The sequence below is a fragment of the Pseudarthrobacter sp. MDT1-22 genome (assembly GCF_054511035.1).
The window spans coordinates 57,672-114,283 of record NZ_JBTNDK010000010.1 but is presented as its reverse complement, the minus strand read 5'-3'; the positions used below and the strand labels follow the sequence as shown (position 1 = coordinate 114,283).

Here is a 56,612-nt window from a genome sequence, read left to right as displayed (position 1 = left end):
AAGAGGCTGACTCTATCGAACAAAAACACATCGGGCGCCGCGACTTCATCAACCAGCGAACTTGCGACGTCCTTTGGAGTAGGCCGATGTTTGGCAAACGAAGTTGCACAAATCGGGCAGCGGAATCGCCAAACATGATCTCCCCGATGTTCTTCCTGGAGAACGACTGGAGTCGTCCAGGCACTCTCTAGCCGAAGGTGTTGCACCCCCACACCATCGGTCTCAAGTGCGGACTTGAGGAATTGACCTGCAGGATCGCTTCCTATAGTCCCAACGAGTTGAGTGTTCCAGCCCATAGTTTGGAGGACACGAGCAACGTTGGTGGCCGTCCCTCCGGGCGACGCACTAAGTGCATCCCCAAGTTTGATGTCAACTGTTGTAAAGCCGCTACTGACGAACGTGCGAGTGCGCGGAATTTGGTCTGCAGACTTGGACCGGCGTTGGCTCCCAGCTGGGGAGTGATCATCTTTCATCAGTTCAATGATCGCTGTTCTTGAGCAATAGATACAGTCCGCCCCGGCGTGAAACCAATTTGTTCAGGGTTTCCATCAGCGCTTGAGGGCCGCTTGAACCGAAGTCTGCGACGTTCCAGCACCGGGTAGGGTCGGCCGAGCAAGCATCCACCGATACAGTCATCGTGTCGGCACCAAGAAGTGCAAAGTCGTTCCCGCCCGGCTGGCCTTGGTCACCGATGGCCAACGTCTGGCCGTGCCGAGCAACAAAATCAGCGAAGACCTTTTCTTTCCCAAACTTCTCGTCGATGATATCAACGCTGTGTCCGCTCGACGCCACGTGCAAGCACTCACCATCGCTGATCTCAACGACGGAGACGACGAGTTCGCGGAGAGTAGCCGCCGTCATCTCAGGCCTATCGCTCGTCACTGTGACTTGCGAGGGCCTAATCCGAAGGTTGATGAGTTTGCGTTCCGCGAATGGTCGTAGCCGCTCCTGAAGTCGCTCCGACCAAAACGGAGCCGGATTCCTGGTCTCTTGCAGTTCGTCGCTGAGTTCAAGTCGCCACGCACCGTTATGAAGGCCCAGAGAAATCAGATGCCAGAACTCCCGAGGCACCCACTTACGAAGGTCCTCGTGCAAACTCCCGCCCCTCCCAGAAGCGAAAGCCAATGGCAGTCCAGCAGCGAGGAGCCGCGTCAATGCCTCTTGAACGGGTGCTTCAGGTAGGTCGAACCTGCCAGCAGTGGACACACACGTTCCGTCGTAGTCAAGGACAATCGCTTGGACTGGCCGACGGCGTAGACCCTGGGACCAATCAGCGTATGCCGATGAATAAAGCTCGACGGCCGCCTCGGTCGCAAATCCAAAACCTGCAGCTTGCACTTTTCGCAGAATGGGGCCTGCTTGTTTGGCAGGATACAAGCGTTTGAAAGGAAGGTGGTACAGGTTACGTCCGAAGGATGGGACACGAGGCTTACTTGGCTCGATACTCTGCATCGATGCCACGGCAATAGGTAGAGCCATTGCCGCGGCAAGAAGATCCAGCGCTGCAGCAGCACCGCTGAGCGGAGTCTCAATTTTGTGGATCTCCACCAGCTCGGGCAGCGTGCCAAGTGTCTTGGCAGCGAGGCCGGCCGACGCGGGACTCACAAGCGCCACGACGGTGGTCGAATCGGACCTGCGTTCCAATCCCACGTGCCTACCATGGGCGAGGTTCCTGTAGTCCGCCACCTGCACGGTCATCAATCCAAGCTCATGCATGCGCGTTTCAATGTCTCCTGCTGCGGCCCGCCCCTCTTGGGCATGGAGCACCAGCAAGCGATCGCCACGCGTTGCTGGCACAGGCGAGTCGATGCTAGGCAGCCGCTGCGGAAGGGACTCTCCGTACATCCGAGTGACGACAGTAGCCATGATCAAGACGCTACGTGTAGCGAGAAAGCCATCATTGCCTTGCCCGGGCACCGTCACGACAGTCACTCCGGGTTCGGTCATGGGCGACTCGAGATCCAATTGCTCTCTCTGGGTAACTACGACAATGGGAATCCCTAGAGCTAGCGCGTGAGTAATGGCCAGACCTGTATCAGGGTGCTTCGCACGAGCCGAGAAGATTATCAGCGCGGCGTTCGCCGTCCTCCCTGCAAGTTCTACAAATCGCAGCGGCGTAACAGCGAGTGCAAATTTTCCAGTGACCCGATGGTGGAGATCTGCAGCGTGCTCCGCCACTGGCATCGTGCCACCACTTCCAACAGCAAATAGCGGACGGCCGCGAACGCGTTCAAAGGCCCAGTTGAGCTTCTTGGCCTCCGGATGCGTCAGCGCTGCTTCATAGGCGTCGTGGAGGCCCTCGACCTCATCAGCGTACTTGGCCATGGATGACGTCCTTTCTCATGCTTAATAGATTCACGCGTAAGGCCGGCCTGTGAGCCAGGCAGTGTATATCCAAGGCTTACGGTCCTCAGGTTCGGATCCGCTTAGGCGATACGCCATCGGGCGCACATGGCCAATGACGAGACTCGCTTCGTGGGCGGCGAGAAGCACACCAAGGCTTAAGATCTTGCTCGTGTGCTCGCTGACGACAATTGTTGCTCCACCCAGAGGGGCTAGCGCCGTCCTGTAACGATCCGCAAGCCATACTAATTGGCGATATAAATCGAAAGGGTTTGTCTCCGATGCGTACAAAACGTTCCGGGGTTCGAATTGAAGTTCATCGATGAGCAATACTCGATGCTCGAGAATGAGTTCATCGCCCCTCCTAGGATTCCGCGACGGGAATGGGACTACTGGACAAACTTCATGTGGATCCAAAAGAGTTGTAAGCGCTCGTAACTCCTCTCCCGCACCGGCGCCCAATACCGGAACCCAAATACAGGTCGTGGAAACGTCGGGGAGACGTTCGAAGCCAGCTAGCGTTCCAGGGGCGTCAAGTCCACTAGCCATGATCCTTGAGTCGGTGGAGACGTCTTCAGACACGGTTACCAAGAGGTTGCCTTCGAACCTTTTGTTGTCTCTAACGTCGGGCAGAGACTGCTGGAGGAACAGCTGGAGAACGGTGAACGAAATCGAAGATGGCAGGCCGCTCATGTCGACGATCACTGTGTCGAAATCCAACACCTGATGCTGTGCTTGAAGCCGACGACTAAGAACGGTCCCGGTCGTGTTTGGGTCGAGTACTTGCGGAGAGTCAACGACCGTGAGCCGATCACCGAACAGCTTGCTCAGCTCCGCTTCGTTGTCGTGGGCAGCCCCTTCAGCGGCGTCGTGTTCGCCGCCCACACTTGGTTTCAGAGCTAGGACCGTTAGCTGCTCCCATTCGATTGAAGCAACACGACGCGGTGTGTCCAGGGTCCTTGGGTCGAATCCGGCGCCGCAGATGAGAAGAATCTTCTCGCCGTCCTGGCACGCCTCGGTCCAAAGTCGTTCACTGTTTTCAGTATCATCAGCGAACACATAGTCGTACCAACGTAGTTTTGCAAAGCCGGCCACGTTCACCTGGGCCATCCTTCTAGACTGTTGAGTGGAGTAGTCGGGTCCGGCGCAGGCCGGTCCGCGCTTACCCTGCGAGCCAAATCAAGTTTCTGTGACAGTTTCGCTATCGGTTGCTCGCGAAATCCACCTCTCTGGAGGGGGAGATCGAAATGCGGACACAAAAGGCGGTTTAGGTAGAAAACCGACCACTTCTGGCCCTTGGCGCTAGTCGCTTCTGGCGACATCTCCAAGAGGTTGTTGGCAACCGCCGAAGCTAATGCGCGCGACAGGCGTTCGTACCTGGCGTATGTAACACTGTCGCTCTTGATTTCGAAAAGGAAACTCCGCTCATGTAAAGCAATGGCCGTACCCGTCACACCTGGGGCGTACGGAGCTGTGGCGCGAAAGGTTTCCGTCCGGCTGTTATCGGCGATTGTATGCAGCAAGGCGAGGACGTCAGGACCATGTGCGACGCGTCGCACGACGGCTTCCCACAACAACTTGCTAGAGCGTCTCACGCGTTGGTCCTGCTCGGCTGTGCTCAGGTAGGCGCCAGTGCGTCGACGCTGTGTGACCGCGGACATCATGAGCTCGAACATGTCCCCTCCCAAGCTCAGATACTGTTCGACATTTCGACTTGAAAGGTCCGCAAGCACATCGCAACCTACGTAGTAAGGCAATGTGTGCTCATTCGCCAAGAACAACCGTGCAGCGGACTTAGTGCCTGACGAAGCCATGCGCGTCGCCTGTTCAGACTCAAGTTCGTAGTCAAAGAGAGCCGGGGGTGAACGCTTTATGTCACGTTCGATTAGGATCTGAAGCTCACGCCAGTCGTAGGCAGCTTCGAGCCGGTCTAGGCCCACCTGCCTATCCTCAGCGGCCGCCATCCAACTGCGATACTGCGGATTGGCGTCCACTAGAGCTCGGACGTCGGCGATGACGCTGTTGAAAACCTCAAGCTTACGTATCGGCTCGATTTCCTCGGCTGATCGCAGGAGCGAAGTAAATTGTTCGTGGACGCCCAAAGAAGCTAGATGTAATTGGGCGCGGCTATTCGCAATTCCACCCAGAATTCGCTCTAGCCGCGGGGAGTGTCCGCCTTTCGAACCAGCACTGAGTTCGTCTTCGAGTGCGACTAATTGGTAGTCCCGACCATTGGTGGAACCCGTAAGAAGCTCGTGGTCAGGCACAGCTTCCTTGCGTTCCGCAATCCAACGCCCCAGATTGTTAGTTCGATCCAGCAGCTGCCCATATAACGCCTCGCGCTGTTCCTCTTCGAGGTCGTGAACATCGTCAAAGAGGACGACCGGTCTATAGGCGACCGTATGACCATCTACTTCGATGTCGCAGTTGCCAAGGAACGGAAGCGAGTACAGCCTGGAGTGCCCGACTTCGGACTCCCACTCGACTGGTAATAGTGAATCCAATAAAGTTAGGACACTTCGCTCTTTGGTCCGCACAACTCTCAATAAGGCGTCCGCGTAATATCCATCGCTGTCTATCGAATGGAGCGAATCATCAAAAGTCGAAGCGCCAATCTGGCTCAGTGCTTCCTTGGCCGATTCGCCGCCAGATCCTGAACGGGGCACGAATCGAATACGCTTTGCATCATCGGGAAACCTCAGATCATTGGCCAAAGCAACAGCCTCAATAGCGCGGGCTATTATTCGAGCGTCCAGGAGTTTGAAGAATACTTTATGATTCCCAGCGCCTTTGGGGCCGAGGTCGATGAGCGACCTATAGTCCTTTCCCACATTGACCATTACGCCCAGCACACGCAAAGATCCTTTATGAATCACTTCTAGTTCCTCAAGTGCCACGCGTAACGCCTTAATGGCATCCTCGGGGTTATCGATACCAACTATTGCCGTAAGTGATTCGGGCGTCAGAAGGCGAAGGATCGAGGTTTTGCCAGCGCCCGGCGCGCTTCTGAGGACGACCAATCTGTTCCAAGCGCTCTCGGCCGGGGGCAGTACCTCCAACATGCCGACGCTGAACGTCCTGATAAAGCCCATGTGATCACGCTGTTGCTCCGTGTAGCGTAAACGAAAGGGGTTACCTACGACCACTATGGCCTGCCCGGGTGGTGGCGTTCATGGCGAGGAAACACGCCAATCCATTGACGGGCAGAATCGCTATTCCCGCTACTTTCGATGGATTCGTCCTTCCAAAGTATCGGCGGGGAGTTGTTCGGGGCATTGTGATGGATCACCAGAGGCAGGGCGCTTCCCCCAAATCCGTGGGACAAGTCGCCGCCAAGCCCAGAGTGCTCGTTGTCCCACGATTCGCGAAAGTAGTCTGAGCATAGCTTCCAAAATTCTTTATCAGCGTCTTCCGTCAGTGGGAAGTCATCGTCGAATGTGTGCGCTGCAATCAACGACACCTCCGGTTCGGTAAAGCCTGCCTCGTTCATCCGTGCGGTCAATTGGGACTTAGCTTGCTTAGTAAGCAGATAGAGCAAAACGATTACTCGCGCATCGTCTGCTACTACGCCACGCGACTTGAGATCAGCCACGTGGCTGATTATCTTGGGCAATTTGCCCTTCCATCCATCGACCCCAGGTCTGAGCATCGTCATTCCGCTACCAGAAAAATCATCAACAACTATCACGGAGCTGAATTTCGCTTCGCCAAGCCAACCCATGGACGTGAGCGCAGCAGCGAGCTTCGAACTCATATCATCGGCCTTTTCTTTATCGACGGTTGAGACCAAATGGAACTGTTCGGTAGAGAGAAGACTGGCGCGACGCAGCTTATCCAATCGGGCCCCATCGCTCATGCCCAGAACTAGCGTTTGGCGTTGAAGTGCCAAGAATTCTGGTGAGCTAGCGATCTTCCTAACAGCCCATGAAGGCTCGCCTAACATATTCGCGGCGATCCGGAGCAGCCTCGGTCGCAGCATGTCTTTATATACGGTCGAGACCAGATGATCGAGTTCTGTGGCTGAAATGTAGGCAAGGCGATGCAACACAAAGTCAAGGGCGGTCTCACGGTCACTTGGGTTGAATTCACTGAGCCACACGGCCAGCGATTCGATGAACCGAACTCCCGGTGTGTATCCGCCATAGTCGTCATACTTGATGTCCGCCAAAGTGCGGAGCCGCTGCGTCACGTCGCTCAATCGCGTGAGATCCTTGATCCCCGTAACCTCTGCCAGCAACTGTTCAGCAAGAAGCGCCTTCATTCAACTCCCCCACGATGGACTTATGGCGACAAACCGATTCGCGTCGTTACACCGTACCTCAGCACGACTTCGAGACTTCATATCACCCGTTCGCAAGCAGGCGTGCGCGGGTCGGAGACACGCAGATCCGTCGACGAGACATCGGGCACCTATGGAGGTGCCTGCTCCTAATTCGCAGATATGACCCTGAATACGGTTTTCTGCGCTGCTCGGCGAATCCGCTGCCGATCATGTCAAAGCAGGTCCATCATCGATGAACTTCCAAGCGAACTACGCCACCTAGGAGTTCCAATGGACCTGGAGTTTTACGAGCCGGCGGAAGCGGCAGCCCTCATGCATTGCACTGAGGCGTGGTTGCGGGAAGGGGCCGCGAACGGTCGCTTCCCGCATGTTTGTTGGGGGAAGGGAAAGATCGTCTTCACGTCGGAGCACATCGGGGAGATCGCCCGCCTCCGGGAGGTCCCGGTTCATGCCGGGTCGTCCCCTCAGGAACGACTGATCGGAACCAGAGCGCGGCGGCGTCTCGCGCCGGTCGGATACCAGCAACCCAGATCACAACAGGGATGACGCAAGTGTCAGCGCACGAACCCCGTGATCGCGCGCTCCGTGGCGTCCGCAGCATCCTGAAGGGCCTGCGGCATCAAGTGCCCATACACCTGCTCCGTCGTTCTCGTTGATGCGTGCCCCAGCCGCCTTGAGACGGTGAAGAGCGATACACCATCCTGAATCAGCCAGGAAGCATGTGTGTGGCGCAGGTCGTGAATCCTGGGCGACTTCTTCAGCCCGAGGGCCTGCGCCGCTTCCACCGCAGGCACCCAGTAGTGGTGCCAATACAGCTTGTGAACAATACGCTCGCCTTTGGGCGTGGTGAACAGCAGTTCTGAGCCAGGCCGACTGGCAACCAAGGGAATCAGGATTTCGACCAGACGCGGATTAAGCGAGACCGTCCTCTTGCCGGCACCCGTCTTTGTCGCGCCGATGTAGTACTCGGAGTCAACACCACGCTTCCATGCCTTGTTGATCCGCATAGTGGCCGGCTTGGACATCAGGTCTACGTCGGCAACAGTCACCGCTGTTGCTTCACCAAAGCGCGTGCCCGTCATGACCAAGAATTCAGTGAATGCCTTGTATCGCTCCCCCATGCCCTCCAGAATCAGGCCGAATTCGCCGTGCGTCAGGAATCTGGCCTCATCCTCTGCTTTTTCGCCTGATGGGAGTTGGACCCCTCGGCACGGATTGTCCTTCCGGTAGCCGAGCCGGATGGCCGTCTCCATGGCCGCGAAGATCAGGCCATGGTTGTTCTTGATGGTTTTGGGAGACCTGCCTTTGGACTGCATCGATTTGATCCAGTAAGTCAGGTGCCGGTAGTCAAGCTTGTCCACTGGGATATGCCCAATGACGTCGGCGATGTGCAGCTTCAACATGGTCTGATACGTGTGCACTGTGCCGACGGAGGGCCGAACAAGAAGGTCGAGGTGCTCTTGAATCACGGCCGCCACGGTGGGCGCTTTGGATTGGTTCGCAAGCATCGCGTGCTGGGCAATCTCAAATGATTGGTTGTTGGCGTCGAGGAGGCGCTTAAGCGTGAGGGCCTCAGCCGAAGTGGCGAGGGTGATCCCCTCTTGCTTTCGCGTCTCGGGGTTCCGCCAGCGGACCGTATAGGACGTGGATCCGTCCGATTTTTTTCGTTCCCAAATGCTGGCCATACCCAAAATTCTAGGCTTCGTGTGCACAGAAATCGAGTTTTTGTGCACACTCAGAGGCCTAAAACCCCTCTGACCTGCGGAAACACTGTGCCCGAGGTGGGACTCGAACCCACACACCTTTCGATACCGCATTTTGAGTGCGGCGCGTCTGCCAATTCCGCCACTCGGGCGCGGAATACGCTGTGCAAACCGGTACGCCCACAGCTGATTGTGAGCAACGCGATCGCTTCACGTACGCGGAATTACTCTACATGCAGATAGGCTGAATTCCAGAATCGCGCCGCTGACGCCGCAATAGACCATGCAGATCAAACTACGGCCGCGGGCGCACCTAAGATGGTGATGTTCCCGCCGTACCTTTCCAAGGAGATCCCGTGACTGAACAAACGGAGTCAAAACCCACGTCCCAGCCGGCGCGCCGCGTCATTGTGGCCGAGGATGAAACCCTCATCCGACTCGACATCATCGAGATCCTGCGCGGCGAAGGCTATGACGTGGTGGGCGAAGCAGACAACGGCGAGAAGGCCGTGCAGCTCGCCGAGGAACTCAAGCCGGACCTCGTCCTGATGGACGTCAAGATGCCGATTATGGATGGCATCACCGCAGCCGAGAAGATCGTCAAGGCCCGCATCGCCCCCGTGGTCCTTTTGACGGCTTTCAGCCAGAAGGAACTTGTGGAGCGCGCCCGCGATGCCGGCGCCATGGCCTACGTGGTCAAGCCCTTCACCCCGGCCGACCTCATCCCGGCCCTGGAAATTGCGCTCTCCCGCCACGAGGAAATCAAGGCCCTCGAAAGCGAAGTATCGGACCTGCAGGAGCAGTTCGCCACCCGCAAGCTCGTCGAGCGCGCCAAGAGCCTGCTGACCACCAAGATGGGCCTGACGGAGCCGGAGGCTTTCCGCTGGATCCAGAAGACCTCCATGGACCGCCGCCTCAGCATGCGCGAGGTTGCCGAAACCATTATCAACCAGGTCAACTAAAAGATTCTGGATTGAGCCTGTCGGGATTTCGACAAGCTCAATCACCGGACAAGCACAATCACCGGAGCAAAGAAAAGGACCCCTGCCAAACTGGCAGGGGTCCTTCCTTTTAGGTTGCTATGCCGTTGGCCAGGGGCCGAGCTTCTCCCTGGGGGCACCTTCGCCGGCGTCGCCCAGGCTGCCGGCGTCTGCAAAGTCGCCCACCCTGTGCGCCTTCAGCGAGTTGGTGGAACCAGCCTTTCCGGGAGGGGACCCGGCGGCAATGATCACCAGGTCACCGTCTTCGACGAGTTTCATTTCGAGCAGGCTGCGGTCAACCTGCGCGGTCATCTCGTCAGTATGGCCCACCATGGGAACCAGCACCGGCTGGATGCCCCAGGTCAGCGCCAGCTGGTTCCACACGTGCTCCAACGGAGTGAACGCGAATACCGGCCTGATGGGGCGCAGACGCGACAGGCGGCGCGCGGAGTCGCCGGACTGGGTGAATGTACAGATGTACTTTGCATCCAGCTGGTCGGCGATTTCGACGGCGGCGCGGGTGATGGCGCCGCCACGGGTCTTGGGCTTGGTGCCCAGCGGCGGAACGCGTTCCAGGCCGTGGACCTCGGTGGATTCGATGATCCTGGCCATGACCTTGACGGTTTCGATCGGGTACTTGCCCACGCTGGTCTCGCCGGAGAGCATAACGGCGTCTGCACCGTCGAGCACGGCGTTGGCGCAGTCGGAGGCCTCTGCACGGGTGGGGCGCGGGTTGTCGATCATGGATTCGAGGACCTGCGTGGCCACGATGACCGGCTTCGCCCAGCGGCGTGCCAGTTCGATGGCGCGCTTCTGCACGATCGGCACTTCCTCGAGCGGAAGTTCCACCCCGAGGTCGCCACGGGCCACCATGATGGCGTCAAAGGCGTCAATGATCTCGTGGAGCTGGTCCACTGCCTGCGGCTTTTCGATCTTGGCGATGACCGGCACACGGCGGCCTTCTTCGTCCATGATCTCGTGCACACGGGTGATGTCCGAGGCGTCGCGAACGAACGACAGTGCAACCATGTCAACACCGCGGCGCATGGCCCAGCGGAGATCGTCCTCATCTTTTTCACTCAGCGCCGGCACGTTGACCGCAACGCCGGGAAGGTTGATGCCCTTGTTGTTGGACACCATCCCGCCGACGGTTACCTCTGTAACGACTTTGACGTCGTCGACCTCGATCGCCCGCAGGGCCACCTTGCCGTCGTCGATCAGCAGGGCATCCCCCACGTTGACGTCCTCGGTGAGGCTCTTCAGCGTGGTGGAGCAGATCTCCTTGGTGCCCGGAACGTCTTCGGTGGTGATGGTGAAGATGTCACCCTCGGCGAGGGCGTGCGGGCCGTCCACGAAGCGCCCAAGACGGATCTTGGGGCCCTGCAGGTCAGCCATAATGGCCACAGGCTTGCTCAGCTGGGCTGCTGCCTTGCGGACATTCTCGTAGGTGTTGTCATGCACGGTGTAGTCACCGTGACTCATGTTCATCCGGGCAACATCCACACCGGCTTCCAACACCGCGAGGGTGTTCTCAAAGCTGGCAATTGCCGGGCCAAAAGTGGCCACAATCTTAGCGCGTCTCATATACCTACCCTAGTAGCGTCCTGCATTGGTTAAGTTGTTGTGGAGGTTAATCCGCGGCGAACTGACGGCTGTCAGAGAACCGCGATGGCCCGGTCCGTCGGAGCCACCGGCGCCGGCAGGATGGTGCTGCCCATGAGGAACTTGTCCACGGCGGCCGCACAGGCCCGGCCCTCAGCGATGGCCCATACGATAAGCGACTGCCCGCGTCCGGCGTCGCCGGCCACGAAGATGCCCTCCGTGTTGGTCATGTAGTACCCGTCGCGGGTCACGTTGCCGCGCCCGTCGAATTCGGCGCTGACCTGCTCGGTGATGCCAGCAGGCTCGGCTCCGGTGAAGCCCAGCGACAGGAAGACCAGGTCCGCCGGGATGATCCGTTCGGTGCCGGCCTTCGGGAGCCGCTTACCGTCAACGAATTCCGTTTCGGCAACCTTGACGCCGGTAAGCTTGCCGTTCTCGCCGACAAACTCCACGGTGGAGGCGAGGTACGTGCGTTCGCCGCCTTCCTCGTGGGCGCTGGCCATTTCGAACAGGGTGGGGAACGTGGGCCAGGGCTGGTGCCCGGCGCGTTCGGCCGGCGGCTGTTTGCCGATGGCCAGGGTGGTCACGGATGCGGCTCCATGGCGGTGCGCAGTACCGAGGCAGTCAGCACCGGTATCGCCGCCGCCCAGGATCACCACGTGCTTGCCCTTGGCGTGGATCTGGTTCTCCACCGTCTCCCCCGCGACAACGCGGTTGGCCGGCACCAGGTAATCCATGGCAAAGTGCACGCCTTCGAAGTCACGGCTCGGGATGGGCAGGTCCCGCGGGACGGTGGCGCCGGTGGCAACCACGACGGCGTCGTAGCGGCGTCGCAGCTGCTCCCACGTCACGTCGGTACCCACAGCGACGCCGGTGCGGAAGCGGGTGCCTTCCGCCTTCATCTGCTCAACGCGGCGGTCCACCTGCTCCTTTTCCATCTTGAAGTCGGGGATGCCGTAGCGGAGGAGGCCGCCGATCTTGTCGTCACGCTCGTACACCGCAACGGTGTGCCCCACCCGGGTCAGCTGCTGCGCCACGGCCAGGCCGGCAGGCCCGGAGCCGACGACGGCAACGGTCTTTCCGGTCAGTCGCGTCGGAGGCAGCGGGTTGACCCAGCCGTTTTCGAACGCTTCGTCGATGATGGACACTTCAACCTGCTTGATGGTGACCGCAGGCTGGTTGATCCCCAGCACACAGGACGCCTCACACGGCGCCGGGCAAAGCCGGCCGGTCCACTCGGGGAAGTTGTTGGTGGCGTGCAGCCGCTCAATCGCTTCCTCGCCCTTGTCCCGCCAGGTGAGATCGTTCCACTCGGGGATGAGGTTGCCCAGCGGGCAGCCCTGGTGGCAGAACGGCACGCCGCAGTCCATGCAGCGGCCGGCCTGGGCCTTCAGGACACCCTTTTCCTGGGCCTCATAGACTTCCTTCCAGTCCATGATGCGGACCGGAACGGGGCGGCGCGGCTGGGTTTCACGCTGGCGTACTTTAAGAAATCCGCGTGGATCAGCCACCGGTCACCTCCAGGATTCGAGCCCATACTTCTTCGCCATCAGGGTCAAGGCCCTCTTCAATGGCGTCCAGACGGGTTTGCAGGACTGCCGCGTAATCGCGCGGCAGCACTTTGGTAATGCGGGCAGCAGTATCGTCGAAGTTCTCCAGCAACCGCGCCGCGTGGAGCGATTCCGTTTCCTCGACATGCTTCACCAGCAGGCCGTGGACAATGTCCCTGTCTTCGGCGTCGAGTTCAACGAGCTGGAGTTCGCCGGACTGCAGGGCGTCCTTGTTGACCTGGGTGGTCTGCAGGTCCAGCACGTAGGCGGTACCGCCGGACATTCCGGCGCCGAAGTTGCGTCCGGTGCGGCCGATGATCAGCGTCTGCCCGCCGGTCATGTACTCGCAGCCGTGGTCGCCGATGCCTTCGACAACTGCGGTGGCTCCGGAGTTGCGGACCATGAAGCGTTCGCCCACCTGGCCGCGCAGGAACATCTCGCCGCTGGTGGCACCGTAGCCGATCACGTTGCCGGCAATGACGTTGCTTTCGGCCTTGAACACGTTGGTGCGGTCCGGCCGGACGATGATCCGCCCGCCGGAAAGGCCCTTGCCCACGTAGTCGTTCGAGTCACCGAAGAGGCGCAGCGTGATGCCGGCGGGCAGGAAGGCGCCCAGCGACTGTCCCGCGGTACCGGTCAGGGTGATGTCGATGGTGTCCGGCGCCAGCACGTCCGTGCTGAACGTCTTGGTCACCGTGTGGCCAAGCATGGTGCCCACGGAGCGGTCCGTGTTAATCACGTCCACCGCGATCTTCACGGGGCTGCGGTCAGTCAGCGCTTCCGTGGCCATGGTGATCAGCCGCTGGTCAAAGTGCTTGTCCAGTTCGTGGTTCTGCGAGGTCATGTTGCGCAGCGGAGCGTCGTCGTCGAACTCGAGTCCGTGCAGGATCGGGTCCAGGTCCAGGCCGTCGGCCTTCCAGTGGTTGATCGCTTCGCGGGCATCCAGCACCTCGGCGTGGCCGATCGCCTCCTCGATGCTCCGGAAGCCGAGTTCCGCGAGGATCTCGCGGACTTCCTCGGCCAGGAATTCGAAGAAGTTGACCACAAATTCGGGCTTGCCGGTGAAGCGGGCCCGCAGTTCGGGGTTCTGCGTTGCGACGCCCACCGGGCAGGTATCCAGGTGGCAGACGCGCATCATGATGCAGCCTTCCACCACCAGAGGGGCGGTGGCGAAACCGAATTCCTCGCCGCCGAGCAGCGCGGCGATAACGACGTCGCGGCCGGTCTTGAGCTGGCCGTCCACCTGGACCACTACACGGTCGCGCAGGCCGTTGAGCATCAGCGTCTGCTGCGTCTCCGCGAGCCCCAGCTCCCACGGCACACCCGCATGCTTGAGCGAGTTCAGCGGGGACGCGCCGGTCCCTCCGTCGTGGCCGGAGACCAGTACGACGTCGGCCTTCGCTTTGGTGACACCCGACGCCACAGTGCCGATCCCCACTTCGGAGACGAGCTTGACGTGCACACGGGCCGAGGGGTTGGCGCGCTTCGCATCATAGATGAGCTGCGCGAGGTCCTCGATCGAGTAGATGTCGTGGTGCGGGGGCGGTGAAATCAGGCCGACGCCGGGCGTCGAGTGGCGCGTCCGGGCAACCCATGGGTACACCTTCTGCGCCATCAGCTGGCCGCCCTCGCCGGGCTTGGCACCCTGGGCCATCTTGATCTGGATGTCGTCAGCGTTGGTCAGGTACAGGCTGGTGACGCCGAACCGGCCCGACGCGATTTGCTTGACGGCAGAACGGCGCTTCGGGTCCAGCAGGCGGTCCACGTCCTCGCCGCCTTCACCGGTGTTGGACTTCCCGCCCAACTGGTTCATGGCGATCGCGAGGGTCTCGTGGGCTTCCTTGGAGATGGACCCGTAGCTCATGGCGCCGGTGGAGAAACGCTTCACAACGCTGGAGACGGGCTCCACTTCCTCCAACGGAACAGCGGGACGGTCGTTCTTGAACTTGAGCAGCCCGCGCAGGGTCATCAGGTTCTCGGACTGGTCATCCACGCCCTTGGTGTACGCCTTGAAAATGTCGTAGCGGCGCTCACGCGTGGCGTGCTGGAGGCGGAAGACGGTCTCCGGGTTGAACAGGTGCGGCTCGCCGTCGCGGCGCCACTGGTACTCGCCGCCGCCCAGGAGCGGGCGGTGCGGCAATTCGATGCCGCCTTCCGGGTAGGCCATCTGGTGCCGCGCCGAAACTTCGGCGGCGATAACGTCCAGGCCCACGCCGCCCAGCTGGGAGTGCGTGCCGGCGAAGAACTCGTCCACCAGTTCCTGTCCGAGGCCCAGGGCCTCGAACGTCTGCGCACCGGTGTAGGACGCAACAGTGGAGATGCCCATCTTGGACATGATCTTCAGGACGCCCTTGCCGAGGCCCTTGATCAGGTTGTAGACGCCGTCCTGCGGGGTAACCCCAACAACGTCACCGGCGGTGATCAGCTGCTCCACGGATTCCATGGCCAGGTACGGGTTCACGGCGGAGGCGCCGTAGCCGATCAGGACAGCCACGTGGTGCGTCTCGCGGACGTCGCCGGCCTCGACCACCAGGGCGGTCTTGGTGCGGTTGGCGCTGCGCAGCAGGTGATGGTGCACGGCGCTGACCAGGAGCAGCGAAGGAATCGGCGCCCACTGCGCGTTCGAGTCACGGTCGGACAGCACAACGTACTGCACGCCGCGGTTGATCGCGCCGGACACCTGCTCGCAGATCTCGGTGAGCCGGGCACGCAGGGCGTTCTCGCCACCTTCGGGGCGGTAGAGGCCACGGACCTTCATGGCCACGCGGTCGCCGTCGGGCGTTTCGATGTTGGCGATCTTGGCGAGCTGGTCGTTGTTGATCACGGGAAACGGCAGCATGACCTGCGGCTGGCGGACCTGCTTGGTGTCCAAGAGGTTGCCGTTCGGGCCGATGGCGCACGTCAGCGACGTGACCAGCTCTTCACGGATGGCGTCCAGCGGCGGGTTGGTGACCTGCGCGAAGGACTGCACAAAGTAGTCAAAGAGCAGCCGGGGACGCTTGGAGAGCACTGCAATCGGGGTGTCGGAGCCCATGGCACCCAGCGGCTCGGCGCCGGTGCGGGCCATCGGGCCGAGCAGGATCTTGAGCTCTTCGGTGGTGTACCCGAAGGTCCGCTGGCGGATGTTGACGGACGCGGCGGTGTGAACCACGTGTTCGCGCTCGGGGAGGTCCTTGAGGTCGATCAGGTTGTCCTTGACCCACTCGGCCCAAGGGTTCGCGGCAGCGACCTCGGCTTTGACCTCTTCGTCGTCGATGATGCGGCCGGCGTCGGTGTCCACGAGGAACATTTTGCCCGGGGAAACCCGGCCCTTCTTGACCACCTTGGAGGGTTCGACGTCGATCACGCCCACCTCGGACGCGAAGATGATCAGCCCGTCTTCGGTGATCCAGTAGCGTCCGGGGCGCAGGCCGTTGCGGTCCAGGGTGGCGCCGACGAGGTTGCCGTCGGTGAAGGAGACGGCCGCGGGGCCGTCCCACGGTTCCATGAGCAGGGAGTGGTATTCGTAGAACGCCCGCCGTGCCGGATCCATGGTGGCGTGGTTTTCCCAAGCCTCGGGGATCATCATCATGATCGAGTGCGTGATGGGGCGGCCGGAGAGCCACAGCAGCTCGGCGACTTCGTCGAAGGACGCGGAGTCTGACGCGCCGGGGGTGCAGATGGGGTACAGCTCTTCCGGGGAGTCACCCAGCAGTGGGTTGGCGAGCTGGGACTGACGGGCGCGCATCCAGTTCCGGTTGCCCTTGACGGTGTTGATTTCACCGTTGTGGGCGATGGTGCGGAACGGCTGGGCCAGCGGCCAGGACGGGAACGTGTTGGTGGAGAAGCGCGAGTGGACGATCGCCAGCTTGGTCTTGAAACGCTTGTCCGAGAGATCGGGGTAGAACGGCTCCAGCTGGGCCGTGGTGAGCATGCCCTTGTAGACGATGGTGCGCGAGGACAGTGACGGGAAGTACACGCCGAACTTATTCTGGGCACGCTTGCGGATCCGCCAGGCGCGTGAGTCGAGCTCGTTGCGGTCCAGTTCCTCGCCGGTTGCCGAGGCAAGGAAGGGCTGTGAGAAGTAGGGCATGCAGGCGCGGGCCATGGCGCCCACGAGGTCTGCGACGATGGGCACTTCTCGCCAGCCGAGCACGGTCAGGCCTTCATCGGCGGCAAGGCCTTCAATGCCGGCCTTGGCGGCGTCGGCTTCGCGCTGCTCGGCAGGCAGGAAGGCGGTACCCGCAACAAACTGGCCCGGTGCGGGGAGTTCGAATTCTGTGACGGCGCGGAAGAACTCGTCCGGGATCTGCATCAGCAGGCCGGCGCCGTCACCGGTTCCCTCGTCGGCACCCACAGCACCGCGGTGCTCCAGGTTGCGGAGCGCGGTCAGCGCGGCGTCGACAATGTCGTAGCCGGGCTCGCCGCGGAGCGTGGCGATGATCGCCAGGCCACAGGCGTCTTTTTCGTTCTCTGGGTTGTACAGACCCCGGGCCTCGGGCAGCGCGGCAAAGCGCTTGAACGGGGAGACGGGGCCCTGCGATCCTATTTTTTCGGACCAACGTGGGCTATGAAGATGGGTCATTGAAGACGTCCTTCCTCGAGATCGTGCGTATGGAAGGGACACCGTTGGCCCGCCTTGTAAGCGCCGATGTGATGGGCACAACAAAGTGTTATTTACTGGAAATTGTAGGCCAGACCGGCCTGCTGAACGAAGAGTTACGCAGGCCCGTGACCCGGACTTGACCGGCCAGCTGCTGTCTGCTGGCCGGATGGGCCCTGTTGCCACGACGCTGTGGTATGTGGGCGCTCCGAGTGTTGACTCTGCTACCCTGCCGTGCTGGCGTCCTACTTGTTCGTGCCAGCCTCCGGCGCGGATTCCGTTGCCTTGTGGCGGGAACTTCCGGTTACCGGCGACTCCGTTACGGGCTTGTCGCCGTCCCGGAATGCCGGTTCCTCTTCCGTTGGGGTGGAAGGGATCCGGGCACCATTTTGGTTATGTGGGAGATTATCACGCGATTCACTATCCGAGACAGAAGAGTCCGCATCGCGGACCGGTGCCTCTTCTTCCCCCGCAGCGTCCACGTCCTCGACTGCTGCCGGCTCGCGGCCCGCCAGGAAGGGAGTGTCCGGTTCCGGGCGGCCCTTCAATCCCAGGAGGACGAACACGATGAGTGCTGCCACAAAGACAAAGATGCTGGTCCAGACGTTGAGCCTGGTGGTGATCCCGAACAGGTTGATCTGTTCGGCGTCGTCGATCCGCATCGCTTCGATCCAGACCCGGCCCAGGGTGTAGTACATGGCGTAGAGCCAGAAGAGCCGGGCACGGCGGAAGTGGAATCGGCGGTCGAGTGCAAGCAGGATGAGCACACCGGCGATGTTCCAGAGTGACTCATAAAGAAACGTGGGGTGGAAAAGGGTATCCACCGGCACTCCGGCCGGGAAGTTGGGATTATCCGCATCAATCTGCAGGCCCCAAGGCAGGGTGGTGGGCCCGCCGAAGAGTTCCTGGTTGAAGTAGTTTCCCCAGCGGCCAACGGCCTGGGCCAGCAGCAGTCCGGGCGCCGCGGCGTCCAGGAAGGCGGTGAGTTTCACGCCGGACCGGCGGCAGCCGATCCAGGCGCCCAGGACGCCCAGAACCACGGCACCCCAGATGCCCAGTCCGCCACGCTGGATCTGCGGGATGAGCCACAGGTCCCCGGTCCCGTCGAAGCCGGGCCCGAAGTAGGCGTCCGGGGACGAAACCACGTGGTAGAGCCGGCCGCCGATGATGCCGAAGGGAATCGCCCAGATGACGATGTCCCAGACGCTGCCTTCGGGCGCGCCGCGGCGGGCCCACCTGACGGACGTGAGCCACAGGCCCACGATGATCCCGGCGAGGATGCACAGGGCATAGGCGTGGATCCGCAGAGTCCCCCACGGCAGCGGGATGTCGAAGCCGGACCAGTCCGGGCTGGGGATGCTGGCCGGCACCAGGGCGGCGGCCTGAAGGAGGATCTGCATGGTGGTTAGGCTTCTTCCCTGACGAGTCCGGCGCTCAGGTCCCGGGTGAGGTCGGCGACGGCGGGGACTCCCCCGTCACGGATGGCGGCAACAAGCGCGGTGCCAACGATGACACCGTCTGCGTATGCTGCGATCTCGCGGACGTGGCTGGCGTTGGAGACACCGAGTCCCACGCAGACGCGTTCGGCGCCGGCGGCGTGCGTGTCGGACACGAGCTTCTCCGCGCTGCTGCTGACGGCCTGGCGGGTCCCCGTCACGCCCATGATGGAGACGGCATACACAAAGCCGCGGCTTGCCTTGACCGTCATGGCCAGGCGCTCCGGGGTGGAGGACGGCGCCACGAGGAACACGCGGTCCAGTCCGTACTTGTCCGAGGCGGCGAACCATTCCGATGCTTCGTCCGGGATGAGGTCAGGCGTGATGAGCCCTGCTCCCCCGGCCTCGGCCAGCCGGCGCGAGAACTCGTCCACACCCATCCGGACCACGGGATTCCAATAGGTCATCACCAGCACGGCGACGTCGGTGGCTGCCGTGATGCCGGCGACAACGTCAAAGACGCTCTCGACCCGGAATCCGTTGGCGATCGCCTCGGTGGTAGCGGCCTGGATGACCGGGCCGTCCATAACAGGATCCGAGTACGGAATGCCGATTTCGATCAGGTCGGCACCGTTCTTCGCCATGGCAATGCCGGCGTCGATAGTGGCCTGGACGTCCGGGTACCCGGCAGGCAGGTAGCACACGAGCGCTGAGCGCCCGGCGTCCCGCGCACGGTCGATGGCGGCGGCGGACTTGCTGGCCGTCTGTTCAGTCATCAGTTCTGGTCCTCGTTGTTGTCCGCAGCATTGGTGGCAGTAGCAGCTGTGGCGGGAACGGCTTCAGTTTCCGCCCTGTCGGCAGGGCCCTTGGGCTTGCGGGTGGACAGGTTGGTGCCCTTGACCTTGCCCTCCTCGTCGAGCATGTCAAACCATTCCGCGGCGGTCTCAACGTCCTTGTCGCCGCGGCCGGAAAGGTTCACAATGACCACCGTTTCGGACGGGTCGGCACTGCCTTCGGTGAGGCGCTTCCCAACCTTGATGGCACCCGCGAGGGCGTGTGAGGATTCGATGGCGGGGATGATCCCCTCCGTCCGGCAGAGCAGCTTGAACGCGTCCATTGCTTCGCTGTCGGTGATGGGCTCATAGCTGACGCGTCCGATGTCGGCCAGGTAGGCGTGCTCCGGGCCAACGCCCGGGTAGTCCAGGCCTGCGGAAATCGAGTGCGACTCGATGGTCTGCCCGTCGTCGTCCTGCATGAGGTAGGAACGTGCGCCGTGCAGGACGCCCGGCTTGCCAAGGGTGATGGTGGCTGCGTGCCGGCCGGTTTCCACGCCGTCGCCGCCGGCTTCAAAGCCGTAGATCTTCACGGACGGATCATCCAGGAATCCGTGGAAGATGCCGATCGCGTTCGAACCGCCGCCGATGCAGGCGCAGACGGCGTCGGGCAGTTTGCCGGTCTGCTCCAGGATCTGGGCGCGGGCTTCCTCGCCGATGACCTCGTGGAAGAAGCGGACCATGGCCGGGAACGGGTGCGCCCCGGCAGCGGTGCCCAATAGGTAGTGCGTGTTGTCGACGTTGCTGACCCAGTCCCGGAGGGCGTCGTTGATGGCGTCCTTGAGGGTCTGGGAACCATTCACCACGGGCACCACGGTGGCGCCGAGCAGCTGCATCCGGGCGACATTCAGTGCCTGCCGGCGACAGTCTTCGGCGCCCATGTAGACAACGCATTCCAGGCCGAGGAGCGCGGCGGCGGTGGCGCTGGCAACGCCGTGCTGCCCGGCGCCGGTCTCGGCGATCACGCGGGTTTTGCCCATGCGCTTGGCCAGCAGGGCCTGGCCCAGGACGTTGTTGATCTTGTGGGATCCGGTGTGGTTGAGGTCCTCGCGCTTGAGGAAAATCCGGGCGCCGCCGGCGTGCTCGGAGAACCGCTTGGCTTCGGTCAGCAGCGAGGGACGGCCGGAGTAGTTCTTGTTCAGATCGGAGAGCTGGGCCAGGAATTCGGGATCTGCCTTGGCCTTTTCAAAGGTGTCTTCGAGCTCGTCCAGGGCGGCGATCAGCGATTCAGGCATCCAACGCCCGCCGTAGCCGCCGAAGTATGGCCCCGGGGCGTGCTTGAGGGAGCCGCCCTGCAGGAAAGCGTCCGCAGCGTTGTTGTCAGCGTTTTCTGAGGGTGCGTCAACCATCAGTCTCACCGTCCTGTTCAAGTTGGTCGTTCGGAAGTGTTGTGCCGCCGGCGCCAGGCCCGGCGGGTGCCCGGACTAGGCCCGGGCGGCGATGGCGGCAGCGCCGGCCGCCGTGAATTCGGCGATCCGCTCACGCGGCGTTGCGTCGCTGACCAGTGCCTCGCCCACCAGGATGGCGTTGGCGCCGTTGGCGGCGTAATGCGTCACGTCGTCCACGCCGCGCACACCGGATTCGGCGATGACCAGTGCTTGGGTCGTAATCAGTCCGGCGAGGGAGGCGAAAACTGAACGGTCGACGTCGAGCGTCTTCAGGTTGCGCACGTTGACGCCGATGATGCGCGCCTCAGCCGCCACTGCACGTTCGATCTCCTCTTCGGTGTGCGTCTCCACAAGCACGTTCATGCCGAGTTCGCGGCTGAGGGCGCTGAACTCCCGGAGCTGGCTGTCGGAGAGCGACGCCACGATGAGCAGGATCAGGTCCGCGCCGTGGGCGCGGGCCTCCCAGATCTGGTACTCATCGAGGGTGAAATCCTTGCGGAGCAGCGGAACGTCCACGCGGGCACGGACGGCGTCCAGGTCCGCGAGGGAGCCGTTGAAGCGCCGCTGTTCGGTGAGGACGCTGATCACGGCTGCGCCGCCGTCGGCATACTGCTCTGCCAGCGCTGCCGGATCCACGATGCTGGCGAGGTCGCCCTTGGACGGGCTGCGCCGCTTGATTTCCGCGATGACCTTGAACTGGTCCCGCTGCACCGCGGTGCCGCCGAGGGCCGACCAGGCGTCCCGGGCGGGTGCCGCCGCCGCGGCCAGGTCCTTCAGTTCCGCCAGCGAAACGAGGCGCTTCCTGGCCTCCATATCCTCCCAGACACCGGCATTGATGTCGTCGAGAACAGTCGCCATCAGTGGCCGGAGCTCTTCAGCTTGCTGCCTTCGACGCCGTAGCCCGCCTTGCGCATGATGTAGCCAAGGACTAGGCCGAGGACCATCACGGCTGCGCCGGCGATGAAGATGGGGGTGTTGGCGATGACAAAGGCGATGGACGCGATGAGGGCGCCGACCAGCATAACGATCACGCAGGTCCAGGCCGCCGGGCTGTTGCCGTGGCCAAGTTCCTGGCTGTGGTCAACGACGCCGGGGGCAACGGTCCGGGTGCCTGATTTCGATACGGAAGCGGGTGCTTTGCTCATGTGAATCTCCTCGGGATGAATACTGCTTACATTCTGCCATTTTTTGGCCGTGACCTGCCCATCGGCAGACCGGGCTCAGGTTTTAGCGGGCTGCTCGGGTTTGGCTGCGAGCGGGGGTTCAGGTGGGATCGTCGCCGCGCGAGAGCCGGTCCCAGCTGTCGATCTCGTCCACGGGACCGGTGGCGGCCGCCGTACTGCCGGCGGGCCCCCCGTATGTGGCTGCGTCATATTTGGTCCGCGACTTCCAGTGCCGGCCAGCGGGGATGATCAGCAACGCCGCCAGCGCCAGCAGGGCACCGGCGACGACGGCGAGGACCGGGAATGCGGTAGCAGCCACTTCCGCGTTCCCGCCGGTGACCCCGGTGGCAGCGGCGATGGAGCCCTGCGCGGCGCCCAGCGGGTCAGCCAGCACCGTGGCGGCCGCGGCAATGATGCCCACGGAGGCCAACAAGATGATGGCGGTGATGACCCACCGCGCGAACTTTCCGGCGATGGACGCTGCCAGTCCGCCCGCCAGGGCCACCAAGGCCAGGGCTGTCACCGTGGTGGCGGCCTTGCTGCCCTGGACCGGAAGGGTGTTCTGGTCCCCTGCCGCCTGGCCCACCTGATTGGCGTCCAGGGTGACGGTGATCCAGGTCTGGGTGGTGGTCCCGAAGACGGCCAGCGCAAGGACGGCGATCAGCAGTACCAGTGTGGACTTCCTGGCCCAGGCCGCCGTCATTCGGCGGCCTGGCTTTCCCCGGCGGTGCCGGCGTCGCTGATGTGAGAGGTGCCGGGGAGCGATTCCGCCGCGATGTTGTGCAGCGATCCGGCGGTGTGTACGGCCCGGAGCGGAGCGGCCGCCTTGTTCACGGTCTCCAAGGCTTCTGTGGGGTTCACCGAGTCCGCCACGATGCCTCCCCCGGCCTGGACGTAGGCGCGGCCTTCGCGGAGAAGGGCCGAGCGGATGGCAATGGCCATGTCCATGTCGCCGGCAAAGTCGAGGTAACCCACCACGCCGCCGTAGATGCCGCGGCGGTGGGGTTCAAGCTCGTCCAGCAGGCGCAGAGCCCGGGGCTTCGGGGCACCGGACAGAGTGCCCGCGGGGAAGGTCGCCTTCAGGACGTCGTAGGCGTTGGCGTCCGGGGACAGCTTGCCCACCACGGTGGAGACCAGATGCATGATGTGGCTGAACCGCTCCACCTCCATGAACTGCGTGACGTCCACGGTTCCCGCCACGCAGACCTTGGACAGGTCGTTGCGGGAGAGGTCCACGAGCATCAGGTGTTCGGCACGTTCCTTCTGGTCGGCCAGCAGCTCCTCGGCGAGGGCTTTGTCTCCCTCCACCGTCTTGCCGCGGGGCCGCGAACCGGCAATGGGGTGGGTGATGACTTCTTCGCCGGTCACCGTCACCAGGGCCTCGGGCGAGGACCCAACGATCGAGTACTTCCGGCCGTCGGCGTCCTCGAGGCTGAAGATGTACATGTACGGACTGGGGTTGGTGTTGCGCAGGACGCGGTACACGTCCAGGGGTGAGGCGCCGCACTCCATTTCGAAGCGGCGTGAAATCACCACCTGAAACACTTCACCGTCCACGATGGCTTCCTTGCCGCGGTCAAGGGCGGCCAGGTAGGAGGGTTCGTCCCACCGTTCCTCGACGCTGGAGGCGAAATCCAGGGCGGCGGGTTCCAGCACGGAAACCGGCTGGGCCACTGGTGTGCTGATCGTGGTCAGGAGGGCCTTGACCCGGGCCACGGCATCTTCCCAGGCCTCGTCCACGCGGTCGTTGCTGCCATCGAAGTTGATGGCGTTGGCGATCAGCAGCACCGTGCCGTCATGGTTGTCGTGCACGGCCATGTCCGTCACCAGGTTCAGCGCCATCTCGGGCAGGTGGAGATCATCCTCCGGCGGGCTGGTCAGCCGTTCCCAGTGGCGGACCGTCTCCCAGCCCAGGAAGCCGACTAGGCCGGAGGTGAACGGCGGCAGTCCGTCAAACCTGCTGGTCCGCAGTGCTTCGATGGTGTCGCGGATGGCATCCACGGGATTGCCGTCCAGGGGCACGCCGGCAGGGGGCTGGCCCAGCCAGTGCGCCTGGCCGTCCTTGGTGGTCAGGGTTGCCCGGGACTTCGCGCCAATAAAGGAGTACCGCGACCACGTGCCGCCCACCGCCGCGGACTCCATCAGGAACGTGCCGGGCTCGCCCTGGGCCAGCTTCCGGTAGAGGCCGATAGGGGTCTCCGCGTCCGCCAGCACTTTGAGCGTGACGGGGATGACCCGGCTGCTGCCGGCGAGTTCGCGGAACTCCTCGAGGCCCGGGCTGATGATTCCAAGGTCCTGCATGGCTATGCTTCGCCGCCTGTTCTTGTGTGTCGCCTCGTGAATGTCGCCGGGTGTGGAACGGCGCCAGTCTTATGCTGCCAAAAGTGTGTGTCTGCGGGCAGGTCTTCCGCCCAAGGGCCGTGGGTCAGAGTGCCTCGCCGGTCTGGACATCCAGGTCCCTGCCGTCGAAGCAGGTCCGGGTGCCGGTGTGGCACGCCGCGCCGACCTGGTCCACGCGGATCAGGAGCGCATCGCCGTCGCAGTCCAGGGCAACCGACTTGACCCACTGGACGTGGCCGGAGGTGTCCCCCTTGCGCCAGTATTCCTGGCGGGAACGCGAGTAGAAGGTGACCCGGCCGCTGGTCATGGTGCGGTGCAGGGCTTCATCGTCCATCCAGCCCAGCATCAGCACTTCGTGGGTGTCGAACTGCTGGACCACCGCTGCAACCAGCCCGGCGCCGTCGCGCTTCAGCGCGGCCGCAACAGTGTGCGGAAGCGGGCTTGTGGTAGGGGCCGGGACTATTACGGGGGCGGAGGCGGGCTGTTCAGACATCAGACCAAGTCTAGTGCCTCATCAGCGGCCCCTAATATGCACCAACGGGCATACAAACAGTGTGTGAACAAGGGCACCTATCGGCTGGCGGTTCTGCTGCCCAACTTCCCTGCTCTCGTGCTAGTTTCACAAGTGATGCATTTCGTCGAACCGTCCCGAGAAGTCCTGGCCGAAACCCTGCTGGCGGCCGGCCCTGATGCCCCCACCCTCTGCAGAGGCTGGCGCACCAGGGACCTTGCCGCGCACCTTTACCTTCGCGAACGCAAGGCTGCCGTAGGGCTTGGCCTCATCATCAAGCGCCTGTCCAAGGCTTCGGACAAGGCCACCGCCAAGCTCGCGGCGAAGCTGAAAACCGCTGACGACTACACCGGCCTCGTGAACACCTTCCGTGGTGGCCCGCCGGCTTTGTCCCCCATGAACATCAAGGCATTGGACGAGAGCTCCAACCTGATCGAATATTTCGTCCACACCGAGGACATCCGCCGGGCTGTGGACCGCTGGGCGCCGCGCGCCCTCGACGAGGCCTACTCGGACGCCCTCTGGGACGAACTGATCAAGCGGGCAGCCATCCTTTACCGTGGCGTCGACCTTGGCATTGTGCTGGTGCGCCCGTCCGGGCCGCGGCACGTCGCCAAGCGGGCACCGGTTTCGGTGGCGATCGTTGGTGAGCCGGGTGAACTGCTGATGCACGCCCACGGCCGGACCCGCCACGCCCTGGTCACCTTCGAAGGTCAGCCGGACGCCGTCGCCCTGCTCCAGTCGGCTGAAGTCGGCCTCTAGGTTTCGACAAGCTCAACCACCGGAATCGGTGATCGAGCCTGGGCCCACGCCCGCCGGGTTCCCTGTTCGAGCTTGCGAGAATAGGGGGCGGGTGGGGAGCGAGATCCCACTTAGCGGACTTCGAAGCCTGCGTCGCGGATGGCCTGCTTGACCTGGGACATCATGTTGTCCGGGCCCCAGTGGAAGATCGACGCTGCCAACACGGCGTCCGCTCCGGCGGCGACGGCCGGCGGGAAGTGGGCCGGTTCGCCGGCCCCGCCTGAGGCGATGATCGGCACTTTCACGGCTGCCCGGACGAGCCGGATCAGTTCCAGGTCGAAGCCGTCCTTGGTGCCGTCGGCGTCGATGGAGTTGAGCAGGATTTCCCCGATACCGCGGTCGGCAGCTTCCCTGGCCCACTCGATGGCGTCGATCCCTGTACCGGTGCGGCCGCCGTGGGTGGTCACTTCAAAGCCCGACGGCGTGGGCTGGGACCCGGGGCGGGTCCGGCGGGCGTCCACGGACAGGACCAGCACCTGCGAACCGAAATGCCGGCTGATTTCGTTGATGACGTCCGGCCGGGCAACGGCAGCCGTGTTGATGGAAGCCTTGTCCGCGCCGAAACGCAGGAGCTTGTCCACCTCGGCAACACCGCGGACACCGCCGCCCACGGTCAGCGGGATGAAGACCTCCTCGGCCGTGCGGCGGACCACGTCGAAGGTGGTTTCGCGGTTGCCCGAGGACGCCGTGACATCGAGGAACGTCAGCTCGTCGGCGCCCGCATTGTCGTACCGGTGCGCCAGCTCCACCGGGTCACCCGCGTCGCGGAGCCCCTCGAAGTTGATGCCCTTCACAACGCGCCCGGCGTCGACGTCGAGGCAGGGGATGACTCGTACAGCTACAGCCATGGGGACTCCTGGAATTCTCGGGTGGGTTCTGCGGCGCGGCGTGAACCGGGCGGGACGCTCAGATACGGCAGGCGTGGATGCTGCTGACCAGGATGGCGCGGGCGCCGAGGTCGTAGAGCTCATCCATGATCCGGTTCGTTTCCTTCTTCGGAACCATGGACCGGACGGCCACCCAGTCGGAGTCGCGCAGCGGTGAGACGGTGGGTGATTCCAGGCCGGGAGTCAGTGCGGCGGCCTGTTCCACGAGTTCCTTGCGGATGTCGTAGTCCATGAGCACGTACTGGCGTGCCACGAGGACGCCCTGCAGGCGGCGGATCAGGACTTCAATCTCCTTGGCGGTGCCGTTCGCGGCTCCGCCTTCGCCCGTGCGGCGGATCAGGACCGCTTCCGATTTGAGGATCGGCTCGCCGAAGATTTCCATCCCGGCGGCCTTGAGGGTGTTGCCCGTTTCCACGACGTCGGCGATGGCATCAGCTACGCCGAGGCGTACTGAAGACTCCACGGCGCCGTCGAGCCGGACCACCTTGGCGTTGATGCCCCGCTCGGCGAGGTAGCCGCGGAGCAGTCCGTCGTAGCTGGTGGCGAGGCGTTTTCCTTCAAGCTCTTCTGCTGTGGCGAAGTCGCCCACCGGTCCGGCGAAGCGGAACGTGGACGCAGCGAAGCCCAGGGGCAGCAGTTCCTCGGCTTCCACCTCGGCGTCCAGCAGCAGGTCGCGGCCGGTGATGCCGACGTCGAGGGTTCCGCGTCCGACGTAGACAGCGATGTCGCGCGGGCGGAGGAAGAAGAACTCGATGTCGTTGTCCGGGTCCATCATGACCAGCTCGCGGGTGTCGCGGCGCTGGCGGTAGCCCGCTTCGGACAGCATGGCGGAGGCGGCTTCGGACAGGGAGCCCTTGTTGGGGACGGCTACTCGCAGCATGGGGGGTCTTTCTTGGTTAGGAGGTCTGTGGATCAGGCAAACGGGCCACGCAGGGCACGGGCCGGCAGTTGGTGACCGCCGCGTGCCGCAGTGGCTACAGATGCTTGTAGACGTCTTCCAGGGTCAAGCCTTTAGCGAGCATCAGAACCTGCAGGTGGTAGAGCAGCTGGGAGATTTCCTCGGCCGTGGCCTCATCGGATTCGTACTCAGCGGCCATCCACACTTCGGCTGCTTCCTCCACGACTTTCTTGCCAATGCCGTGGACTCCGGACTCCAATTCAGCGACGGTGCGGGAGCCTGCCGGGCGGGTGGCTGCCTTCTCACTCAGTTCAGCGAACAGCGTCTCGAAATTCTTCACGCCCTACAGCCTACTTGCTGCCGGCCCGGGGGCGCCTTTCGGGCCGCTGCATGACGGGCGCGATGTGAGCGAACACACACCGCCCCCCGGCAGCCCGCCCGCTGCTATGTGTACTGCTTGAGGAGGACAGCGGTGGCCAAGGCTGCCGTCACGGCTTCGTGGCCCTTGTCCTCGCTGGAGCCCGGCAGGCCCGCGCGGTCCAGTCCCTGCTGCTCCGTATCGCAGGTCAGCACGCCGAAGCCCACCGGCACGCCGGTGGAGACACTGACATCGGTCAGTCCCGACGTCGCGGCCTGGCAGACGTATTCAAAGTGCGGCGTGCCGCCACGGATCACGACGCCGAGTGCCACCACTGCGTCAAAGTGCCGTGCCAGCCGCGCGGCGGCGACGGGAAGCTCGAAGGCGCCCGGAACGCGCAGTACGGTGGGTTCGCTGATGCCCGCGTCCTTGGCGGCGCGCAGGGCACCGTCCAGGAGTCCGTCCATGATCTGGGTGTGCCAGCTGGCTGCCACGATGGCCAGCCGCAGCTGCGACGTTTCCGCCGGGTTGAGGGTGGTGAGGTCAATATCTGGTGCGCCGTGTCCGCTCATGCGTGAATCTGATCCGTTCAGTTTTGGTCGTGGTCGAAATCGTCGGCAGCGCCGCTTGGCACCGTGACAACGTGGGTGTCCAGCATCAGCCGGTGCTCCATGCGGTCCTTTTTGGTCTGCAGGTAGCGGATGTTCTGGTCGCGGGACGGAACCTCGGTGGGCACCATTTCCACGACCTTCACACCGGCTTTGGCGAGCCTGTTCTTTTTGTCCGGGTTGTTGCTCAGGAGCCGGATCTCGTGGAGGCCCATCTCGGCCAGGATCTGGGCGGCCGCCTTGTAGCAGCGGGCGTCCACCGGCAGTCCCAGCTGCTCGTTGGCCTCCACGGTGTCAAAGCCCGCTTCCTGGAGGGCATAGGCCTTGATCTTGTTGGCCAGCCCGATCCCCCGGCCTTCCTGCCCGCGCAGGTACAGCAACGTGCCGCCGAACTCGTTGATCAGCTCCAGGGCATACGCCAGCTGTTCGCCGCAGTCACAACGGTAGGAGCTGAAGACGTCGCCGGTCAGGCACTCCGAATGTAGCCTGACCAGCGGGGCAACGCCCTCCCTGGGCGGGTTGGGCGAGCTCACGGCCAGGTGCTCGGCGCCCGTGACCAGGTCTGTCCACGCCTGGGTAATGAAATCGCCAAATGCCGTGGGCAGCTGCACAATGGGACCGCCGCTCACGGGGTGGTGGGCCCGGCCATTGCCGGCCGCCCCCCGGTGGTGGCCGTTCTGGTGGCTGTTGTCCGATACTCCGGAAGCCGTCATCATTACTCCTCTACTCCGCCCGGGCGTCCGGCCCGGTGTCACTGTCGGCGGGAGCCCCGGCCCCTGCTTCAAGGTAAGCCACCAGATCCTCAATCGAGATCAGGGGGCATCCATGTTCAGCGGCGAAACTCCGCAGCCCGTCGAGCCGCATCATTTCGCCGTCGTCGTGCACAACCTCGGCGATCACGCCCACTGGCTCCAGTCCGGCGAGCCGGCAGAGGTCCACGGCCGCTTCGGTGTGGCCGGGGCGTTCACGCACTCCTCCGTTAACTGCCCGGAGCGGGAAAATATGCCCGGGCCTGGTCACGGCCGCCGGTCCGGCGCCGGGGTCTGCGAGGACGCGGGCCGTGAGGGCCCGGTCCGTGGCGGAGATTCCGGTGCTGACACCCACCGCCGCGTCGCAGGAAACGGTGTACGCGGTGCCCTTCGCGTCCTCGTTCACTGCCACCATCGGCGGCAGTGCCAGGGCCTCGGCGCGCTCCCCGCTCAAGGGGACGCAGATGACGCCGGAGCTGTAGCGGATGGTCCATCCCATGAGGGCAGGGGTGGCATGCTGTGCGGCGAAGATGATGTCGCCTTCGTTTTCGCGGTCCTCGTTGTCCACCACCAGCACGGGCCGGCCGGCGGCCATGGCGCGGATGGCATCTTCCACGGGGTCAAGTCCGAAGGTTGCACTAGGCACCGGGCCGGCGGACGCGGCCGGCTCCAGCCGGACGGCGGCGTTCATCGCTTGCCCCCGGTGGTTGCGCCGGTGCTGAATGCCAGCAGGCGTTCGGTGTATTTGGCGAGCACGTCCACTTCAAGGTTGACCCTGCTGCCGGTCACCTTGGCCCCCAGGCCGGTCTCGGCCAAGGTTGTGGGGATCAGCCCCACTTCGAACCAGGGCTCCGGCTCCGCGGCGGGGCTGACCGCAGTGACGGTGAGCGAGACGCCGTCGATCGCTATGGAGCCCTTCTCCGCAATGTAGCGGGCAAGGTCGGCCGGCACACCGAACCGGAGGCGTTCCCAGTTGCCAAGCGCCTCGCGCTCCAGCAGCTGCCCGACGCCGTCGACGTGGCCCTGAACGACGTGGCCGTCGAGCCGGCCGCCGGCAGGGACGCAGCGCTCAAGGTTCACCGAGTCACCGGCGGCAAGTTCGCCGATGGTGCTGCGGACGAGGGTTTCGCCCATCACATCAACGCTGAACTCCTTGCCCTCGATGGCGGTGGCGGTCAGGCAGACCCCGTTGACGGCAATGGACCCGCCCAGTCCGAGCCCTTCGGTGGTGCCGGGCGCGCGGAGGCGGAGCGTTGCGCTGGCATCGCCGTCCCGCTCCACGGACAGAACCTGTCCCTGTTCGGCAATAATTCCGGTAAACATCAGTAGCCTCCCATGGCTGGTTCCGCGGCAGTGCGGGATAGGTGTGGTTCAAAAGCTTCGGTTGGTTCTGGACGGAGGTGCAGCCTCAGGTCTCGGCCCAGGGTCAGGACGGCACCGCCGTCGGAGGGGTCCCAGTCCCAGTGCCGGGCATCCGCGAGGGTGGTGATTCCGAGCCCGTTGAGGGCGGGAGTTCCGGAACCCAGCAGGGTGGGGGCGAGGTAGACAATGAGTTCGTCCACAAGGCCGGCGGCCAGGAATGAACTGAGGATGCGTGAGCCGCCTTCCACCATTACGTGGCGGATTCCTTCCGCGTAGAGGAGCGAGAGCGCCTCCCGCGGATCCCGCGTGGGCAGGTGGAGCACGTTCCCGTCGTCACCGCGGACGGCGGCGTCGGCTGGGATGTCCCGCAGGCCCATCACTGCGCGCAGCGGCTGTTTGCCGGCTGTGGCTCCGGACGCGTCGCGGGCTGTCAGCCGGGGGTTGTCCACGAGCACGGTCTGCGTGCCGACGAGGATGGCGTCGATCCGGCGCCTCAGTCCGTGGTTGTCAGCGAGCGACTCCGGGGAGGAGATCCACTGGCTCGTTCCATCCTCAGCGGCGATCCGGCTGTCCAGGGTCTGCGCGATGTGCAGCGTCACGAACGGGCGCTGTGCGGCCACTCCCAGGAACCACTGACGGTTCAACTCGAATGATTCGCTGGCCGCGAGCCCGCTGCGGACCTGGACGCCCGCGTTCCGGAGGGTGGCTGCGCCGCCCGCCGCAGGGTCGTGCGGATCGTCGACGGCGTAGACCACGTCCGTGATTCCGGTACGAATGATCGACTGGGTACAGGGTCCCGTGCGGCCGCTGTGGTCACAGGGTTCCAGCGTGATCACCATCGTGCAGCCGCTCAGGTCCAGCCCGGCGGCCTCAGCCTGGGCGATGGCGTCCGCTTCCGCGTGGGGTGTGCCGGCGCCGCGGTGATACCCGGTCACCAGCTGGCGGCCGGCAGCATCGATGACGACGGCGCCCACCAGCGGATTCGCTCCGCGCGGGCCCTGAAGGGCTGCTTCCAGCGCTGCGTCCATGGCGGCGGTTTCGGCGGCGCTGAACGCCGTGACGGTTTCGATCCGGGTCATGGGGCAGCCACCGGTTCGGCGGCTTCGGTTCCCGGACCATGGGAAATCCTGGCTTCAAAGAGCCATCGCAAGGGGTTCATGTGTGTTGTCGTTCCTTCCCTCTAGAACCGCGATGGCTCCGGGGGTATACGACAGCAGAAGGCCGCAGCGCCAAAGGGCGCCGCAGATACAGCTGTACGTGCTTCTCTCATCCAGACTTTAACTGTCGGTACCGGAATTTCACCAGTTCAACCGTCCGCCGGTTCCTTCCCCGAAGGGGAAAGCGCCGGCTCGCGGGTCGCGGACTATCACCGCCGGTTCGGACTTACACCGACCCCGGAGCACGTATTGTGTGTTGCTATTGTGCCATAACCACAAGGTGGCCCAGACTATTCCGCGGACGCGGCACGTAACTTTATGCTGCCGGCTTCGCGGAGCCGTCCAATGGCTGCAGCCGGGTCCTCCGCGCCGTAAACAGCCGAACCCGCCACAAAGACGTTCGCGCCTGCTTCGGCCGCCCGCAAAATGGTTTCCTCGGTAATGCCGCCGTCCACCTGGAGAGCGACATTGATTCCGGAGCCGTCAATGGCTGCCCGTGCCCTGCGGATCTTGGGCAGGGTGAAGTCCAGGAACGCCTGGCCACCGAACCCCGGCTCCACAGTCATGATCAGGAGCATGTCCAGTTCCTCAAGCATGTCCAGGTATGGTTCCACGGCCGTCGCAGGGCGCAGCGCCATGCCGGCCTTGGAGCCCCGGGCCCGCAGTTCGCGGGCCAGTTTGACCGGTGCAATGGAGGCCTCGGCGTGAAAGGTCACGGATGCCAGGCCCGCGTCGGCGAACCCCGGCGCCCAGCGGTCGGCGTCGGAGATCATCAGGTGGGCGTCCAGCGGTACCGGGCTGACCGCCTGGATCCGCTGGACCACGGGCAAGCCCAAGGTGAGGTTGGGGACAAAGTGGTTGTCCATCACGTCCACGTGCACGGCGTCAGCGTTGCTGATGCGCTGCAGTTCGGCTTCGAGGTTGACGAAGTCGGCGGACAGGATGCTGGGGTTGATGCAGCACTGCGGCATGGGGGAACCTTTCACGGGTCAGGCTTTCTTCCGGATGAGGGCCAGGAACATGGCATCGGTGCTGTGGATGTGCGGCCAGAGTTGCGCCGTGGAATCGTGGCCTGCGCCCAGGTTCCCGGTCAGGCTCACGCTGTCCAGCACGGCACCGGCGTCCAGCAGCTCCAGGTCATCCCGCTTCCGGAGGGCATCGCTGACCACTGCCGTGGTTTCGGCCGGGTGGGGTGAACAGGTGACATAGGCAACCACTCCGCCGGGGCGGACGGCGTCCAGCGCCGATTTCAGCAGGGCGCGCTGCAGCGGCCCCAGGTCCGCGAGGTCCTTGGGGGTGCGGCGCCAGCGGGACTCCGGCCTGCGGCGCAGGGCACCCAGCCCGCTGCAGGGGACGTCCACCAGGACACGGTCAAAGGACTCCGGCTGCTCAGTGCCCACGTCGCGGCCGTCGCCGGTCCGGACGCGCCAGACGTCCCGGGGCACGGCGGACAGGGCCTGGCTGACGAGTTTGGCACGGTGCGGGGCCGGTTCATTCGCGAGCAGCGTGGCACCCTGGGCGTTGGCCAGCGCGCCCAGCAGGGCCGCCTTGCCACCGGGGCCGGCGCACAGGTCCAGCCAGGTTTCGTTCCTGCGTTCTGCTCCAGTGCCGTCGGTGGGATCGAGGTCCACTGCCGCCATGGCGCGGGCCACCAGCTGGGAGCCGACATCCTGGACGCGCGTACTGCCTTCCCGTATGGAGGCGAGGCGGCCCAGGTCTCCGCCGCTGGAGAGCGCCGAGCCTTCAACGAGTTCACCGGGGGTCGCCCCGCCCTCCAGGGCTTCATCCAGGCTGCCCAGGCCGGGCAAGGCCACCAGGTTGACCACCGGAGCTTCGTTATCGGCTTCCAGCAGGTCGTTGATTTCGGTGGCTGACCGCCCGTGGGCCACCAAGGACTGGCGCATGGCCCGGACAATCCATTCGGGGTGGGCGTAGCGGAGGGACGCGATGGTGGTTTCGTCGCTTTCACCGGCGACGAGGACCTCAAGCCATTCCTCCAGCGTGTGCGCCGTGACCTTCCGCAGCACCGCATTGATCAGGGCGGAGGGGCCGGCACCGATGACGGCGCGGGCCAGGCCAACGGTCTGGTCCAGGGCGGCGTGGGCCGGGACACGCATGGCCAGCAGCTGATGGGTGCCGATCCGCAGGGCGTCGAGAATGGCAGGGTCAAGCTGGTCCAGCGGCCGGTCAACGCAGCGGGCCAGGATGGCATCGTACGTGCCCTGGCCACGCAGGGCCCCGTAGCTGAGCTCGGTGGCGAAGCCGGCGTCGCGCTTGTCCAGGCCGTGATGGCGGATGCGGGACGGGAGCACCAGGTTGGCGTAGGCGTCCTCGGCGGCTACCGCGCGCAGGACTTCAAAAGCCACCAGCCGCGCGGGGTCCGCCCGGCGGGTCCGCTGCGCAGGAGCGTTTTCGGTGAAGCTCCGCTGGGAGGGGCGGTTGCGTTCGCGGCCCTGGGCGTTGCGCTGGCTGGAATCCCGCGGCCCTCCCTTGCCCCGTCCGCTGTTGCCGCGTCCGCCGCCCGGGGCGCCGCTTCCGCTGCCGCCCGTGCCGCCTGCATTACCGCCGGATTCGCTCATTCGAAGACCACGCTTTCCAGTGTTGCCATGCCACGCGCCCAATCGGCGGCGGCCATCATCTTTTTGCCCGAAGGCTGGATCCTCGTCAGCTCCACGGCGTGGGATCCGGTGCCCACCAGGACCCTCTTCCCGTCGAGGAATACTGCGCCGGGTTGCAGGTCAGTGTCACTTGGCCGGAGCCGGACAGGTTCGAGTTTGACGCGCTGTCCGTCCAGGGTGGTCCAGGCGCCGGGCTCGGGAGTCACGCCGCGGGCGCGCCTGCCGATCGCCAGGGCGGGCTGCTTCCAGTCGAGCCGGCCGTCATCGATGGTCAGCTTGGGGGCCAGTGAAACGTCGCCGACCTGCGGCTGTGCAGCTGCCCTCCCGGCTTCCACGGCGGACAGCGTCTGGGCAAGGAGCACGGCCCCGCTGCGGGACAGCCGCTCCAGCAGCGCTCCGGCGGTGTCCTCCGGGCCAACGCCCTCGGTCAGCGTTCCGAAGACCGGGCCGGTGTCCAGCCCTTCTTCCAACAGGAAAGTGACTGCCCCGGTGACGTCGTCGCCGGCCATCACGGACCGCTGCACGGGGGCAGCGCCACGCCATGCGGGCAGCAGGGAAAAGTGCAGGTTGATCCAACCATGCGGGGGAACATCAAGGGCGGGGCGCGGAATCAGGCCGCCGTAGGCCACGATGGCGGCCACGTCCGGCTTGGCCGCGGCGATTTTCGCCGTCACGGCCTCGTCCACGCGGGTGGCGTGGATGATGTTGATTCCCAGCTCGGCGGCGCGGGCTGCAACGGGCGACGGCGTCAGCACCCGTTTGCGCCCTATCGGCGCGTCGGGACGGGTCAGGACGGCAACGATCTCAAAGCCGGCCCCAACGAGGGCATCAAGGGACGGGACGGCCACGGCGGGGGTGCCGGCAAAAAGTACCCTCATGTGGTGGCGCCGCCGCCGAAGCTGGCCTGGCCAGGGCTGGCGCTCCCAGAGTTCGCGCCTCCAACGCTCGAGCCCCCGAAACTGGACCCGACCGTCTTGGCTCGCTTCGTCGTCGTGCGTTCCGTGATGGCGTCATAGTTGGCATTGCGGATGGAACGCAGGGCCGTTTTCCGGTCCTCGCCTTCCAGCCTGTCGGTGTAGAGGATGCCGTCCAGGTGGTCCGTCTCGTGCTGGAAGCAACGGGCCAGCAGGCCTTCCCCCTCCACCGCGACAGGATTCCCATTCAGGTCAACACCGGTGGCGCGTGTGGCGCGGAAGCGGCGGACCGGGAACGCCAGGCCCGGAATGGACAGGCAACCCTCAACCTGGTCCGCCTGGAAGTCCTCGCTGTTTTCCAGGACCGGATTGATGATGTGGCCCTCCACGCCGTCAATCCGGTAGGTGAAGACCCGCTGGCTGACGCCAATCTGGGGGGCCGCGAGGCCGGCGCCATCCACGTCCTCCATGGTTTCCGTCATGTCCGCAACCAGCTTGGCGAGCTCAGGACCGAATTCCGTCACGGGATCAGCCACTGTGCGGAGCACAGGATCACCGATGATGCGGATATTCAGAATGGCCATGTGCTGTCTTTCCTCACGGTGGGCGTTATGGCGAACCTATCCAGTTTAGGTGCAGGGGCACCGGTCCCGGGACTGGGCAGCCGGACTCCAGGCATGCGAAGTTCCGGCACGCGTGCTCCGCTAGGCGCTGCGGGCCTGCACGGAGACGGGCGGAGCCACCGGAAGAAGCGCAGACCCGGCGGCGAGCGTATCGGCGGACAGTTCCCAGACCCGGCGCAGGGCGCAGAACTTCCACCAGTGGTGCTTGAGGACGTCGGGGTTGGCGCGGACCGGACGGACTTCCGTCTCGCCAATGGCCACAGCCAGCAGCAGCGGGGCCTCGCCGTACTTCCAGGGCTCCCATTCCCCTGCCACGGCATCCACCAGGCTTTCTTCGGCCTTCATGCCGGCCACCAGTTGCATGACCACCTTGTCATCCAGCGGCTTGACGGTGCCATCCCGTGTGGTGCCCTTGGTCTTGTAATCAATGACGCAGATCCGGCCGTTGATTTTGGCCACGAGGTCCAGCGTCCCGGCGTAGCCCACTGACTTGTTCCAGACGGTAATTTCCGGTGCGATGGGCTCTACGCGGTAGAGGTCCCACCACTCATCGAACCGCAGGGCAAAGCCTTCCTCTCCGTTGGCCGCCAATGCCTCGCGGGTTTCCTTCATGGCGTGGGGCCGGCCCAGGGCGCGGAGTGCAACCTGCTCGCAGTAATTATGGACGCGGTCGCCGCGTCTGGCGGCCTCGTCGCGATACAGTTCTGCTGCTTTTGAGGCCCGGTTGACGGCCTGACGGATTTTCGCCGGGCTGCCCAGGCAATCGGCAAGCAACGGATCCTTCGCCAGGCTGCTGGCGCCCATGTAACCGAACCAGCCGTCCAGGCCGTGCGGCTGCTGGCCAATGACGGTGGTGATTGACGGAACGGAGAACTGTTCGGAGGTGGACCGCGCATACATGCGGCCGTATTCCGTGGCGTGGGCAAGGAGTGGATCAGTCATACAAAGACTCTTTCACAAGGGGCTGACAGAATGGCGGGCACAAAAAAGGTCCGTTTCCGCTCGGCTGAGCGGAAACGGACCAGATTCCTCGGTGGGCGATACTGGGTTCGAACCAGTGACCTCTTCGGTGTGAACGAAGCGCGCTACCACTGCGCCAATCGCCCCGATGCCTTTGAATGCTAGCCGACCGGGCGGGGTTTATGGAAATCGAGACGGGACGCCGCTCGAATTACACGCCTGTAATTAGAAAAATCCCCTAGATTGCAGGGATCCAGGGGCATTGCCGCCGTTGAAGCACGTTCGATTTGGAGATTCCCTGAACCTCCTATAGAGTTCTTACTCGTTGGAACGCGAGGAAATGCCCGAAACGGCACGGATTCAGCGGCCCAAATGCGGACGTAGCTCAGCTGGTAGAGCACCACCTTGCCAAGGTGGATGTCGCGAGTTCGAATCTCGTCGTCCGCTCGCAGGACACTGTCACGGCTAAGGTTTTTCGGAATCGGAGCTTACACGGTGGGTTGGCCGAGAGGCGAGGCAGCGGCCTGCAAAGCCGTTCACACGGGTTCGAATCCCGTACCCACCTCGGTGAAAACCATGGATTCCGGTTCACGCCGGACGAAATGGGCGATTGGCGCAGCGGTAGCGCGCTTCCCTGACACGGAAGAGGTCACTGGTTCGATCCCAGTATCGCCCACCAAGCAAGGAAACTTGCTTCATGCAGTACTTCTGGCCACCGGCCAGGGTGTACTTCATACGCGGACGTAGCTCAGCTGGTAGAGCACCACCTTGCCAAGGTGGATGTCGCGAGTTCGAATCTCGTCGTCCGCTCTCTACCCCAGTAATAAATCCGAAATGGCCGGCCTTCCGGTTCCGGGCGATTGGCGCAGCGGTAGCGCGCTTCCCTGACACGGAAGAGGTCACTGGTTCGATCCCAGTATCGCCCACACACACAGCAGCTCCCCGTGAGCTGCTTTTTTATTGCCCGGATACGCCGCACGGACTTTACAACATTTGTCACAGCACCTTGGCACGCCCGGCAGACAGGGCTAGGATCGGTTGCGGAGGAGCGAACTGGCTCCGCGATTGAAGGGAGGTGCTCGTGGGACTGATTGACGATCTTAAGGGCAAGGCTCAGGGTCTCATCCGCGGCAACGAGCAGGCCATCAAGGACGGCATCACGAAAGCCGGCGATTTCGTCGACTCAAAGACTGGCGGTAAGTACACCGGTCACGTGGACAAAGTCCAGGAGGGCGCTTCCAAGCTCGTTGACAAGAACGACGGAACACCCGGCGTAGCGCCTGCCACCGAGCAGACTCCGCCAGTCAACCCGGTTCCGCCGGTTGATAAGGCTCCGTAACAAGGATTTGGCCAGGGCACTGCCCTAGCACGTCAAGGGGGCGCGGGTCCCGCCGGGAGGTGGCACCCGCGCCTTTGGCGTTTAACTGATGGTCCGGCTTCCCCGGCCGATGCCTAGGACGGCTCGTGGTTCTGGCCCTCGCGGGCGAGTGCAGTCAGGCGGGACACCGCACGGAAGTACTTCTTGGTGTACCCGCCGTGCATCATCTCGTCCGTGAAGAGCTTGTCGAAGGGGACGCCGCTGGCCAGGATGGGCACATCCTTGTCGTACAGGCGGTCCGCCAACACAACGAAGCGAAGCGCCACGGCCTGTTCGGTGATGGTCTCCACGTTGCGCCACACAACGCCGTCGATGCCGTCGATGAGCTGCCGGTAGCGGCTCGGGTGGACACCGGCCAGGTGGCCGATCAGTGAACTGAATTCGTCCTCTGCCACGGTCTTGCCGTCGAACTCGGCCTTCATCTGTGCGGCGAGCTGGCTGTTCTTCAGCGGTGCCGGGGCGGCGGGCAGCCCACGGTGGCGGAAGTCCTCGCCGTCGATCCTGATGACGTCGAACTGGTCCGCCAGGACCTGGATTTCACGGGCAAAGTCGACGGCGGCAAAGCGGCCGTCGCCCAGCGAACCCGGCAGCGTGTTGGACGTGGCAGCCAGCTTGACGCCGGCGTCGGCCAGTTCACGCATCAAACGGGACATCAGCACGGTGTCACCCGGATCATCCAGCTCAAATTCGTCGATGCACACCAGCTTGTAGTGGCTCAGTGCCTCAACAGTTTTGCGGAAGGAAAGGGCGCCCACGAGGTTGGTGTATTCCACAAACGTGCCGAAGGCCTTGGGGCCCGGGGCGGCATGCCACAGCGAGGCCAGCAGGTGGGTTTTGCCGACGCCGAATCCTCCGTCGAGGTAGATCCCCGCCCTGGTAGCGACCTTCTTGGTGAAGAACTTCTTGAACAGGCCATCGCCGTCGCCTGCTCCAACTCCCCCGGCGAACCCTTCCAGCCCCTTGACCGCCGCCGCCTGGGACGGCTGGTTCGGGTCCGGCCGGTAGCTGGCAAAGGAGACCTGGCCGAACCGTGCGGACGGATAGAAACCCTTGAGGAGCTCATCCACCGAAACCGCCGGAGTGCGGGCGGCAAGCTGTTCGATCTGTACCAAGGTGGTCCGTTCTGCTGGTGGGTTGTCCCCAGAAAGAATACCGGCAATGGCACTGGCCTCCCCCGCGATGGCGCCGGCAAGGGCCCCGGCGTGACGAAGGCCATATTTCCCACTGTTAACAAAGAGGCGGACAGGGCGGCCGGCCGTGGCTAGTGTGGGAGGCAGGTTTTCCTTCTACAGCATCCGCCGTGTGTCTCAGTGAAAGGCCATCACCATGTCCTACGCAGTTGAACAGAACGAGAAGTTCGCCGCCTACGCCAGCCCGGAGCGCCTGGTGTCCACCGAATGGCTCGCAGCCGCCCTCCAAAGCGGCGCCTTGGCGGACGGAAACCTTGTCGTGGTCGAATCCGACGAGGACGTCCTCCTCTACGAGACCGGCCATATCCCCGGATCAGTCAAGATCGACTGGCACACGGACCTCAACGATGACGTGACCCGCGATTACGTGGGCGGCGAGGCGTTTGCCGCCCTGGCCGCCGCCAAGGGCATCTCGCGCGACACCACCGTGGTCATCTATGGCGACAAGTCCAACTGGTGGGCCGCCTATGCGCTCTGGGTCTTTACGCTGTTCGGCCACGAGGATGTCCGGCTGCTCGACGGCGGCCGGGACAAGTGGATCGCCGAAGGCCGCGACCTGACCACGGAGCGGACCTCCCCGACGCCCGGCGACTACCCGGTGGTGGAGCGCAACGACGCCCCCATCCGCGCGTTCAAGGAAGATGTGCTGGCACACTTCGGCAAGCCGCTCATTGACGTCCGCTCCCCCGAGGAATACACCGGCCAGCGGACCCACATGCCGGCCTACCCGGAGGAAGGAGCGCTCCGCGGCGGCCACATTCCCACGGCAGCATCCATCCCCTGGGCGCGCGCCGCTGCGCCGGACGGAACGTACCGCAGCCGGGAAGAGCTCGAGGCCCTCTACCTGGGCGAGGCCGGGCTGACCGCCGGCGATGACGTGGTGGCCTACTGCCGCATCGGCGAGCGTTCCAGCCACACCTGGTTCGCGCTCAAGTACCTGCTGGGCTTTGACACTGTCCGGAACTACGACGGCTCCTGGACCGAGTGGGGCAACGCCGTCCGTGTTCCCATCGCCAAGGGCACGGAACGCGGCACGGTCCCGGCGTAAACTGGAACAGATGACTACACATGACCTGCCCGCCGCATTGGCGGAAATCGTCGATGACTTCCAGGCCCTGACCGAACCCGATCGGCTTCAGCTGCTGCTTGAGTTCTCGCGCGAACTGCCGGAGTTGCCTGACCGGCTGAAGGACCACCCCGAGCTCCTGGAGCAGGTGGTGGAATGCCAGTCGCCGCTGTTCCTGACGATTGAAACGGAAAAGAACGACGCCGGCCCGGCCGACGCCGTTCGGCTCTACTTCAAGGCGCCACCGGAAGCCCCCACCACGCGGGGTTTCGCTGGCGTGCTCCACGAGGGGCTCGACGGACTCAGCGCCGCTGAAATCCTGGCGGTGCCGGACGATATGCCGGAGCTGCTGGGCCTGACGCGGGCCATCACGCCACTGCGGATGCGTGGCATGACCGCCATGCTGGGACGGATCAAACGCAAGGTCGCCGCTACGTCCCGGCTTGCGTCCTGATCAGCTGACCTCCTAACAGGAAACTGAACGCTTTGGGACGCAAGAGTTCTTCAAACGGAACGCCGGCCACAGCCGCCCTGGCTGCTGCCGGCGTTCCGTTTGTGCTGCATCCGTATGCCCACGATCCTTCCGCGGCCAGCTACGGCACAGAAGCCGCCGAAGCCCTGGGCATCGCTCCGGAGTCGGTCTTCAAAACCCTCATGGTGGAAGTGGAAGGGCGGCTGGCCGTGGCGGTTGTGCCGGTCAGCGGAAGCCTTGACCTGAAGGCATTCGCGGCCGCCCTGGGCGCCAGGAAGGCTTCGATGGCAGACCCTGCGGCTGCTGAACGCCGCACCGGCTACGTCCTGGGCGGGATCTCGCCGTTGGGCCAGCGCCAGTCATCGCCCACGGTGGTGGACAGCAGCGCCCTCAATCTGGGGACGATGCTGGTTTCCGGTGGCAAACGCGGCCTGGACGTTGAGCTTGCACCGGCTGACCTCATCCGGCTGACGTCCGCGGTGACAGCCGCCATCGGCACGCGCACACTTTAGCGGTGCTGCCCTGGGTTGAGCCGCGGAGCCAACTGCGGCCGGAGCCACGCCTTGATCAGGTTCTCCCAGCGTTCGGGATCGACATTCCATTCCTTGGTGTGCCTGGCGTGGTTGAACGTTTCGAACGTGACCATGTCCGGATTCCGCTCCGCCAGAAGGGCGGAGGGTTCATAGGGAACGTACTCGTCATCAACGCTGTGGATGATCAGGGTGGGCGTCCGGACTTCCACGGCGCGCGCCACCCAGTCCATGGCTTTGAGGTCCACGGGTGCTGCCAGGCCGGTGAGCCTGCGGCCCACGGGGTGGCCCAGCATCAGTTGCCCGTAGCGGCCAACGAGGGACGGTATGCGGTTGATCTGCGCATGGTGGGCCAGCACATTGACCCAGTTGATGACGGGCGCGTCCAGGACCATGGCCCGGATCAGGTGACGGTTCGGCGAGAGATCGGCCGTCTGCAGGCAGATGGCGCCGCCCATGGACCAGCCGAAGAGAACAATTTCCTCGGCGCCGTTGGCCAGGGCGAACTCGATGGCGGCCTCTATGTCGTGCCATTCCGTGGATCCCAGGCCGTACCGGCCGTCCTCGGCCGATGGCGCCAACCCGTCGTTCCGGTACGAGACAAGCAGGCTGGTGAGCCCCAGTTCGAGGGCTGGGCTGACCGCCCGGAGAGCCTCCTGGCGGGTTGCCCCGCGGCCGTGAACCATGATTGCCCAGGTCCGGGACGTCCCGCCGGCCCGGACCAGCCACGCCGGTGCCGTGCCGCCGTCGACGTCGATCTGCACGTCCTCCGCCGCAAAGCCGGCGGTGGCGGGATCCGGGTAGAGCGCACCGCTCCACCATCCGCGGCGGGCCGTATCAAGATCGCCGGCATAGACGGCTTCCACTTCGCGCAGGACCGTGCCGTCCGCCGGCGAATAGGACACAATCCGCCCGATCCGGGCGTGCCCCTTCCCGCCGTCGAAAAACAACCCATAGACACCCTCCACCGTGGTCTCTGGAGTGGCTGTCAGGATGACCTGGCGGCCGCCCCCTTCCCGGAGCACGGCGAGGACTTCCTGGTCCGCCGTCCGCTGCCGGACGGGAGTGATCACACGCCGGGCAAAATAGAGCGCCAGCGCGGAGGAGCCGGTGGCCAGCAGGCCGGCAAGGGCCCCGCCGCCAATGACGCCGCCGAGCGCCCATTTGGCGCGCAGCGACATACGGCCGTCGGCCTGGGTCGGAACTGCCGCCGTCAACGTGGAGGTGCGCGTGGAAGGTGCCATGGAACCATTCTTACTGCCGCAGACGGGTTGACCATATTCCGTCCGGCACGTGGCATCGGAATTCTGCCGGCCCCGGGGACGCCGCGCTCATGACACCGCGTGCACCGTGCGGCCCAAATGGATGCAGGCGCCGGTGCGCACGACTAGGCTGATGCCATGAGCGATCCAATCGTCATCCTGACCGAAGAACCCCTGGGCGCGGACGACCGCGTCAACATAGAACGCCTGGTGGACGGGCAGGACACTCCCCTTGTCCTGCTGGTTCCAGGGAACACTGAACGGCATCTGCTGGTGGATTTCCTTGAGAATCTCTCCCTGCTGGACGTTGCTAAGGCGTTCCGCGAACTGACCGCCCACGCCCCGGACCCCACCGTTGAACGGGCCGAGGCTGCAGAGACACTGTCCGTCTCGCTTGCCGCCTTGGAGGGGCTGGGCGCAGGGGTAACGGGCGAGGTAGTGGACGGCGGGGCCGTTAAAGGCCTCGTTGCCAAGGTCAAGGAACTCGGCGCAGCCCAGGCAGTGGTGATCACCCGTCCCCACGCAGTTGCGGATACGTTCCACACGGACTGGGCCAACAAAGCCCAGGACCAGTTGGGGCTCCCCGTGCTCCACCTGTATGCCGGTTCGGGATTTATCGGCGACTCCTGAGCGTTGAGCTGACTATGAGCATCTTTGGTAAGAGCATCTTCGAGAACAAGGCCACGGATTCCGTCCCCGTTCCGGCTGCCGACGCCGTCGCTGCGGAACCCGCCTACCGGAAATCCGACGCCGAGTGGCGGCAGGAACTCACGCCGGAGGAGTACCACGTGTTGCGGCAGGCGGGTACGGAGCGCCCCTTCACCGGCGAGTACGTGGACACCCATACGGAGGGTGTCTACCAATGCCGTGCCTGTGGCACCGAGCTCTTCCGGAGCAACGAAAAATTCGACTCGCATTGTGGCTGGCCGTCCTTCTGGGCACCGCTCGCCGAGGGAACCGTCCGTTACATCCACGACCGGACGCTCGGCATGAAGCGGGTGGAGGTACGGTGCGCGCACTGTGATTCACACCTGGGCCACGTATTTGAGGGTGAGGGCTACGGCACGCCCACGGACCAGCGCTTCTGCATCAATTCGGTGTCCCTGAAACTGGTGCCGCGCGGCGCTGCGGGGGAAGAATCCACGAAGTCCTGAGTCCGCCAGCCGTGGCTCCGCCTACATCTGGCGGAGCCGCGAGGCGCCTCGAGCCCGAGAGTATCTTATGCCCAGGCTCGATTTGAGTTAGAGACTCTGGTTGCTTGCTACGCTCGCCGTAGATGCCCCAAGCAATGAGAAAGGCAGTCACACCATGACCGTCACCGTGACCGTGGCCCCTACGAGGATCACCGCCGAAAATCCCGCCTGGCTCCGCCTCAGGAGCGCCGCCGAATCCCTGCAGGCACTGCAGGTCCAGGACGGCTCCGTGCCTGATGCCGGCCATCACGCCGAGGCAGCCCTGCAGGTTGCCGCCATCACGGAGTCGCTTGCCGAACTGGCACCGCTGTTCCCGCACGACGCGGCCTACCTTGACGCCGTCGTCGCTGATTTCCAGGCGTGGGCCACGGCTGGATTCGCCGTCCCGGACTTCCTCGCATCGCTGCTGGCGTTCCAGCCCCAGCTGCAGCGCCAGGACGGCCTGCAGCATGTTGTCATCTTCCCCATGTACACCCAGAACGGAAGCAGCAGCCGGCTCGTGGAGGCCGTACTGATCGAGGTCATCTGGCCCGATTTTGTGGCCGGCCTTGAGGCCGGGGACTATTCCAACAAGCTCTTTGTGCCCATCCGGTTCCTGGACTTCACCCGCGGCTACAACACCAACTCGGCGGTGCTGTTCCCCGAAACCGTGGCCGTCCGGGCGACACCCACGTTCACCTGGGGCGCTATTTTTGCGGACCGGGAAGCTGCCCGGTTCCGCCGGGTCCTGCGCGCGGCGGCAGACATCACCTCCCTGGACCTGCCCGCGGGCGCCGCGGAACTCCTGGCCGACCAGGAACTGACCGAGGCCACGTTTGTGATGTGGGACCTGATCCATGACCGGACCCACATGCGCGGGGACCTGCCCTTTGACCCGTTCATGATCAAGCAGCGGATGCCCTACTTCCTGTATTCGCTGGAAGAACTGCGCTGCGACCTCACAGCCTTCCGTGAATCCGTCCGGATCGAACAGGACGAAGACGCCGGGCCGGAAGCACGCCGGCACGCGAAACTGGTGCAGTACGCCATCATCTTCGACCGGATCTTCCGCTTCGCGATCACCGGCAACCGGGTGCGCAACTACGACGGGCTCGGCGGACAGTTGCTCTTCGCCTGGCTGCATCAGCACCACGTCCTGCACTGGACCGACAGCCGGCTCAGCATCGACTGGGACCAGGTGGCGGACGCGGTGATCGGCCTCGGCGCCTCGATCGACGAGCTCTACTGGCGTTCCATTGACCGGCCGAAGATGGCCCATTGGCTTGCCGCGTACCAGCTGATCTCCGCCACGGTTACGCCCAACCCCGCATCAGTCTGGGCCAAGGGCCCCGACGCGCTTCCCGTCGCCGGTCCGCCCCGCGGCCTCACCGACCAGGTGCTGGACGACGAATTTCCGCTGTCCATGTTCTACGAAGCCTTGGAGAAGAAAATGCGTCCAGTCATCGAATCCACCGCCGGCATCACCGCAGCGTCCGCGCTGTGAGCGAAACCGACGCACCGCCGGTGGCTCCTGTTCCGGACCATGCCCCCGGGCTGAACGTCCTGGTCACCGGCGGCAGCGGACCGTCCGGGATCGCGGTGGCCGGGGCCTTGCACCAGGCGGGGTTCCGGGTCTTCACGGTTGGCGCGGACAGGACGCGCATCGACGCTGCGGCGAGGCGGGCGGGCGAGGGCGTCACTCCCCTGGTGTGCGATCTTGCGGATCTCGCCGACGTCCAGGCCCTCCGGAAGACCCTTCTGGCCGAAACCGCCGGGCGCGTGGACGGAGTCATCCACCTCGTCGGCGGCTGGCGCGGCGCCAAGGGCATCACGGACCAAAGTGACGCCGACTGGGACTTCCTGGAGCGCGGCGCCGTCACGACGCTCAGGAATGTGTCCCGGGTCTTTTACACCGACCTGGCCGCCGCCGGAACCGGAAGGTTTGCCGTGGTGTCCTCCACCGCGGTGGACAAGCCCACGGCGGCGACGGCCAGCTACGTGGCGGCGAAGGCCGCCGCCGAGACCTGGACCCTGGCGATGGCGGAGGGCCTGGCCCGCGGGGCTGCGGATGAGGGCACCGCCTTGCGCGGCGCCGCCGTCGTCCTGGTGGTGAAAGCTCTGGTGGACGCGGAACTCCGGAAGGCGCACCCGGAACGGACCTTCCCCGGCGCCACCGACGTTGAGGACCTGGCCGCCGCCGTCGTCGGGCTGTTCAGCCGCCCGGCAGCCGAACTGAACGGCCAGCGCCTGCTCCTGACCCCCTGACCGCAAATTCCGCTGACAGGCTGGCCCCGGACCGGCCGGACCCAACCTCCCTAGACTGAGAACGTGAGCAAAGCAATGACAACAACGGCAGATGCCGCCCCTCGGGTTGAAAATCCCGCCGCCCGGCTGCATGACGCGTCCGTCCGCGGTTTCGCGTCGGACAACTACTCGGGTGTTCACCCGGAGGTCCTGGCCGCCCTCGCGGCTGCCAACGAGGGCCACCAGGTGTCCTACGGCGAGGACGACTACACAACACGGCTGCAGGAGCTGATGGAGGAGCACTTCGGCACCGGCATCGAATGCTTCCCGGTGTTCAACGGCACCGGGGCCAACGTGCTTTCCCTGCAGTCGCTGCTCCCGCGCTGGGGGGCTGTGGTGTGCGCTTCGACGGCGCACATCAATATGGACGAAAACGGCGCTCCGGAACGGATTGGCGGGATCAAACTCCTGCATGTCCCCACCCAGGACGGCAAGCTGACGCCGGAGCTGATTGACCGCGAGGCGTGGGGCTGGGGCGATGAACACCGGGCACAGCCGCTGGCAGTGTCCATCACCCAGACCACCGAGCTTGGCACCTGCTACACCCCGGATGAGGTCCGGGCCATCGCCGATCATGCCCACGCCAAGGGCATGAAACTCCACATGGACGGCGCGCGGCTGGCCAACGCCGCCGCGCACCTAAACGTGCCGTTGCGGGCCTTCACCCGCGACGCCGGCGTGGACATCCTCTCCTTCGGCGGCACCAAAAACGGGCTGCTGTACGGCGAAGTGGTTGTGGCCCTGAACCCCGAAGCGGCCCACGGCCTGAAGTTCCTGCGCAAGATGAACATGCAGCTTGCCTCGAAAATGCGCTTCCTGTCGGCCCAGTTCATCGCCCTGTTGGAAGGCGACCTGTGGCTCCGTTCGGCGTCGCACGCCAACGCCATGGCCGCACGCCTCCGCGCCGCGGTGGACTCGATCGAGGGTGTGGAGCCCACGCAGAAGACGGAGTCCAACGGTGTGTTTGCCGTCCTGCCGGCTGGCATAGCTGACCGCCTGCGGGAGTCCTTCCGGTTCTACGACTGGGATGAAGCCGCCCGCGAGGTCCGCTGGATGTGCTCCTTCGACACCAGTGAGGATGATGTCGACGCCTTTGTGGCCGCGATCCGAAGGGAACTTGCGGCCCATCACGCGGGCAAGGAGGCCGGATAGCATGGGCCGGCCGACGGCGAGCCTGCACTGCCTCCCCCCTGCTGTTGCGTAATCTGCGAAGGTGAACGCACTAGCCCAGGTTCCCCCGGAATTTCTCCACGCCTTGGGAACCCTCAGGAAGGCCCAATGCCGCAGTGAACTGCGCCTGGCGGAAATTCCCGCCCCGGCGCGCCTGGCACCGTTCGCCGTGGCGCTCGGGGCCGAGGTCATGGCGCCCGGACCGGGCAGCGGCACCACACCGGTCCACGGGCCCGCCGCCATGGCCCTGGCCGCGGCGTCCGGCACCGAGGACGACGACGACACCGAGTTGGCCACGGGCCGCTTCATCCTGCTGCACGACCCGGAAGGCTCAGCAGTCTGGGACGGCGAATTCCGGATTGTCACCTACATTCGGGCCCAGCTTGAGCCCGAAATGGGCAATGACGAAATGCTGGGCACCGTCGCTTGGACCTGGCTCGTGGAGGCCCTGGAGAATCACAAGGCCCCCTACCGGGCGGCCGGCGGGACCGCCACCCGCGTCCTATCGGAGAGTTTTGGAACACTTTCCGACCGGCCCGGGTCGATCGATATCGAGCTGCGCGCTTCCTGGACTCCGGCGTCGTCGGACGTCACCGCCCATCTGGAAGCATGGTCAGACATGGTCTGTACGTTCGCCGGACTCCCCCCTCTGCCCGACGGCGTCACGGCCCTTCCGCGCCGGCGCCGGAACTAGGACTGCCCCGTGTCGGTAAACTGAAGGCATCATGACCCCTCATATTCCGGAAAACACCACGGCCGGCGCTCCGGCTGCTGATACCACTCCCCACATCACGGTGGAAGGCTTCGACAGCCAGGTCCCCGTAGTCATTGACCTCGACGCACCGCGCGACGGCGTGCCGCTGGTTATCGAAACGCAGTCCGGGCTGGAGCGGTGCGCGGCAGCCATCGCCGCCGGCACAGGGCCCGCAGGGGTTGATGCAGAACGGGCCTCAGGATTCCGGTACGGCCAGCGCGCGTTCCTGGTGCAGATCCGGCGCGAAGGCTCAGGTACCTGGCTGATCGATCCTGAACCGTTCGAGAACCTGTCCATCATCAACGATGCGCTCCAGGGGGTGGAATGGATCCTGCATGCAGCCAGCCAGGACCTGCCCTGCCTGCTGGAGCTGGGCATGTGGCCGGACAGGCTCTTCGATACGGAGCTCGCCGCACGGCTGGCCGGCCTGCCACGCGTTGGCCTGGCCGCCGTCATCGAACAGCTGCTCGGGTTTGGCCTGGCGAAGGAACATTCGGCCGCCGATTGGTCCACGCGGCCGCTGCCCGAGCCGTGGCTGCGCTACGCCGCCCTGGACGTGGAAGTCCTGACCGAGCTGCGCGAAGAACTCATCGAACTGCTGCAGGCCGACGGCAAGCTGGAATACGCCGAGCAGGAATTTGCCGCAATCCTTGCCGCCGGCGTCGCGCCTCCCCGGGTTGACCCCTGGCGCAAGACGTCGGGCCTGCACCAGATCCGCGACCGGCGCCAGCTGGCCGCGGTCCGCGAAATGTGGCTGGAGCGCGATTCCCTGGCGCAGAAGCGCGATGTGGCACCGGGACGGCTGATCCCAGATTCCGCCCTGGTGTCCGCCGCCAAGGCCATGCCGTCCACCGTTCCCCAGCTGCTCGGCACCAAGGGCTTCTATGGCCGTGCGGCTCAGCGTGAGGCACCCCGGTGGCTCCGGTGCATCGCCGCTGCCCGCGATCTTGAGGACCTTCCGCCGCTGCACCTGCCCACCAACGCACCGCCCCCGCCGCGGGTGTGGTCCGATCGGGACCCTGAGGCCGCCGCACGCCTGTCCACCGCCCGTCCGCTCCTGCAGGAGAAAGCGGAGGAACTGAACCTTCCCGTGGAGAATCTGCTGACGCCGGACTACCTGCGCCGCGTGGCGTGGCGTCCGCCGTCGGGCATAACCGAAGAAACAGTAGCCGCCGAGCTGCGCGCCCTCGGTGCCCGCGAATGGCAGATCGGCGTGGTGGCACCGCTTCTCACGGACGCGTTCCTCAACCCGCAACCTCTGCCGGCCAAGGAAACCAAGGCAACCGCAGCCACCGAGTAAACGCTCCTCACCGAGCCTTGCACACTATGTTACTGACGAGTAACATAGTGTGCACTGCCGTCCTGCCGAGTGCTGCCCTTTGGCCTCCGGACGGCGCCAACGTCTCGATGAGGAGTAAACGTGAGCCACCACGGAAGCAGCGGATCCCCGCGAACTGTCCGCGACGTCGTTTTTGTTGACGGCGTCCGCACACCCTTCGGCCGGGCCGGCGAGAAAGGCATCTACGCCGGAACCCGCGCCGATGACCTGATGGTGAAGTGCATCCGCGAACTTCTCCGCCGCAACCCCACCCTGCCCGCGGCCCGGATCGATGAAGTCGCTGTTGCCGCCACCACCCAGACCGGCGACCAGGGCCTGACCCTCGGCCGCACGGCCGCCCTCCTGGCAGGGCTCCCCCGCACTGTCCCCGGATTCGCCATCGACCGTATGTGCGCCGGCGCCATGACCGCGGTGACCACAACGGCGAGCGGCATCGGCTTCGGCGCCTACGACGTCGTCATCGCCGGCGGTGTGGAGCACATGGGCAACCACCCGATGGGCTCCGGCGCCGATCCGAACCCGCGCTTTATGTCCGAGCGGCTGGTTGACCCTGCCGCCCTGAACATGGGCAACACGGCCGAAAACCTGCACGACCGTTTTCCCGCCATCACCAAGGAACGCACAGACGCCTACGCGGTCGCCTCGCAGGACAAGCTCGCAGCCGCATACGCCCAGGGCCAGATCCAGCCTGACCTCGTTCCGGTCGCTACCCTGAAGCCGGGACAGGGCTGGACGGTGAACAGCGTTGATGAACCGCCCCGGCCGGGCACCACGCTCGAGGACCTGGCGGCCCTGCGGACTCCCTTCCGCGCCCACGGCCGCGTGACGGCAGGCAACGCCGCCGGCCTGAACGACGGCGCCACGGCCGCCGTCCTGGCGTCCTCGGAAGCTGCCGCGGAACTGGGCCTGCCGGTCAAGATGCGGCTGGTCAGCTACGCCTACGCCGGCGTCGAACCGGAGGTCATGGGCATCGGCCCCGTGCCCGCCACCGAAAAAGCACTGAAGAACGCCGGCCTCAGCATTGAGGACATCGGACTCTTCGAGATCAATGAAGCCTTTGCCGTGCAGGTCCTGAGTTTCCTGGACCACTTCGGAATTTCCGACGACGACCCCCGCGTGAACCGGTACGGCGGCGCCATCGCAGTGGGCCACCCCCTCGCCTCCTCCGGGGTCAGGCTGATGAACCAGCTCGCGCGGCAGTTCGAAGAAGATCCCTCGGTCCGGTACGGGATCACCACCATGTGCATAGGCTTGGGCATGGGCGCCACCGTCATCTGGGAAAACCCGCGTCACTCGAAATACACAGATTACAGCGGCGCCGTCGCAGCAGTCGTCCAGGAAGCAAACTCAGTAGCCACCACCGAAGGAGCCGCAGCATGAGCGCCGCCGATTTCACCAAGCTTGCCGAGCTCTTCCCCGACGAAACCGTGACCCACTCGTACGTCCAGGACATCAAGCTGCCTGCCGCCCCCAGCCAGCAGAGCCCCGGAGTGTTCGTGCTGATCACCCTGGACAACGGCCTGGACCACTCCAAACCCACCACGCTGGGACCCAATACCCTGGTGGAGCTGGGCACCGTCCTGGAGGGCCTGAAGGAGCGTGCGGCACGCGGCGAGATCGTGGGTGTGGGCGTGACGGGCAAACCGTACTTCCTCGTGGCCGGCGCCGACCTGTCCGCGGTGAAGTCGCTGGAGAATCGCGATCATGGCCTGTGGATGGCCCAGCTCGGGCATGACGTTTATGCCACGCTGGCTAACCTCGGCGTTCCCAGCTTCGCGTTCATCAACGGCGTTGCCCTGGGCGGCGGCCTGGAGATCGCCCTGCAGTCCACCTACCGCACGGTGTCCACCGGCGCCGGCGCGCTGGCGCTTCCCGAGGCCTTCATCGGCCTGGTCCCCGGCTGGGGCGGCGTCTACATCCTGCCGCGCCTGATCGGACCCGAGAACGCGGTCAAGGTGATGATCGAGAACCCGCTCAGCAACAACCGGACGCTCAACGGGCCGCAGGCCTTCCAGCTCGGTATCGCCGACGCCCTGTTCGAACCGGCAGACTTCCTGGAACAGTCCCTCGCCTGGGCGGCCACCGTCATCACCGGCGAGGTGGTCCCGGCACGGGCCAACGCCGTGGATCCCGCTGATCCCGCCGTTGCCGGGCGCTGGTCCGCAGCAGTCGCCGCCGGCCGGACGTTCGTGGAGGCCAAGACCTCCAATGCCTCGCCTGCGCCGGCCAAGGTCCTGGACATCCTCGACGCCAACCGGACCATGTCCCGGGCCGAATCGGCCGCCTTCGAGTGCGAAACCCTCGCCGGTCTGATGCAGACAGACGAGTTCCGCGCTACGGTCTACGCGTTCCTGGATTTGGTCCAGAAGCGTTCCAAGCGGCCTGCGGGCGCACCGGACCGTAAGCTCGCCCGTCCGGTCACCAAGATCGGCGTCGTGGGGGCGGGCCTCATGGCCAGCCAGCTGGCCCTTTTGTTCGCCCGCCAGCTCAAGGTCCCCGTGGTGATGACGGACATCGACCAGGCCCGTGTGGACAAGGGCGTGGGCTACGTCCACGCCGAGGTGGACAGGCTCCTCGGCAAGAAACGGATCAGCCAGGACGCAGCCAACCGCACCAGGGCACTGGTCACGGGATCGGTCTCCAAGGAGGCCTTCGTGGACGCGGACTTTGTCATTGAGGCTGTCTTCGAAGAGCTGAACGTCAAGAAGCAGGTCTTCGCCGAGGTGGAGGCAATCGTCTCGCCGGAATGCATCCTCGCCACCAACACGTCCTCGCTGTCCGTCACGGCCATGGCCGAAGACCTCGCGCACCCGGAACGGCTGGTTGGCTTCCACTTCTTCAACCCGGTGGCCGTGATGCCGCTGCTCGAAATCGTGCGGGCACCCAAGACCGACGACGCCGTGCTGGCCACCGCTTTTGAGCTGGCCAAGGGCCTGAAGAAGACCGCGGTGCTGGTCAAGGATGCGCCGGCCTTTGTGGTCAACAGGATCCTGCTGCGGCTGATGGGCGAAGTGACGGCCGCGTTCGACGAAGGCACCCCTGCCGAGGTCGCCGACACGTCGCTGCGTCCCATGGGCCTGCCGATGACGCCGTTCACGCTGGGTGCCATGGTGGGCCTGCCGGTTGCCCAGCATGTCCAGGAGTCCCTCCACGCCGCTTTCGGAGACCGCTTCGCTGTGTCCACGAACCTGCAGAAACTGATCGAGAACGGCGTGAAATCGCTCTGGGCCCCGGCGGCCGACGGCTCCCAGGAGATCCCGGAGTCCACCCTGTCGCTGATGTCCTTCGGCACGTCACCGTCCACCGGGGACGACGTGCTGCGCCGTGTGCAGGACGCCCTCGCCGAGGAGATCGGGCTGATGCTGGATGAGGGCGTAGTGGCCGGTCCTGAAGACATCGACCTCTGCATGATCCTCGGCGCTGGCTGGCCGATGTTCCTGGGCGGCATCACGCCGTACCTGGACCGTGTTGGCGCCTCCGAACGGGTCAACGGCAGGCGCTTCCTGGCGCCGGGCGTCGCGTCGGGCCTGACGGGTCAGTCCTCCGAATCGGTCAGCCCGGATGCAGCCACCCCGGAATCAGTCCGCGGGTAGCAGGCGGCCGGCCTCGATCCGCACCAGCCGGTGCGCGATGGACCGGGCGTAGTCCAGGTCGTGGGTGACCAGCACGACGGCGGCGCCCTCCGCCGTCGTGCTGCGCACCACCCGGTCCAGCGCGGCCAGCCCATGGCCGTCCAGGGAAACGGTCGGTTCGTCCAGGGCAAGGACTGGGGGACGCCGGGCAAGCACTGTGGCCAGTGCCAGAAGCCGCTGCTGGGACGCTGGCAGTTCGGCCGGGTGCCGCCCGGCAAGGTGCTCCAGGCCAACGGCGGCGAGGGCCTGCCGCACCGCCTGGTCAGCCGCCAGCTGCCCACGCTCGAGTCCGAAGCGGACTTCCCGTTCCACGGTCCGCTCAAACAGCTGGTCCCTGGGCTGCTGGAAAAGCAGCCCCACGTCACCGGACACCCGTCCCGCGGGCTGTCCGCCGATGTTCCGACCCTTCACCAGCACGCTGCCTGCTGTTGGTTGGAGCAAACCGTTGAGGTGCCTAAGCAGCGTCGACTTTCCGGCGCCGTTGGGACCTGTCACCGCCAGGATCTCGCCCGCGCTGACGGTCAGGCTGAGTCCGTGCAGGACCGGGTCAGCCGGCGGGCCCGGTTGTGCCCTGAACCAGCCTCTGCGCTGTGTCCCCCGGTACGTGAACGAGACGTCACGCAGCTCCAAAGCCGGCGGACCGTCGACGACGGGTGGAAAGCCGGCTTCTGCCAGCGGCCGGGGACCTGTATCTGGACGGGGGCGGACCACTCCCGCCAGTTCCAGCGCCCCGGCAGCCACGACTTCTGCCGGCGTGCCAGCCCCGGCCACGGTACCGCCGGCAAGGACCAGCCAGGTACCGGCGTTGTGCAGGAAGGCATCGGCCCGCTGGCTCAGGATCACGACGGCGGTGCCGTCCTGGACGAGTTTCCGCACCAGGGCAGCAAGGTCTTCGGCTCCGTCCGTGTCGAGGGAGGCGAAGGGTTCGTCCAGGATGAGAACCGCGGGGCGGGCAATGACCGCGCAACCGATGGCCAGGCGGCGCAGCTGGCCACCGGAAAGCGTGGCAGGATCCCGGTTCAGCAGCCGGGTCAGGCCGGTCAGTGCTGCCGCGTGCCGGACGGCGCCGGCCATCGTCGCACGGTCAATCCCCGCGTTTTCCAGCCCGAACGCCAGCTCCTCGGCCACCGTGGCACGGACCGTGGACAGGGCGGCGGAGGGATCCTGCGGCACAAAGCCCACCTGGCGGCCCCAGCTCCCGGGATCGATCCGCGGATCGGCGGCTGTTCCGGTGAACCGGAGCCGCGTGCCAGCAAGCTCGAGAAAACCCGTGAGTGTCCCGCCGTCGCCGGGCAGCAACCAGCCGGCGAGCAGGCGTCCCAGCGTCGACTTGCCGCTGCCGGATCCGCCGAGCACGGCTGTCAGCGATCCCGCGGCGAAGGCCACGTCGAGGCCAGCCATAACCGGTTCCTGCTCGCCGGAGAAGACAAATTCTTCGATACCCGCTGCCAGGGCCGGAGGTGAGCCTTGCGCCACTTAAGAAGCACCCGCCGTCGGCTGCCAGAGGCGGGCGGCGATGGCCGCCACCGCCGCCAACACCAGCACGAGGCGAACCCACCGCTGGATCGGAGAATCCTGGACCGCCCGGTAACTGGTGTGTTGCCCGGCGCTGCCGAACCCGCGGGCCTGTAAGGCTGCCGCGCGGGTGCCGGCTTCCTCCACGAGGGACAGCACCAGGGGCACCGCCTGCCACCGGAACGCGCCTGCGCGCCCGACAATTCCAGGCCTGATCACCAGGCCACGCGCTTCCTGGGCCTGCCGGATGCGCCCCAGCCGTGAACTGATGGCCGGCAGCAGTGTCAGGGTGGAGGCGAGCACAAACGCGAACCGCGCGTGGACGCCGCGGGCGGACAGGGCAGCCACCAGGTCCGGGACACTTATGGTGAAGGAACATAGCAGCAGCACCAGCACCGCCGCGGAAAGCTGTGCAGCCCGCTCGAGGGCAAAATGAAGCCCTTCCACGGTGACCCGCGCAGGGCCCCACCGCACCAGGACCGTGGTGCCCTCCGGAAAAAAGAGTCCGTGCATGGCCAGCAGTGACAGGACCAGCGGAGCCAGGATGACCGCCACCGCCGGCAGCATCCGGCGGGCCACTCCCCCGGCTACCGACAAGCCCGCGGCCGCGGCGATCACGGTGAGGGACAGCGGCCAGCTGGCAGCCGCCGTCGTGATGACTGCAGTGCTGCCGGCAGCCGCCAGCGACGTCATGGGGTGCAGACGCATCAGGGGTGGGTCAGGCGTCCTGGCCGGCGGATTTTCCGGTGGATTCGCCGGTGGGCTGGCTGATGGCTGTTCCGGCAAGCACGCGGTGCCGCCGGACAAACGGGAACTGCAGGCGGGTGCGGCGCGGCAGGGCGTACACCAAGACGGCCACCAAGGTGAAGACGATGGCCTTGTCCATGGGGTCCGAGATCAGGGCCTGCTTGGTGATGGCCGCCAGGAGGGTGTCACCCATGGAGCGGAATGCGCTGACGATGGCGCCGGTGGCCAGGCCGGAGGTGCCGCCGAAGACGAACGCGGCAACGGGAGCGGAGACCACACCGCCGATGATGCCGGCCAGGAACCCTGCCACCGGTGCCAGGTAGAAGCGCCGGAACAGGCCGTGGCGTGCGGCGACGCCGGCCAGGAAGCCGATCAGGGCGGCACCGGCGGCGAACGGCAGGACGGTGGGGTTGAAGAAGGACCAGACAATGCTGCTGAGGGCGCCCGTGGCTGCTCCGGCGGCGGGTCCGGCCAGGACGGCGATCAGGACGGTGCCGATGGCGTCGAGGTAGAAGGGCACCAAGGTGCTGCCCACGAACTGGCCCAGGACAATATTCAGGACCAGTGCCACCGGAATCAGCACCAGCGTGGACACGGGCAGTGTGGGCAGTACGCCGATTATCAGCAGCACGGCCCCCACGAGGAAGCCGGACAGGGCGATCAGGGCCGACGCGCTGCCGGGGCCGCCGGTGATGTCCGCGGGCTGGTTCAACACCAGGTAGATGTACGTGCCGGCGATGGCCAACGCTCCGAGGGTTTCCAGCAAGCGGCGGTTCCGGGCAGTGGCCGGTGACGGCAAGGTGAGGGAGGGCGATGACATGGCGTTCCTTCTGGGATGCAGGCTGTGGCGCCCGGATGGCCCGGGCGGTGAGGAACGCCGCCTATGTCACCTCGGCGGCAGCCGGGGGCGTCTGCGCCGGCCCGGATCCGGCATCAGTCTACCGGTTCCGGGACCCGCCAAGCCGGGCGTTGCATGTCGGTGTGACCAGAGAGGTTCCCCGCGAACTGCTGACCTGTGTTTGAGTTAGAGACATGGCCTCCCTGCATACGGACGAAGTTAACCTCAAGGAGAAGACAGTCCGCCGACTCATCAATCACCAGTTCCCTGCCTGGGAGCACCTGGCCCTCTCGCCTGCCGGGGAAGGCACAGACAATCGCATGTTGCGCCTGGGCGATGATCTGGTGGTGAGGTTGCCGCGGACGTCGGGCACCGCGGCCGATGTGGCCAAGGAACAGACATGGCTGCCGCGCCTTGCACCGCACCTTCCGCTCAGCATTCCCGAGCCTGTGGCAATCGGCAGGCCGGATGAAAGCTACCCGTTCCCCTGGTCGGTGTACCGGTGGGTCGACGGTACAGAGCTGAACCCGGAAAGTGAGCAGGATCTGTCCCGGCTCGGCCGGGACCTGGCTGGCTTTGTCCGCGCCCTCCACAG

General features: G+C 64.9%; 50 protein-coding genes, 7 tRNA genes, 1 pseudogene and 1 riboswitch (1 of these 59 only partly in view). Of the genes and pseudogenes, 21 read left to right on the top strand and 37 right to left on the bottom strand.

Annotated features, from left to right (window positions below):
• The 7 genes from ACX80M_RS10315 to ACX80M_RS10285 all read right to left on the bottom strand — a co-directional run.
• Positions 1–473, bottom strand: partial view of a PfkB family carbohydrate kinase gene (locus ACX80M_RS10315; RefSeq protein ID WP_459309546.1) — the 5' end (the start) only. The gene continues 550 nt to the left of window position 1, outside the view; 473 of the gene's 1,023 nt are visible here — the first part of the coding sequence; it begins with the start codon at positions 471–473; its stop codon lies off the left edge, out of view.
• A 4-nt stretch (positions 474–477) separates the two neighbouring features.
• The gene (locus ACX80M_RS10310) at positions 478–2,325 is read right to left on the bottom strand and encodes a hypothetical protein (protein ID WP_459309545.1); all 1,848 of its coding nucleotides are present in this window, start codon (positions 2,323–2,325) and stop codon (positions 478–480) included.
• 30 nt (positions 2,326–2,355) lie between these two features.
• Positions 2,356–3,453 (bottom strand): hypothetical protein, encoded by a 1,098-nt coding sequence (locus ACX80M_RS10305; RefSeq protein ID WP_459309543.1) that lies wholly within the window; start codon positions 3,451–3,453, stop codon positions 2,356–2,358.
• Positions 3,441–5,435: an ORC-CDC6 family AAA ATPase gene (locus tag ACX80M_RS10300; protein WP_459309541.1), complete on the bottom strand. Its 1,995-nt coding sequence runs from the start codon at positions 5,433–5,435 to the stop codon at positions 3,441–3,443. The genes ACX80M_RS10305 and ACX80M_RS10300 overlap by 13 nt, the downstream gene beginning before the upstream one ends.
• A 53-nt stretch (positions 5,436–5,488) precedes the next feature.
• Positions 5,489–6,604 carry a phosphoribosyltransferase-like protein gene (locus ACX80M_RS10295; RefSeq protein WP_459309540.1) on the bottom strand — a complete coding sequence of 372 codons (1,116 nt, stop codon included), beginning with the start codon at positions 6,602–6,604 and terminating at the stop codon, positions 5,489–5,491.
• 575 nt (positions 6,605–7,179) lie between these two features.
• A complete protein-coding gene (locus ACX80M_RS10290; protein WP_459309539.1) occupies positions 7,180–8,310 on the bottom strand; it encodes a tyrosine-type recombinase/integrase in 1,131 nt (376 codons plus the stop codon).
• 88 nt (positions 8,311–8,398) lie between these two features.
• Positions 8,399–8,480 (bottom strand) — tRNA-Leu (locus tag ACX80M_RS10285).
• Positions 8,481–8,684: 204 nt separating this feature from the next.
• On the opposite strand from ACX80M_RS10285, the gene ACX80M_RS10280 reads away from it, so the two are divergent.
• A complete protein-coding gene (locus tag ACX80M_RS10280; RefSeq protein WP_056345656.1) occupies positions 8,685–9,290 on the top strand; it encodes an ANTAR domain-containing response regulator in 606 nt (201 codons plus the stop codon).
• Positions 9,291–9,407: 117 nt separating this feature from the next.
• On the opposite strand, the gene pyk is transcribed toward ACX80M_RS10280, so the two are convergent.
• From pyk to hisI, 11 genes are all read right to left on the bottom strand, one after another.
• A complete protein-coding gene (gene pyk / locus ACX80M_RS10275; protein WP_252600223.1) occupies positions 9,408–10,892 on the bottom strand; it encodes a pyruvate kinase in 1,485 nt (494 codons plus the stop codon).
• Between the two features lie 71 nt (positions 10,893–10,963).
• Positions 10,964–12,421, bottom strand: a complete 1,458-nt coding sequence (locus tag ACX80M_RS10270) for a glutamate synthase subunit beta (RefSeq protein ID WP_459309537.1) — start codon at positions 12,419–12,421, stop codon at positions 10,964–10,966.
• On the bottom strand, positions 12,414–17,024 hold the full coding sequence (gene gltB / locus ACX80M_RS10265) for a glutamate synthase large subunit (protein ID WP_252609190.1): 4,611 nt from the start codon (positions 17,022–17,024) through the stop codon (positions 12,414–12,416). The genes ACX80M_RS10270 and gltB overlap by 8 nt, the downstream gene beginning before the upstream one ends.
• Positions 17,025–17,287: 263 nt before the next feature.
• Positions 17,288–18,442, bottom strand: coding sequence for a prolipoprotein diacylglyceryl transferase (gene lgt, locus ACX80M_RS10260; protein ID WP_252600220.1), 1,155 nt, complete (start codon positions 18,440–18,442; stop codon positions 17,288–17,290).
• Positions 18,443–18,447: 5 nt separating this feature from the next.
• Positions 18,448–19,254, bottom strand: coding sequence for a tryptophan synthase subunit alpha (gene trpA, locus ACX80M_RS10255; protein ID WP_459309535.1), 807 nt, complete (start codon positions 19,252–19,254; stop codon positions 18,448–18,450).
• Positions 19,254–20,660: a tryptophan synthase subunit beta gene (gene trpB / locus ACX80M_RS10250; RefSeq protein ID WP_252600219.1), complete on the bottom strand. Its 1,407-nt coding sequence runs from the start codon at positions 20,658–20,660 to the stop codon at positions 19,254–19,256. The genes trpA and trpB overlap by 1 nt, the downstream gene beginning before the upstream one ends.
• 75 nt (positions 20,661–20,735) lie before the next feature.
• Entirely contained in the window at positions 20,736–21,557 is an 822-nt protein-coding gene (gene trpC, locus ACX80M_RS10245; RefSeq protein WP_459309534.1) for an indole-3-glycerol phosphate synthase TrpC, read from the bottom strand.
• A complete protein-coding gene (locus tag ACX80M_RS10240; protein WP_252600217.1) occupies positions 21,557–21,844 on the bottom strand; it encodes an HGxxPAAW family protein in 288 nt (95 codons plus the stop codon). The genes trpC and ACX80M_RS10240 overlap by 1 nt, the downstream gene beginning before the upstream one ends.
• A 118-nt stretch (positions 21,845–21,962) precedes the next feature.
• On the bottom strand, positions 21,963–22,565 hold the full coding sequence (locus tag ACX80M_RS10235) for a Trp biosynthesis-associated membrane protein (RefSeq protein WP_252600216.1): 603 nt from the start codon (positions 22,563–22,565) through the stop codon (positions 21,963–21,965).
• Entirely contained in the window at positions 22,562–24,163 is a 1,602-nt protein-coding gene (locus tag ACX80M_RS10230; RefSeq protein ID WP_252600215.1) for an anthranilate synthase component I, read from the bottom strand. The genes ACX80M_RS10235 and ACX80M_RS10230 overlap by 4 nt, the downstream gene beginning before the upstream one ends.
• A gap of 124 nt (positions 24,164–24,287) precedes the next feature.
• The gene (hisI, locus tag ACX80M_RS10225; RefSeq protein ID WP_252600214.1) at positions 24,288–24,695 is read right to left on the bottom strand and encodes a phosphoribosyl-AMP cyclohydrolase; all 408 of its coding nucleotides are present in this window, start codon (positions 24,693–24,695) and stop codon (positions 24,288–24,290) included.
• A gap of 135 nt (positions 24,696–24,830) precedes the next feature.
• Between hisI and ACX80M_RS10220 the strand changes: the two genes are divergently transcribed.
• Positions 24,831–25,475, top strand: a complete 645-nt coding sequence (locus ACX80M_RS10220) for a TIGR03085 family metal-binding protein (RefSeq protein ID WP_058932697.1) — start codon at positions 24,831–24,833, stop codon at positions 25,473–25,475.
• A 110-nt stretch (positions 25,476–25,585) separates the two neighbouring features.
• On the opposite strand, the gene hisF is transcribed toward ACX80M_RS10220, so the two are convergent.
• From hisF to ACX80M_RS10150, 14 genes are all read right to left on the bottom strand, one after another.
• Positions 25,586–26,362: an imidazole glycerol phosphate synthase subunit HisF gene (gene hisF, locus ACX80M_RS10215; RefSeq protein WP_141140182.1), complete on the bottom strand. Its 777-nt coding sequence runs from the start codon at positions 26,360–26,362 to the stop codon at positions 25,586–25,588.
• 58 nt (positions 26,363–26,420) lie between these two features.
• Complete coding sequence (hisG, locus tag ACX80M_RS10210) at positions 26,421–27,281, bottom strand: ATP phosphoribosyltransferase (RefSeq protein ID WP_248761504.1); 861 nt, start codon at positions 27,279–27,281, stop codon at positions 26,421–26,423.
• Between the two features lie 94 nt (positions 27,282–27,375).
• Positions 27,376–27,639, bottom strand: coding sequence for a phosphoribosyl-ATP diphosphatase (locus tag ACX80M_RS10205; protein WP_056345618.1), 264 nt, complete (start codon positions 27,637–27,639; stop codon positions 27,376–27,378).
• A gap of 104 nt (positions 27,640–27,743) precedes the next feature.
• A complete protein-coding gene (ribH, locus tag ACX80M_RS10200; protein ID WP_252600213.1) occupies positions 27,744–28,229 on the bottom strand; it encodes a 6,7-dimethyl-8-ribityllumazine synthase in 486 nt (161 codons plus the stop codon).
• Positions 28,230–28,246: 17 nt separating this feature from the next.
• Complete coding sequence (ribA, locus tag ACX80M_RS10195; protein ID WP_252609206.1) at positions 28,247–28,978, bottom strand: GTP cyclohydrolase II; 732 nt, start codon at positions 28,976–28,978, stop codon at positions 28,247–28,249.
• 10 nt (positions 28,979–28,988) lie between these two features.
• Positions 28,989–29,705 carry a 3,4-dihydroxy-2-butanone-4-phosphate synthase gene (ribB, locus tag ACX80M_RS10190; protein WP_252609182.1) on the bottom strand — a complete coding sequence of 239 codons (717 nt, stop codon included), beginning with the start codon at positions 29,703–29,705 and terminating at the stop codon, positions 28,989–28,991.
• A complete protein-coding gene (locus tag ACX80M_RS10185) occupies positions 29,702–30,337 on the bottom strand; it encodes a riboflavin synthase (protein ID WP_459309531.1) in 636 nt (211 codons plus the stop codon). The genes ribB and ACX80M_RS10185 overlap by 4 nt, the downstream gene beginning before the upstream one ends.
• Entirely contained in the window at positions 30,337–31,455 is a 1,119-nt protein-coding gene (gene ribD / locus ACX80M_RS10180; RefSeq protein ID WP_459309529.1) for a bifunctional diaminohydroxyphosphoribosylaminopyrimidine deaminase/5-amino-6-(5-phosphoribosylamino)uracil reductase RibD, read from the bottom strand. Before ribD ends, ACX80M_RS10185 begins: the two co-directional genes overlap by 1 nt.
• 174 nt (positions 31,456–31,629) lie before the next feature.
• Positions 31,630–31,783: riboswitch (FMN riboswitch) on the bottom strand.
• Between the two features lie 40 nt (positions 31,784–31,823).
• The gene (rpe, locus tag ACX80M_RS10175; RefSeq protein ID WP_252600235.1) at positions 31,824–32,504 is read right to left on the bottom strand and encodes a ribulose-phosphate 3-epimerase; all 681 of its coding nucleotides are present in this window, start codon (positions 32,502–32,504) and stop codon (positions 31,824–31,826) included.
• Between the two features lie 18 nt (positions 32,505–32,522).
• The gene (locus ACX80M_RS10170) at positions 32,523–34,112 is read right to left on the bottom strand and encodes an RsmB/NOP family class I SAM-dependent RNA methyltransferase (protein ID WP_459309528.1); all 1,590 of its coding nucleotides are present in this window, start codon (positions 34,110–34,112) and stop codon (positions 32,523–32,525) included.
• Entirely contained in the window at positions 34,109–35,029 is a 921-nt protein-coding gene (fmt, locus tag ACX80M_RS10165; RefSeq protein ID WP_459309527.1) for a methionyl-tRNA formyltransferase, read from the bottom strand. Before fmt ends, ACX80M_RS10170 begins: the two co-directional genes overlap by 4 nt.
• Positions 35,026–35,649: a peptide deformylase gene (gene def / locus ACX80M_RS10160; RefSeq protein ID WP_104061991.1), complete on the bottom strand. Its 624-nt coding sequence runs from the start codon at positions 35,647–35,649 to the stop codon at positions 35,026–35,028. The genes fmt and def overlap by 4 nt, the downstream gene beginning before the upstream one ends.
• Positions 35,650–35,769: 120 nt before the next feature.
• Complete coding sequence (locus ACX80M_RS10155) at positions 35,770–36,630, bottom strand: cytochrome (protein WP_459309526.1); 861 nt, start codon at positions 36,628–36,630, stop codon at positions 35,770–35,772.
• Positions 36,631–36,722: 92 nt separating this feature from the next.
• Positions 36,723–36,794: transfer RNA gene (locus ACX80M_RS10150), tRNA-Val, on the bottom strand.
• A gap of 228 nt (positions 36,795–37,022) precedes the next feature.
• Here ACX80M_RS10150 and ACX80M_RS10145 point away from each other — a divergent pair.
• The 6 genes from ACX80M_RS10145 (at position 37,023) to ACX80M_RS10120 (ending at position 37,987) form a co-directional block, all read left to right on the top strand.
• Positions 37,023–37,095, top strand: a tRNA-Gly gene (locus ACX80M_RS10145).
• Between the two features lie 47 nt (positions 37,096–37,142).
• Positions 37,143–37,213 (top strand) — tRNA-Cys (locus tag ACX80M_RS10140).
• A 39-nt stretch (positions 37,214–37,252) separates the two neighbouring features.
• Positions 37,253–37,327 (top strand) — tRNA-Val (locus ACX80M_RS10135).
• A 58-nt stretch (positions 37,328–37,385) separates the two neighbouring features.
• A tRNA-Gly gene (locus ACX80M_RS10130) sits at positions 37,386–37,458 on the top strand.
• 44 nt (positions 37,459–37,502) lie between these two features.
• Positions 37,503–37,574: transfer RNA gene (locus ACX80M_RS10125), tRNA-Val, on the top strand.
• A 155-nt stretch (positions 37,575–37,729) separates the two neighbouring features.
• On the top strand, positions 37,730–37,987 hold the full coding sequence (locus ACX80M_RS10120; protein WP_141140172.1) for an antitoxin: 258 nt from the start codon (positions 37,730–37,732) through the stop codon (positions 37,985–37,987).
• A 113-nt stretch (positions 37,988–38,100) separates the two neighbouring features.
• On the opposite strand, the gene zapE is transcribed toward ACX80M_RS10120, so the two are convergent.
• Positions 38,101–39,138 (bottom strand): cell division protein ZapE, encoded by a 1,038-nt coding sequence (gene zapE / locus ACX80M_RS10115; RefSeq protein WP_252600205.1) that lies wholly within the window; start codon positions 39,136–39,138, stop codon positions 38,101–38,103.
• Positions 39,139–39,352: 214 nt separating this feature from the next.
• Here zapE and ACX80M_RS10110 point away from each other — a divergent pair, with 214 nt between their 5' ends.
• Genes ACX80M_RS10110 through ybaK form a run of 3 tightly spaced genes read left to right on the top strand, consistent with a single transcriptional unit; the run spans position 39,353 to position 41,266 of the window.
• Positions 39,353–40,264, top strand: coding sequence for a sulfurtransferase (locus ACX80M_RS10110; protein ID WP_252600204.1), 912 nt, complete (start codon positions 39,353–39,355; stop codon positions 40,262–40,264).
• A 10-nt stretch (positions 40,265–40,274) separates the two neighbouring features.
• The gene (locus ACX80M_RS10105; RefSeq protein WP_252600203.1) at positions 40,275–40,736 is read left to right on the top strand and encodes a SufE family protein; all 462 of its coding nucleotides are present in this window, start codon (positions 40,275–40,277) and stop codon (positions 40,734–40,736) included.
• A gap of 32 nt (positions 40,737–40,768) precedes the next feature.
• Complete coding sequence (gene ybaK, locus ACX80M_RS10100; RefSeq protein ID WP_252600202.1) at positions 40,769–41,266, top strand: Cys-tRNA(Pro) deacylase; 498 nt, start codon at positions 40,769–40,771, stop codon at positions 41,264–41,266.
• Here ybaK and ACX80M_RS10095 read toward each other — a convergent pair.
• The gene (locus ACX80M_RS10095) at positions 41,263–42,465 is read right to left on the bottom strand and encodes an alpha/beta hydrolase family protein (protein ID WP_252600234.1); all 1,203 of its coding nucleotides are present in this window, start codon (positions 42,463–42,465) and stop codon (positions 41,263–41,265) included. The genes ybaK and ACX80M_RS10095 overlap by 4 nt on opposite strands.
• Before the next feature lie 219 nt (positions 42,466–42,684).
• Here ACX80M_RS10095 and ACX80M_RS10090 point away from each other — a divergent pair, with 219 nt between their 5' ends.
• From ACX80M_RS10090 to ACX80M_RS10050, 9 genes are all read left to right on the top strand, one after another.
• Positions 42,685–43,176, top strand: coding sequence for a hypothetical protein (locus tag ACX80M_RS10090; RefSeq protein WP_252600201.1), 492 nt, complete (start codon positions 42,685–42,687; stop codon positions 43,174–43,176).
• Between the two features lie 14 nt (positions 43,177–43,190).
• Positions 43,191–43,700, top strand: a complete 510-nt coding sequence (gene msrB / locus ACX80M_RS10085; protein WP_252600200.1) for a peptide-methionine (R)-S-oxide reductase MsrB — start codon at positions 43,191–43,193, stop codon at positions 43,698–43,700.
• A 154-nt stretch (positions 43,701–43,854) separates the two neighbouring features.
• On the top strand, positions 43,855–45,222 hold the full coding sequence (locus ACX80M_RS10080; RefSeq protein WP_252600199.1) for a DUF6421 family protein: 1,368 nt from the start codon (positions 43,855–43,857) through the stop codon (positions 45,220–45,222).
• Positions 45,219–45,983 (top strand): SDR family oxidoreductase, encoded by a 765-nt coding sequence (locus ACX80M_RS10075; RefSeq protein WP_252600198.1) that lies wholly within the window; start codon positions 45,219–45,221, stop codon positions 45,981–45,983. Before ACX80M_RS10080 ends, ACX80M_RS10075 begins: the two co-directional genes overlap by 4 nt.
• 75 nt (positions 45,984–46,058) lie before the next feature.
• The gene (locus ACX80M_RS10070) at positions 46,059–47,174 is read left to right on the top strand and encodes a threonine aldolase family protein (RefSeq protein WP_252609204.1); all 1,116 of its coding nucleotides are present in this window, start codon (positions 46,059–46,061) and stop codon (positions 47,172–47,174) included.
• Between the two features lie 61 nt (positions 47,175–47,235).
• Positions 47,236–47,886 carry a DUF3000 domain-containing protein gene (locus tag ACX80M_RS10065; protein ID WP_252600197.1) on the top strand — a complete coding sequence of 217 codons (651 nt, stop codon included), beginning with the start codon at positions 47,236–47,238 and terminating at the stop codon, positions 47,884–47,886.
• Positions 47,887–47,917: 31 nt separating this feature from the next.
• Positions 47,918–49,246, top strand: coding sequence for an HRDC domain-containing protein (locus tag ACX80M_RS10060; protein WP_252614049.1), 1,329 nt, complete (start codon positions 47,918–47,920; stop codon positions 49,244–49,246).
• Between the two features lie 120 nt (positions 49,247–49,366).
• Positions 49,367–50,665: a thiolase family protein gene (locus tag ACX80M_RS10055; protein WP_252600195.1), complete on the top strand. Its 1,299-nt coding sequence runs from the start codon at positions 49,367–49,369 to the stop codon at positions 50,663–50,665.
• Positions 50,662–52,878 (top strand): 3-hydroxyacyl-CoA dehydrogenase NAD-binding domain-containing protein, encoded by a 2,217-nt coding sequence (locus ACX80M_RS10050; protein ID WP_459309522.1) that lies wholly within the window; start codon positions 50,662–50,664, stop codon positions 52,876–52,878. Before ACX80M_RS10055 ends, ACX80M_RS10050 begins: the two co-directional genes overlap by 4 nt.
• On the opposite strand, the gene ACX80M_RS10045 is transcribed toward ACX80M_RS10050, so the two are convergent.
• The 3 genes from ACX80M_RS10045 to ACX80M_RS10035 form a co-directional block, all read right to left on the bottom strand.
• Positions 52,864–54,318, bottom strand: coding sequence for an ABC transporter ATP-binding protein (locus ACX80M_RS10045; RefSeq protein WP_459309521.1), 1,455 nt, complete (start codon positions 54,316–54,318; stop codon positions 52,864–52,866). The two genes, ACX80M_RS10050 and ACX80M_RS10045, sit on opposite strands and share 15 nt — an antisense overlap.
• A gap of 75 nt (positions 54,319–54,393) precedes the next feature.
• Positions 54,394–55,140: an energy-coupling factor transporter transmembrane component T gene (locus tag ACX80M_RS10040; RefSeq protein WP_252609171.1), complete on the bottom strand. Its 747-nt coding sequence runs from the start codon at positions 55,138–55,140 to the stop codon at positions 54,394–54,396.
• Positions 55,141–55,150: 10 nt separating this feature from the next.
• Positions 55,151–55,999 carry an ECF transporter S component gene (locus ACX80M_RS10035; RefSeq protein WP_252600191.1) on the bottom strand — a complete coding sequence of 283 codons (849 nt, stop codon included), beginning with the start codon at positions 55,997–55,999 and terminating at the stop codon, positions 55,151–55,153.
• A gap of 212 nt (positions 56,000–56,211) precedes the next feature.
• Here ACX80M_RS10035 and ACX80M_RS10030 point away from each other — a divergent pair.
• Positions 56,212–56,586 (top strand): annotated as a pseudogene (locus ACX80M_RS10030) (phosphotransferase); the annotation flags it as partial.
• Between the last annotated feature and the right edge of the window lie 26 nt (positions 56,587–56,612).

What these genes read in the sequence shown, in the direction of transcription:
- ACX80M_RS10230 (WP_252600215.1), bottom strand. Translation starts at nt 24,163, where the DNA reads ATGCAGGACCTTGGAATCATCAGCCCGGGCCTCGAGGAGTTCCGCGAA.
- ACX80M_RS10170 (WP_459309528.1), bottom strand. Translation starts at nt 34,112, where the DNA reads ATGAGCGAATCCGGCGGTAATGCAGGCGGCACGGGCGGCAGCGGAAGC.
- hisG (WP_248761504.1), bottom strand. Translation starts at nt 27,281, where the DNA reads ATGCTGCGAGTAGCCGTCCCCAACAAGGGCTCCCTGTCCGAAGCCGCC.
- ACX80M_RS10080 (WP_252600199.1), top strand. Translation starts at nt 43,855, where the DNA reads ATGACCGTCACCGTGACCGTGGCCCCTACGAGGATCACCGCCGAAAAT.
- ACX80M_RS10235 (WP_252600216.1), bottom strand. Translation starts at nt 22,565, where the DNA reads ATGACGGCGGCCTGGGCCAGGAAGTCCACACTGGTACTGCTGATCGCC.
- ACX80M_RS10060 (WP_252614049.1), top strand. Translation starts at nt 47,918, where the DNA reads ATGACCCCTCATATTCCGGAAAACACCACGGCCGGCGCTCCGGCTGCT.
- ACX80M_RS10290 (WP_459309539.1), bottom strand. Translation starts at nt 8,310, where the DNA reads ATGGCCAGCATTTGGGAACGAAAAAAATCGGACGGATCCACGTCCTAT.
- trpA (WP_459309535.1), bottom strand. Translation starts at nt 19,254, where the DNA reads ATGACTGAACAGACGGCCAGCAAGTCCGCCGCCGCCATCGACCGTGCG.
- ACX80M_RS10095 (WP_252600234.1), bottom strand. Translation starts at nt 42,465, where the DNA reads ATGTCGCTGCGCGCCAAATGGGCGCTCGGCGGCGTCATTGGCGGCGGG.
- ACX80M_RS10220 (WP_058932697.1), top strand. Translation starts at nt 24,831, where the DNA reads ATGCATTTCGTCGAACCGTCCCGAGAAGTCCTGGCCGAAACCCTGCTG.
- ACX80M_RS10070 (WP_252609204.1), top strand. Translation starts at nt 46,059, where the DNA reads ATGACAACAACGGCAGATGCCGCCCCTCGGGTTGAAAATCCCGCCGCC.
- hisF (WP_141140182.1), bottom strand. Translation starts at nt 26,362, where the DNA reads ATGGCTGTAGCTGTACGAGTCATCCCCTGCCTCGACGTCGACGCCGGG.
- ribD (WP_459309529.1), bottom strand. Translation starts at nt 31,455, where the DNA reads ATGACCCGGATCGAAACCGTCACGGCGTTCAGCGCCGCCGAAACCGCC.
- ribB (WP_252609182.1), bottom strand. Translation starts at nt 29,705, where the DNA reads ATGAACGCCGCCGTCCGGCTGGAGCCGGCCGCGTCCGCCGGCCCGGTG.
- ACX80M_RS10090 (WP_252600201.1), top strand. Translation starts at nt 42,685, where the DNA reads ATGAGCGATCCAATCGTCATCCTGACCGAAGAACCCCTGGGCGCGGAC.
- ACX80M_RS10110 (WP_252600204.1), top strand. Translation starts at nt 39,353, where the DNA reads ATGTCCTACGCAGTTGAACAGAACGAGAAGTTCGCCGCCTACGCCAGC.
- ACX80M_RS10045 (WP_459309521.1), bottom strand. Translation starts at nt 54,318, where the DNA reads ATGGCTGGCCTCGACGTGGCCTTCGCCGCGGGATCGCTGACAGCCGTG.
- trpB (WP_252600219.1), bottom strand. Translation starts at nt 20,660, where the DNA reads ATGGTTGACGCACCCTCAGAAAACGCTGACAACAACGCTGCGGACGCT.
- ACX80M_RS10300 (WP_459309541.1), bottom strand. Translation starts at nt 5,435, where the DNA reads ATGGGCTTTATCAGGACGTTCAGCGTCGGCATGTTGGAGGTACTGCCC.
- ACX80M_RS10305 (WP_459309543.1), bottom strand. Translation starts at nt 3,453, where the DNA reads ATGGCCCAGGTGAACGTGGCCGGCTTTGCAAAACTACGTTGGTACGAC.
- ribH (WP_252600213.1), bottom strand. Translation starts at nt 28,229, where the DNA reads ATGAGCGGACACGGCGCACCAGATATTGACCTCACCACCCTCAACCCG.
- ribA (WP_252609206.1), bottom strand. Translation starts at nt 28,978, where the DNA reads ATGACGGCTTCCGGAGTATCGGACAACAGCCACCAGAACGGCCACCAC.
- ACX80M_RS10240 (WP_252600217.1), bottom strand. Translation starts at nt 21,844, where the DNA reads ATGAGCAAAGCACCCGCTTCCGTATCGAAATCAGGCACCCGGACCGTT.
- ACX80M_RS10035 (WP_252600191.1), bottom strand. Translation starts at nt 55,999, where the DNA reads ATGTCATCGCCCTCCCTCACCTTGCCGTCACCGGCCACTGCCCGGAAC.
- fmt (WP_459309527.1), bottom strand. Translation starts at nt 35,029, where the DNA reads ATGAGGGTACTTTTTGCCGGCACCCCCGCCGTGGCCGTCCCGTCCCTT.
- ACX80M_RS10295 (WP_459309540.1), bottom strand. Translation starts at nt 6,604, where the DNA reads ATGAAGGCGCTTCTTGCTGAACAGTTGCTGGCAGAGGTTACGGGGATC.
- ACX80M_RS10185 (WP_459309531.1), bottom strand. Translation starts at nt 30,337, where the DNA reads ATGTTTACCGGAATTATTGCCGAACAGGGACAGGTTCTGTCCGTGGAG.
- ACX80M_RS10040 (WP_252609171.1), bottom strand. Translation starts at nt 55,140, where the DNA reads ATGCGTCTGCACCCCATGACGTCGCTGGCGGCTGCCGGCAGCACTGCA.
- lgt (WP_252600220.1), bottom strand. Translation starts at nt 18,442, where the DNA reads ATGCAGATCCTCCTTCAGGCCGCCGCCCTGGTGCCGGCCAGCATCCCC.
- trpC (WP_459309534.1), bottom strand. Translation starts at nt 21,557, where the DNA reads ATGGCGACTGTTCTCGACGACATCAATGCCGGTGTCTGGGAGGATATG.
- ACX80M_RS10155 (WP_459309526.1), bottom strand. Translation starts at nt 36,630, where the DNA reads ATGACTGATCCACTCCTTGCCCACGCCACGGAATACGGCCGCATGTAT.
- ACX80M_RS10105 (WP_252600203.1), top strand. Translation starts at nt 40,275, where the DNA reads ATGACTACACATGACCTGCCCGCCGCATTGGCGGAAATCGTCGATGAC.
- pyk (WP_252600223.1), bottom strand. Translation starts at nt 10,892, where the DNA reads ATGAGACGCGCTAAGATTGTGGCCACTTTTGGCCCGGCAATTGCCAGC.
- rpe (WP_252600235.1), bottom strand. Translation starts at nt 32,504, where the DNA reads ATGCCGCAGTGCTGCATCAACCCCAGCATCCTGTCCGCCGACTTCGTC.
- msrB (WP_252600200.1), top strand. Translation starts at nt 43,191, where the DNA reads ATGAGCATCTTTGGTAAGAGCATCTTCGAGAACAAGGCCACGGATTCC.
- gltB (WP_252609190.1), bottom strand. Translation starts at nt 17,024, where the DNA reads ATGACCCATCTTCATAGCCCACGTTGGTCCGAAAAAATAGGATCGCAG.
- ACX80M_RS10310 (WP_459309545.1), bottom strand. Translation starts at nt 2,325, where the DNA reads ATGGCCAAGTACGCTGATGAGGTCGAGGGCCTCCACGACGCCTATGAA.
- ACX80M_RS10050 (WP_459309522.1), top strand. Translation starts at nt 50,662, where the DNA reads ATGAGCGCCGCCGATTTCACCAAGCTTGCCGAGCTCTTCCCCGACGAA.
- hisI (WP_252600214.1), bottom strand. Translation starts at nt 24,695, where the DNA reads ATGTCTGAACAGCCCGCCTCCGCCCCCGTAATAGTCCCGGCCCCTACC.
- def (WP_104061991.1), bottom strand. Translation starts at nt 35,649, where the DNA reads ATGGCCATTCTGAATATCCGCATCATCGGTGATCCTGTGCTCCGCACA.